This window comes from Streptomyces sp. NPDC059169 (genome assembly GCF_042755225.1).
Taxonomy (GTDB): domain Bacteria; phylum Actinomycetota; class Actinomycetes; order Streptomycetales; family Streptomycetaceae; genus Streptomyces.
Map to the genome: position 1 here is coordinate 238881 of NZ_JBHZCF010000002.1, position 55626 is coordinate 294506.

54 protein-coding genes and 2 pseudogenes (1 of these 56 cut by a window edge) are annotated in these 55626 nt (G+C 72.2%); 35 read left to right on the forward strand and 21 right to left on the reverse strand.

Translation table 11 applies throughout. The features are described 5' to 3' along the window. Positions 1 to 31 precede the first annotated feature (31 nt). From ybaK to ACFXOM_RS04940, 4 genes are all read right to left on the reverse strand, one after another. Complete coding sequence (gene ybaK, locus ACFXOM_RS04925; protein WP_384929949.1) at positions 32 to 529, reverse strand: Cys-tRNA(Pro) deacylase; 498 nt, start codon at positions 527 to 529, stop codon at positions 32 to 34. Between the two features lie 16 nt (positions 530 to 545). Further along, complete coding sequence (locus ACFXOM_RS04930) at positions 546 to 1286, reverse strand: LON peptidase substrate-binding domain-containing protein (RefSeq protein ID WP_384929946.1); 741 nt, start codon at positions 1284 to 1286, stop codon at positions 546 to 548. A gap of 5 nt (positions 1287 to 1291) precedes the next feature. Next, entirely contained in the window at positions 1292 to 2347 is a 1056-nt protein-coding gene (locus ACFXOM_RS04935) for a hypothetical protein (RefSeq protein WP_384929943.1), read from the reverse strand. 483 nt (positions 2348 to 2830) lie between these two features. Then, complete coding sequence (locus tag ACFXOM_RS04940; protein ID WP_384929940.1) at positions 2831 to 4438, reverse strand: oxidoreductase; 1608 nt, start codon at positions 4436 to 4438, stop codon at positions 2831 to 2833. A 255-nt stretch (positions 4439 to 4693) separates the two neighbouring features. On the opposite strand from ACFXOM_RS04940, the gene hisD reads away from it, so the two are divergent. From hisD to hisF, 8 genes are read left to right on the forward strand one after another with little or no spacing between them, the layout of a single operon-like run. Next, a complete protein-coding gene (hisD, locus tag ACFXOM_RS04945; RefSeq protein WP_384929937.1) occupies positions 4694 to 6016 on the forward strand; it encodes a histidinol dehydrogenase in 1323 nt (440 codons plus the stop codon). Beyond that, positions 6013 to 7131 carry a histidinol-phosphate transaminase gene (locus ACFXOM_RS04950; RefSeq protein WP_384929935.1) on the forward strand — a complete coding sequence of 373 codons (1119 nt, stop codon included), beginning with the start codon at positions 6013 to 6015 and terminating at the stop codon, positions 7129 to 7131. The genes hisD and ACFXOM_RS04950 overlap by 4 nt, the downstream gene beginning before the upstream one ends. Then, positions 7128 to 7721 carry an imidazoleglycerol-phosphate dehydratase HisB gene (gene hisB / locus ACFXOM_RS04955; RefSeq protein ID WP_384929932.1) on the forward strand — a complete coding sequence of 198 codons (594 nt, stop codon included), beginning with the start codon at positions 7128 to 7130 and terminating at the stop codon, positions 7719 to 7721. The genes ACFXOM_RS04950 and hisB overlap by 4 nt, the downstream gene beginning before the upstream one ends. A gap of 2 nt (positions 7722 to 7723) precedes the next feature. Then, complete coding sequence (locus ACFXOM_RS04960; protein ID WP_384929929.1) at positions 7724 to 7888, forward strand: hypothetical protein; 165 nt, start codon at positions 7724 to 7726, stop codon at positions 7886 to 7888. After that, positions 7885 to 8526, forward strand: a complete 642-nt coding sequence (gene hisH / locus ACFXOM_RS04965; RefSeq protein WP_384929927.1) for an imidazole glycerol phosphate synthase subunit HisH — start codon at positions 7885 to 7887, stop codon at positions 8524 to 8526. The genes ACFXOM_RS04960 and hisH overlap by 4 nt, the downstream gene beginning before the upstream one ends. Before the next feature lie 2 nt (positions 8527 to 8528). Further along, positions 8529 to 9257, forward strand: coding sequence for a bifunctional 1-(5-phosphoribosyl)-5-((5-phosphoribosylamino)methylideneamino)imidazole-4-carboxamide isomerase/phosphoribosylanthranilate isomerase PriA (gene priA, locus ACFXOM_RS04970; RefSeq protein ID WP_384929924.1), 729 nt, complete (start codon positions 8529 to 8531; stop codon positions 9255 to 9257). After that, on the forward strand, positions 9254 to 9667 hold the full coding sequence (locus ACFXOM_RS04975; protein ID WP_384929921.1) for a RidA family protein: 414 nt from the start codon (positions 9254 to 9256) through the stop codon (positions 9665 to 9667). Before priA ends, ACFXOM_RS04975 begins: the two co-directional genes overlap by 4 nt. Then, a complete protein-coding gene (gene hisF, locus ACFXOM_RS04980; protein ID WP_384929919.1) occupies positions 9664 to 10434 on the forward strand; it encodes an imidazole glycerol phosphate synthase subunit HisF in 771 nt (256 codons plus the stop codon). Before ACFXOM_RS04975 ends, hisF begins: the two co-directional genes overlap by 4 nt. A gap of 509 nt (positions 10435 to 10943) precedes the next feature. On the opposite strand, the gene ACFXOM_RS04985 is transcribed toward hisF, so the two are convergent. After that, positions 10944 to 11585: a TIGR03085 family metal-binding protein gene (locus ACFXOM_RS04985; protein WP_384929916.1), complete on the reverse strand. Its 642-nt coding sequence runs from the start codon at positions 11583 to 11585 to the stop codon at positions 10944 to 10946. A gap of 83 nt (positions 11586 to 11668) precedes the next feature. Here ACFXOM_RS04985 and hisI point away from each other — a divergent pair, with 83 nt between their 5' ends. The 11 genes and pseudogenes from hisI to lgt all read left to right on the forward strand — a co-directional run. Then, a complete protein-coding gene (hisI, locus tag ACFXOM_RS04990) occupies positions 11669 to 12028 on the forward strand; it encodes a phosphoribosyl-AMP cyclohydrolase (RefSeq protein WP_384929914.1) in 360 nt (119 codons plus the stop codon). An 11-nt stretch (positions 12029 to 12039) separates the two neighbouring features. Beyond that, entirely contained in the window at positions 12040 to 13686 is a 1647-nt protein-coding gene (locus ACFXOM_RS04995; protein WP_385036955.1) for an anthranilate synthase component I, read from the forward strand. Positions 13687 to 13694: 8 nt separating this feature from the next. After that, complete coding sequence (locus ACFXOM_RS05000; protein WP_384929908.1) at positions 13695 to 14354, forward strand: TIGR02234 family membrane protein; 660 nt, start codon at positions 13695 to 13697, stop codon at positions 14352 to 14354. A gap of 92 nt (positions 14355 to 14446) precedes the next feature. After that, positions 14447 to 14707: an HGxxPAAW family protein gene (locus ACFXOM_RS05005; protein WP_384929906.1), complete on the forward strand. Its 261-nt coding sequence runs from the start codon at positions 14447 to 14449 to the stop codon at positions 14705 to 14707. 88 nt (positions 14708 to 14795) lie between these two features. Then, the gene (locus tag ACFXOM_RS05010) at positions 14796 to 15242 is read left to right on the forward strand and encodes a DUF2752 domain-containing protein (RefSeq protein WP_384929903.1); all 447 of its coding nucleotides are present in this window, start codon (positions 14796 to 14798) and stop codon (positions 15240 to 15242) included. Between the two features lie 126 nt (positions 15243 to 15368). Continuing rightward, positions 15369 to 16178, forward strand: coding sequence for an indole-3-glycerol phosphate synthase TrpC (gene trpC / locus ACFXOM_RS05015; protein ID WP_384929900.1), 810 nt, complete (start codon positions 15369 to 15371; stop codon positions 16176 to 16178). A 6-nt stretch (positions 16179 to 16184) separates the two neighbouring features. After that, complete coding sequence (trpM, locus tag ACFXOM_RS05020; RefSeq protein ID WP_384929897.1) at positions 16185 to 16394, forward strand: tryptophan biosynthesis modulator TrpM; 210 nt, start codon at positions 16185 to 16187, stop codon at positions 16392 to 16394. 69 nt (positions 16395 to 16463) lie between these two features. Next, the gene (trpB, locus tag ACFXOM_RS05025; protein WP_384929894.1) at positions 16464 to 17750 is read left to right on the forward strand and encodes a tryptophan synthase subunit beta; all 1287 of its coding nucleotides are present in this window, start codon (positions 16464 to 16466) and stop codon (positions 17748 to 17750) included. Next, positions 17747 to 18559, forward strand: a complete 813-nt coding sequence (gene trpA, locus ACFXOM_RS05030) for a tryptophan synthase subunit alpha (protein ID WP_384929891.1) — start codon at positions 17747 to 17749, stop codon at positions 18557 to 18559. Before trpB ends, trpA begins: the two co-directional genes overlap by 4 nt. 84 nt (positions 18560 to 18643) lie before the next feature. Further along, entirely contained in the window at positions 18644 to 19474 is an 831-nt protein-coding gene (locus ACFXOM_RS05035) for a DsbA family protein (RefSeq protein ID WP_384944315.1), read from the forward strand. A gap of 118 nt (positions 19475 to 19592) precedes the next feature. Beyond that, positions 19593 to 20406: pseudogene (lgt, locus tag ACFXOM_RS05040) on the forward strand (prolipoprotein diacylglyceryl transferase); the annotation flags it as partial. Positions 20407 to 20821: 415 nt separating this feature from the next. On the opposite strand, the gene ACFXOM_RS05045 reads toward lgt, so the two are convergent. The 7 genes from ACFXOM_RS05045 to ACFXOM_RS05075 all read right to left on the reverse strand — a co-directional run bounded on the left by ACFXOM_RS05045 (position 20822) and on the right by ACFXOM_RS05075 (position 29394). Next, positions 20822 to 21643, reverse strand: coding sequence for an HpcH/HpaI aldolase/citrate lyase family protein (locus ACFXOM_RS05045; protein WP_384929889.1), 822 nt, complete (start codon positions 21641 to 21643; stop codon positions 20822 to 20824). Then, complete coding sequence (locus tag ACFXOM_RS05050; RefSeq protein WP_384929886.1) at positions 21640 to 22947, reverse strand: CaiB/BaiF CoA transferase family protein; 1308 nt, start codon at positions 22945 to 22947, stop codon at positions 21640 to 21642. The genes ACFXOM_RS05045 and ACFXOM_RS05050 overlap by 4 nt, the downstream gene beginning before the upstream one ends. A gap of 59 nt (positions 22948 to 23006) precedes the next feature. Continuing rightward, positions 23007 to 23915, reverse strand: a complete 909-nt coding sequence (gene rbsK / locus ACFXOM_RS05055) for a ribokinase (RefSeq protein ID WP_384929884.1) — start codon at positions 23913 to 23915, stop codon at positions 23007 to 23009. Further along, complete coding sequence (locus ACFXOM_RS05060; RefSeq protein WP_384929882.1) at positions 23912 to 25486, reverse strand: ADP-ribosylglycohydrolase family protein; 1575 nt, start codon at positions 25484 to 25486, stop codon at positions 23912 to 23914. Before ACFXOM_RS05060 ends, rbsK begins: the two co-directional genes overlap by 4 nt. Beyond that, positions 25483 to 26652: an ADP-ribosylglycohydrolase family protein gene (locus tag ACFXOM_RS05065; protein WP_384929879.1), complete on the reverse strand. Its 1170-nt coding sequence runs from the start codon at positions 26650 to 26652 to the stop codon at positions 25483 to 25485. Before ACFXOM_RS05065 ends, ACFXOM_RS05060 begins: the two co-directional genes overlap by 4 nt. A 421-nt stretch (positions 26653 to 27073) precedes the next feature. Then, positions 27074 to 28393, reverse strand: coding sequence for an ADP-ribosylglycohydrolase family protein (locus ACFXOM_RS05070; RefSeq protein WP_384944270.1), 1320 nt, complete (start codon positions 28391 to 28393; stop codon positions 27074 to 27076). Next, positions 28390 to 29394, reverse strand: a complete 1005-nt coding sequence (locus ACFXOM_RS05075; protein WP_384929874.1) for an ADP-ribosylglycohydrolase family protein — start codon at positions 29392 to 29394, stop codon at positions 28390 to 28392. Before ACFXOM_RS05075 ends, ACFXOM_RS05070 begins: the two co-directional genes overlap by 4 nt. Before the next feature lie 218 nt (positions 29395 to 29612). On the opposite strand from ACFXOM_RS05075, the gene ACFXOM_RS05080 reads away from it, so the two are divergent. From ACFXOM_RS05080 to ACFXOM_RS05115, 8 genes are all read left to right on the forward strand, one after another. Then, positions 29613 to 30341 carry a VIT1/CCC1 transporter family protein gene (locus tag ACFXOM_RS05080; RefSeq protein ID WP_384929872.1) on the forward strand — a complete coding sequence of 243 codons (729 nt, stop codon included), beginning with the start codon at positions 29613 to 29615 and terminating at the stop codon, positions 30339 to 30341. A gap of 394 nt (positions 30342 to 30735) precedes the next feature. Beyond that, entirely contained in the window at positions 30736 to 35313 is a 4578-nt protein-coding gene (gltB, locus tag ACFXOM_RS05085; RefSeq protein WP_385036958.1) for a glutamate synthase large subunit, read from the forward strand. Then, positions 35306 to 36766: a glutamate synthase subunit beta gene (locus tag ACFXOM_RS05090; protein WP_384929867.1), complete on the forward strand. Its 1461-nt coding sequence runs from the start codon at positions 35306 to 35308 to the stop codon at positions 36764 to 36766. Before gltB ends, ACFXOM_RS05090 begins: the two co-directional genes overlap by 8 nt. A 220-nt stretch (positions 36767 to 36986) precedes the next feature. Then, positions 36987 to 37817, forward strand: a complete 831-nt coding sequence (locus ACFXOM_RS05095; protein ID WP_384929865.1) for a Scr1 family TA system antitoxin-like transcriptional regulator — start codon at positions 36987 to 36989, stop codon at positions 37815 to 37817. After that, positions 37814 to 38026, forward strand: coding sequence for a DUF397 domain-containing protein (locus ACFXOM_RS05100; RefSeq protein ID WP_385036959.1), 213 nt, complete (start codon positions 37814 to 37816; stop codon positions 38024 to 38026). Before ACFXOM_RS05095 ends, ACFXOM_RS05100 begins: the two co-directional genes overlap by 4 nt. Positions 38027 to 38069: 43 nt before the next feature. Then, positions 38070 to 38792 (forward strand): VWA domain-containing protein, encoded by a 723-nt coding sequence (locus ACFXOM_RS05105; RefSeq protein WP_384929859.1) that lies wholly within the window; start codon positions 38070 to 38072, stop codon positions 38790 to 38792. A gap of 64 nt (positions 38793 to 38856) precedes the next feature. Next, entirely contained in the window at positions 38857 to 39252 is a 396-nt protein-coding gene (locus ACFXOM_RS05110) for a VOC family protein (protein ID WP_384929856.1), read from the forward strand. 54 nt (positions 39253 to 39306) lie between these two features. After that, on the forward strand, positions 39307 to 39810 hold the full coding sequence (locus ACFXOM_RS05115) for a pyridoxamine 5'-phosphate oxidase family protein (RefSeq protein ID WP_385036961.1): 504 nt from the start codon (positions 39307 to 39309) through the stop codon (positions 39808 to 39810). Between the two features lie 35 nt (positions 39811 to 39845). Here the strand turns inward: ACFXOM_RS05115 and ACFXOM_RS05120 are convergent, their stop codons facing one another. Together ACFXOM_RS05120 and ACFXOM_RS05125 are read right to left on the reverse strand one after the other, a co-directional pair. Continuing rightward, on the reverse strand, positions 39846 to 40937 hold the full coding sequence (locus tag ACFXOM_RS05120; protein ID WP_384929850.1) for an acyl-CoA dehydrogenase family protein: 1092 nt from the start codon (positions 40935 to 40937) through the stop codon (positions 39846 to 39848). A gap of 59 nt (positions 40938 to 40996) precedes the next feature. Continuing rightward, entirely contained in the window at positions 40997 to 42142 is a 1146-nt protein-coding gene (locus ACFXOM_RS05125) for an acyl-CoA dehydrogenase family protein (protein WP_385036963.1), read from the reverse strand. 114 nt (positions 42143 to 42256) lie between these two features. Between ACFXOM_RS05125 and ACFXOM_RS05130 the strand changes: the two genes are divergently transcribed. From ACFXOM_RS05130 to ACFXOM_RS05140, 3 genes are read left to right on the forward strand one after another with little or no spacing between them, the layout of a single operon-like run. Then, the gene (locus ACFXOM_RS05130; protein ID WP_384944264.1) at positions 42257 to 43045 is read left to right on the forward strand and encodes an SDR family oxidoreductase; all 789 of its coding nucleotides are present in this window, start codon (positions 42257 to 42259) and stop codon (positions 43043 to 43045) included. Between the two features lie 26 nt (positions 43046 to 43071). Next, complete coding sequence (locus ACFXOM_RS05135; protein WP_384929841.1) at positions 43072 to 43686, forward strand: TetR/AcrR family transcriptional regulator; 615 nt, start codon at positions 43072 to 43074, stop codon at positions 43684 to 43686. An 18-nt stretch (positions 43687 to 43704) separates the two neighbouring features. Beyond that, positions 43705 to 44862: an acetyl-CoA C-acetyltransferase gene (locus ACFXOM_RS05140; protein ID WP_384944263.1), complete on the forward strand. Its 1158-nt coding sequence runs from the start codon at positions 43705 to 43707 to the stop codon at positions 44860 to 44862. Positions 44863 to 45052: 190 nt separating this feature from the next. Here ACFXOM_RS05140 and ACFXOM_RS05145 read toward each other — a convergent pair whose 3' ends face one another. After that, the gene (locus ACFXOM_RS05145; protein ID WP_384929835.1) at positions 45053 to 45691 is read right to left on the reverse strand and encodes an SIMPL domain-containing protein; all 639 of its coding nucleotides are present in this window, start codon (positions 45689 to 45691) and stop codon (positions 45053 to 45055) included. Positions 45692 to 45699: 8 nt separating this feature from the next. After that, positions 45700 to 46559 (reverse strand): annotated as a pseudogene (locus tag ACFXOM_RS05150) (hypothetical protein). Positions 46560 to 46727: 168 nt separating this feature from the next. Here ACFXOM_RS05150 and ACFXOM_RS05155 point away from each other — a divergent pair. Continuing rightward, positions 46728 to 46931: a cold-shock protein gene (locus tag ACFXOM_RS05155; RefSeq protein ID WP_384929832.1), complete on the forward strand. Its 204-nt coding sequence runs from the start codon at positions 46728 to 46730 to the stop codon at positions 46929 to 46931. A gap of 97 nt (positions 46932 to 47028) precedes the next feature. Beyond that, positions 47029 to 48657: a DEAD/DEAH box helicase gene (locus ACFXOM_RS05160; RefSeq protein ID WP_384944258.1), complete on the forward strand. Its 1629-nt coding sequence runs from the start codon at positions 47029 to 47031 to the stop codon at positions 48655 to 48657. Between the two features lie 138 nt (positions 48658 to 48795). Here ACFXOM_RS05160 and ACFXOM_RS05165 read toward each other — a convergent pair whose 3' ends face one another. From ACFXOM_RS05165 to ACFXOM_RS05180, 4 genes are read right to left on the reverse strand one after another with little or no spacing between them, the layout of a single operon-like run. Then, positions 48796 to 49845, reverse strand: coding sequence for an NAD(P)H-dependent flavin oxidoreductase (locus ACFXOM_RS05165; protein WP_385036965.1), 1050 nt, complete (start codon positions 49843 to 49845; stop codon positions 48796 to 48798). Then, on the reverse strand, positions 49842 to 50651 hold the full coding sequence (locus ACFXOM_RS05170; RefSeq protein WP_384929823.1) for a CoA-transferase subunit beta: 810 nt from the start codon (positions 50649 to 50651) through the stop codon (positions 49842 to 49844). Before ACFXOM_RS05170 ends, ACFXOM_RS05165 begins: the two co-directional genes overlap by 4 nt. Next, positions 50648 to 51499 (reverse strand): CoA transferase subunit A, encoded by an 852-nt coding sequence (locus tag ACFXOM_RS05175; RefSeq protein WP_385036967.1) that lies wholly within the window; start codon positions 51497 to 51499, stop codon positions 50648 to 50650. The genes ACFXOM_RS05170 and ACFXOM_RS05175 overlap by 4 nt, the downstream gene beginning before the upstream one ends. Before the next feature lie 13 nt (positions 51500 to 51512). Then, the gene (locus ACFXOM_RS05180) at positions 51513 to 52262 is read right to left on the reverse strand and encodes an enoyl-CoA hydratase family protein (protein WP_384944253.1); all 750 of its coding nucleotides are present in this window, start codon (positions 52260 to 52262) and stop codon (positions 51513 to 51515) included. Between the two features lie 66 nt (positions 52263 to 52328). On the opposite strand from ACFXOM_RS05180, the gene ACFXOM_RS05185 reads away from it, so the two are divergent. The 3 genes from ACFXOM_RS05185 to ACFXOM_RS05195 all read left to right on the forward strand — a co-directional run bounded on the left by ACFXOM_RS05185 (position 52329) and on the right by ACFXOM_RS05195 (position 55209). Then, on the forward strand, positions 52329 to 53093 hold the full coding sequence (locus ACFXOM_RS05185) for an SDR family oxidoreductase (RefSeq protein WP_384929817.1): 765 nt from the start codon (positions 52329 to 52331) through the stop codon (positions 53091 to 53093). 1 nt (position 53094) lies between these two features. Continuing rightward, positions 53095 to 54024: an SDR family oxidoreductase gene (locus ACFXOM_RS05190; protein ID WP_384929815.1), complete on the forward strand. Its 930-nt coding sequence runs from the start codon at positions 53095 to 53097 to the stop codon at positions 54022 to 54024. A 405-nt stretch (positions 54025 to 54429) separates the two neighbouring features. Beyond that, positions 54430 to 55209, forward strand: coding sequence for an SDR family NAD(P)-dependent oxidoreductase (locus ACFXOM_RS05195; RefSeq protein ID WP_385036969.1), 780 nt, complete (start codon positions 54430 to 54432; stop codon positions 55207 to 55209). A gap of 348 nt (positions 55210 to 55557) precedes the next feature. Here ACFXOM_RS05195 and ACFXOM_RS05200 read toward each other — a convergent pair whose 3' ends face one another. Further along, positions 55558 to 55626, reverse strand: the end of a protein-coding gene (locus tag ACFXOM_RS05200; RefSeq protein ID WP_384944250.1) for an ankyrin repeat domain-containing protein. The gene runs 1464 nt beyond the window's last position; 69 of the gene's 1533 nt are visible here — the last part of the coding sequence; the start codon falls outside the window, past its right edge; its stop codon occupies positions 55558 to 55560.

Genomic DNA, 55626 nt, shown 5'->3' on the forward strand with positions numbered 1-55626 from the left:
CGTAGCCGAGGACGGGGCCGCCGTCGAGGGGCTACGCGCGACCGATCGGCGCCAGTACCGCCTCCGTGAGAGCGGTGAGGTCCGTCGGGGACAACTCGACTTCCAGTCCGCGGCGGCCCGCGGAGATGCAGATCGTCGGATGCCCGGACGCCGAGTCGTCCAGCACGGTACGCAGGCGCTTGCGTTGTCCGAGGGGGGAGATCCCGCCCCGTACGTAGCCGGTGGTGCGTTCGGCGGCGGCCGGGTCGGCCATCGTGGCACGCTTGCCGCCGACCGCGGTGGCCAGCGCCTTGAGGTCGAGCTGGCCGGCGACCGGGACGACGGCCACGGTCAGTTCGCCGTCGACGTCCGCGACCAGCGTCTTGAAGACGCGCTCGGGCGGGACGCCCAGGGCCTGTGCGGCCTCCTCGCCGTAGGAGGGGGAGGCGGGATCGTGCTCGTACGCGTGGACGGTGAACGACGTTCCCGCTGCGGTCAGGGCCACCGTGGCCGGGGTACCGCCCTGCTGCTTCTTGGTCTTCTTGGCCAAGGTCCGGTCCTCGAAGCTAGTTGGGGCTCGTGGGGGAGCGCGTCAGGTCGACGGCGGGCAGCGACGGGAGGTGCCGTATCACCGAGGTCTCGGCGCGCAGCAGCTTCAGCTCCTCGCGCAGCCGGGTCGCCGTGTCCGGGGCTTGCAGCAGCCGCTGCTTGGACGGCGTGTCGAGCACCGCGGCGGCGGCCACCAGGTACGACACCACCGACGGCTCGTCCGGTAGCTCCGCCCCCGTCGACAGGGAACGCTCGCGCGCACCCGCCAGCCGCTTCTGGTAGTTGCGGAACGCCTGCAGCACGCCCTCGGCGAGGGTGCCGGCGCCGTCGCCGGACTCCTCCGGGATCTCTTCGAGTTCGGCCGTGAGGAACGGACCGCTGGTATCGACGGAGAGCAGTTTCACCCGGGTCGTACCGGTGGCCAGCACTTCGAAACTGCCGTCCGCGCGTTCGCGGATCGTCGCCGCGTCCGCGATGCAGCCGACACGGTGGAAGGCCTGGATCGGATCGGGGCCGAAGCCGGCGCCGGGGCCCTTCTCGGGCAGAGCGGTCTGGTCGGGCATCCCCGGCGCGGTCGGCGCGACCTCGCGGCCGTCGCGGATGGCGACCACGGCGAATCGGCGCGGCTCGGACTCGTCCGTCTTCAGCAGCTCTCGCATGAGGGCGCGGTAGCGCTCCTCGAAGACGTTCAGCGGCAGGACGAGCCCCGGGAACAGCACCGCGTTCAGCGGGAAAAGAGGCAGGCGAGCGGTCGTCACAGCGGTCAAGCGTAGTGGCCGCCCGACGGGGTGTGTTCGGCCGCCCGCCCGTGCCTGGTACGAACCGTACGAATCCGGCGCCCCCGGCGAACCGGCAGCGTGGCGGCCACCTCGGTCCGCACTCCGTCGCGCGCCTCGAGGAACTGCCCCAGCGGGTCGTCCGTCAGACGGCTCCACGGGAACGAGGTCGCGTACGGGCCGATCGTCCGGAACTGCTCCAGGGCGTCTTCCCACCGGCCGCGTGCGATCAGCACGAACACCAGCAGGTTGCGGACCTCCGCGGGCCAAGGGTCAGCCGCGCGGTAGCGGGACGACAAGGCGATCGCGCGGTCCGCGGCCGCGTCAACGCGGCGCTCGTGGACGGCTCCGGCCGCCCCGGCGGTCAGGAGGGCGAACGCGGCCCGCACGGGCAGCGCCTGCACGAGCGAGCCGGGCAGGGAGTCCTCGGCGGCGCGTTCGGCGAAGTCGAAGCACTCCCGGTGCGAGCCGTACTCCACGTCGGACAGGTACTCCAGTGCGGTGACGTGGCAGCCGTAGTGGTGGGAGGAACGGCGCAGGGCCTGCTCCCACAACGACTCGAACGCGCCGTGCCCGGCGCTGGTCCCGTGCGCGTGGTCGAGAGCCACCCGCCAGGGAACGGGGTCGCGCGGGTCGGCTTCGAGCGCTGCCTCGACGAGCGGGCCGACTTCGCGCAGCACCTCGGCGCGCGCCGGCGACCGCCAGGCGGTGCGGACCGCGAGTTCGGCCTTCACCAGCAGGGCGTCGGGGCTGTGGGGTTCGGCGGCGAGCCACGCGGCCAGCCAGTCGCCCCGGTTGTACGCGAAGGCGGCGAGGCACGTCACGTAGCGGTCCCGGTTCTCCCATTCGGCCGCGTCCCGTGATACGGCGAGCAGCCGGGCGGCGGGCTCGTGATTGCCGACCGCGGCCGCGACCAGAGCGGGTCCCAGACGTTCGTCCGGGGCGTCGAGCAGCACGGAGTCGTCCGGGGGCAGCCCATCGGCGAGCCGCGGGGTGCGCCGGACCATGCGGGCGGTGGTGACCAGGGCGCGGAGCAGAGACATGGTCGGACCATTGAAAGGCGCAGGTCGGGGCTGCGCCAGGGGCTTCTGTGAAGTTTTGGTAGGGGGTGGAATGGTTGTCCTTGACAAGGTCAAGAAAAGGCAAAGTCGGGTGCTTTTCGTCGGCCCGCCGGGCGCACTCGTGATGGCCCCGAAGGGGGCCGCGCGCCTCCGGCGTGCGCTTCGGAGTGGTTGGTGCGCTACCACGCTCCCGATGCGCCGCCACGCTCTCCGTGCGCCGCCACGCTCTCCGTGCGTTTCCGCGCGCCCGGCCTTTCCGGTGTCTCCGCACGTCCGTCCCGTTCCCGTGCACCGCGCTGGCCCGTACACGCCCCCGTGCCGCGTGCCGGGCCGATCGCTCCGGGCGGTACGGGGTGCGCGCGGGCGTGTCGACGGAGTCCGCACCTCCGACGCGGAGGGAGCCCCACCCGGCTCGTCCACCGGCTTTCCCGGACCTCGCCGTGTCCGGCCGGTGGACGCCGCGTGTCAACTCCGGCGCAGGAGCCGCGTCGCGCCGGCCGCGACCGTCGTCGCGAGGATCCAGCCGAGCAGCACGAGGGCGGTGGCGAGCCATTGCCACCGCCCCTCCAGGCGCCAGTAGCCTTCCTGACCGAGGTTGACCACGGGGACGAGCAGGTCCAGGGCGAACAGGGACGGATTCCACTCCGGGTGTTCGTCCGACTTGATCGCCGCCGGGTGATGGCGGGAGAAGGCCAGTGCGCCCGCCGCCCAGAGCACGGCCATCCACAGGGTCGCCCGACCGGGGCGGTAGCCGTAGGCGACGGTCCAGTCCTGCACGTAGCCCCAGAGCTTCGCGGCCAGGGGCAGGGTCTCGCGGCGCCGCCGCTGCTTGGCGAGGAGCACTTCGCGGGCGTCCGCGTCCTCACCGCTGCTGCGCAGCACGGTCGCCAGGCGCTCGTACGGCTCCGGGGCGTACTCCGGGGTCGCCGCCGCGATCCACTCCAGCCGCCGGGCGAGCGGGAAGCGGCTGTACGGGACGAGGTTCTCGTACACGAAGCCGCCCATCGCCAGCCCGCCGGGCCCCGGCCAACTGGTCGACAGGTCGATCAGCGTGACGACCTTCGCGCCGTTCAGCACGACGCGTCCCTCTTCGGGGCGCTCCCCGTTGAACCGGAGCTCCGGTGTGCTGATCCTGCGCAGCGACAGTTCCTCCCGCCGGTCCCCGGACAGGATGAAACGGGCCTTGTGGAAGTCGACCGCGTCACCGAACCGGCCGTCGTCCAACCGCGCCTCGCCGTGGCACTCGAACGGCTGCTCCCGCGTGCCGGGACGCCGGCCGCCGGGGGAGTCGGCGACGCCGAACGGCGGGGTGGCCCCCTGATTGCCCGCCACGTTGACCCAGGCGCGCGTCATGTAGAGCGTGCGCCCCACGGTCATCTGCGGAGCGTTCAGGGCGCGCCGGCCTTCCACCGCCCGTAACCGGCTGCCGCGCAGGCTCATGGACACGCCGACCTTGGCGCCGCGCAGACTGACCTCGCCGTAGGTCTCGATCAGCTCGGCCTGGAAGTCCTGCGCCACGGACAGGCCGTCGGCGGCTATCGCCCGGCCCCGTCGGTCCGGGCACACCCGTATCTGGTTGATCAGCAGGTCGGTGCCGATCTGTGCGTCCGTGAGCAGTACCCCGCGCTCGACCCGGCAGCGCGGCAGGTGCAGGTCGCCTTCCGTGTGCAGGCGGGCCGCCTCCAGTCGCGGGATGGCGCAACTCATCATCCGCAGGGTGGCGAAGTGGGCCTCAGGGAAGGCCAGCTCGCTCTCGAAGCGACAGCCGTTCAGTTCGACGTACGGTCCGATCGTGCCGCCCGCGAGGCTGAGCCTGCCCGTGATGTGCGCCCCGCGCAGCTTGAGCGCGCACACCCGGCCCGGCAGCGCCGGCGGACCGCTGAGCAGGAGCATGGCGATCACGTCGGCCCGCACGCTGCGCTCGGGTCCCCAGACGTGATGGGAGAAGGGATCGTTCAGCAGTGGATTGCTGTCGCGCAGGTCGCAGGACCTCCCGCTGGCGAAGGCGGTCCACATCGTGTGCTCGGCCCTGGTGAGATCTCCGGGCATGTCGGTGTTCCGCGGCTCGGTCAATGCCGCCCCCTCGTTTCCCCGGTTTCGTACAGCCGTTCTTCCCGCTGCGTAATGGACTGAACGCTAGTGGTCATGAACGACTTCTGTGGCGCGAGGGATGGCGCAAAGCAGCCCTACGGCGCCCGAGGTGCGGCAGGGCACGGGCGCGGCGCGGGTGCGCCCCGATGGGGGACGATGCCCGGCGGACGGGTGGGCCTGTATCAGCCAGTGATACGGAAGGCCGACCGTCGGAGACCGTCTGCGAGAATTGACCCCGTGATCTCGCGAATCGACCTGCGCGGTGACGCCCTCCCCGAGGGCGGTGCCCTGCGCGCCCTGCTGCCCCGTGCCGATTTCGACGTGCAAGCCGCCCTGGAGAAGGTGCGGCCCATCTGCGAGGACGTGCATCATCGGGGCACGGAGGCGCTGATCGAGTTCGCGGAGAAGTTCGACGGCGTCACGCTGGAGCGGGTGAGGGTGCCCGCAGAGGCCCTCGGTGAGGCACTCGAGCAGCTCGCCCCGGAGGTCAGGGCTGCCCTCGAGGAGTCGATCCGGCGCGCCAGGATCGTCCACCGGGAGCAGCGTCGTACGTCGCACACCACCCAGGTCGTGCCCGGCGGGACCGTGACCGAGAAGTGGGTTCCGGTCGAGCGCGTCGGCCTGTATGCGCCCGGCGGCCGTTCCGTCTACCCCTCGTCCGTGATCATGAACGCCGTTCCCGCGCAGGAGGCCGGCGTCGGGTCCGTCGCGCTCGCCTCCCCGCCGCAGAAGGAGTTCGGCGGCCTGCCCCACCCGACGATCCTCGCCGCCTGTGCACTGCTCGGGGTGGACGAGGTGTACGCCGCGGGAGGCGCCCAGGCCGTTGCGATGTTCGCGTACGGAACCGAGGAGTGCGCCCCCGCGAACATGGTGACCGGCCCCGGCAACGTCTGGGTCGCCGCCGCGAAGCGCTACTTCACCGGCCGGATCGGCATCGACACCGAGGCGGGGCCGACCGAGATCGCCGTCCTCGCCGACGCCACCGCCGACCCGGCCCACGTCGCCGCCGACCTGATCAGCCAGGCCGAGCACGACCCGCTGGCCGCGGCCGTGCTCGTCACCGACTCCCCCGAGCTCGCCGATGCGGTGGAACGCGAGCTCGAACCGCAGATCGCCGCGACCAAGCACGTCGCGGACAGGATCGTCCCGGCGCTGACCGGCAAGCAGTCCGCGATCGTCCTCGTCGACGGCATCGAGGAGGGGCTGCGCGTCGTGGACGCCTACGGTGCGGAGCACCTGGAGATCCAGACCGCCGACGCCGCGGCCGTCGCGGGGCGGGTGCGCAACGCGGGCGCGATCTTCGTGGGCCCGTGGGCGCCGGTCTCCCTCGGTGACTACTGCGCGGGCTCCAACCACGTCCTGCCCACCGGCGGCTGCGCCTGCCACTCCTCCGGGCTCTCCGTCCAGTCCTTCCTGCGCGGCATCCACATCGTCGACTACACGCGCGACGCCCTCGCCGATGTCACCCACCACGTGGTGACGCTGGCGGAGGCCGAGGACCTCCCGGCACACGGTGCCGCGCTCAAGGCACGGTTCGGTTGGGGGGTGCCCGGCCGGTGAGCACGCGCGACATCGGGATCGACGACCTGCCGATCCGACAGGAGCTGCGGGGCAAGTCGCCCTACGGTGCACCTCAGCTCGACGTGCCAGTCCAGCTGAACACCAACGAGAACCCGTACCCACTGCCCGAGCCGCTCGTCGAGCGGATCGCCGAACGCGTACGGGACGCGGCGCGCGACCTCAACCGCTACCCCGACCGGGACGCGGTCGAGCTGCGCACCGCCCTCGCGGCGTACCTCACCCGCACCGGCGGGCACGCCGTCACCGTCGAGAACGTCTGGGCGGCGAACGGTTCCAACGAGGTCATCCAGCAGCTGCTGCAGACCTTCGGCGGGCCCGGTCGCTGCGCCATCGGCTTCGAGCCGTCGTACTCGATGCACGGTCTGATCTCCCGCGGCACGGGCACGAGCTGGATCTCCGGCCCGCGCCGCGACGACTTCACCATCGACGTGGCCGCCGCGAAGGAAGCGATCGCCGAGCACCGGCCCGACGTCGTCTTCATCACCTCCCCGAACAACCCCACCGGCACCGCCGTCGAAGCGGACACGGTCCTGGCGCTGTACGAGGCCGCGCAGGCCGCCAGGCCGTCACTGGTCGTGGTGGACGAGGCGTACGTCGAGTTCAGCCACCGGCCTTCGCTGCTGCCGCTGATCGAGGGCCGGCCGAACCTCGTCGTGTCCCGCACGATGTCCAAGGCGTTCGGCGCCGCGGGCCTCCGGCTCGGCTACCTCGCGGCGCACCGGGCGGTGGTGGACGCCGTCCAGCTCGTCCGGCTGCCCTACCACCTGTCCGCGATCACCCAGGCCACGGCGCTGGCCGCCCTGGAGCACACGGACACCTTGCTCGGATACGTCCAGCAGCTGAAGGACGAACGGGACCGGCTGGTCGCCGAGCTGCGCGCGACCGGTTACGAAGTGACCGAATCCGACGCGAACTTCGTCCAGTTCGGGCGCTTCGAGGACTCCCACACGGCGTGGCAGCAGATCCTCGACCGGGGCGTCCTGGTCCGTGACAACGGAGTGCCGGGCTGGCTGCGGGTCACCGCCGGCACCCCCGAAGAGAACGACGCGTTCCTCGACGCGGTCCGTGAGTTGAAGAAGGAGCAGAGCGCATGAGCCGCGTAGGACGCGTGGAACGCACCACGAAGGAGACGTCGGTCCTCGTCGAGATCAACCTCGACGGCACCGGACAGGTCGACGTGTCGACCGGGGTCGGCTTCTACGACCACATGCTCGACCAGCTCGGGCGCCACGGTCTGTTCGACCTCACCGTGAAGACCGACGGCGATCTGCACATCGACTCCCACCACACCATCGAGGACACCGCCCTCGCCCTCGGCGCGGCGTTCAAGCAGGCCCTCGGGGACAAGGTGGGCATCTACCGCTTCGGCAACTGCACCGTGCCGCTCGACGAGTCGCTGGCGCAGGTGACCGTGGACCTCTCGGGCCGCCCCTACCTCGTGCACACCGAGCCGGAGAACATGGCGCCCATGATCGGCGCCTACGACACGACGATGACCCGGCACATACTGGAGTCCTTCGTCGCCCAGGCGCAGGTCGCGCTGCACGTCCACGTCCCGTACGGCCGCAACGCCCACCACATCGTCGAGTGCCAGTTCAAGGCGCTCGCCCGGGCACTGCGCTACGCCTCGGAACGCGACCCGCGCGCCGCCGGGATCCTGCCGTCCACGAAGGGTGCCCTGTAACCGTGAACGGTCTGTCCACCATCCTCATCGTCCTCGGTCTCTTCCTCATCGGCGGTGTGATCTCCTTCGCCAAGCAGCAGATGCCGAAGGGCGTGATCGTGCTGCTCTCGGTCAGCGCGGCGTTGTGCCTGGTCGCCGGCGTCCTCCGGCTGGAGGTCTGGTCATGACCGACCGCAAGAGCGTGGTCGTCTTCGACTACGGCTTCGGCAACGTCCGTTCCGCCGAGCGCGCCCTCGCCCGCGTCGGTGCGGACGTCGAGATCACCCGCGACTTCGACAAGGCGATGAATGCCGACGGGCTGCTCGTTCCCGGCGTCGGCGCCTTCTCCGCCTGCATGACGGGGCTCCAGCGGGCCCGGGGCCATTGGATCATCGACCGCAGGTTGTCCGGCGGCCGTCCGGTGATGGGCATCTGCGTCGGCATGCAGATCCTCTTCGAACGCGGCATCGAGCACGGCGTGGAGACCGAGGGCCTGGACGAGTGGCCCGGCGTCGTCGCACCGCTGAAGGCGCCCGTCGTACCCCACATGGGCTGGAACACGGTGGAGGCGCCCGAGGACTCCGAGCTGTTCGCCGGTCTCGACGCCGGCGCCCGCTTCTACTTCGTGCACTCGTACGCCGTGCACGAGTGGGGCCTGGAAGTGACCAACCCGGCCATGCGCGCCCCGAAGGTCACCTGGGCGACGCACGGCGAACCCTTCGTGGCTGCCGTGGAGAACGGCGTCCTGTGGGCCACCCAGTTCCACCCCGAGAAGTCCGGCGATGCCGGCGCGCAGCTCCTCACCAACTGGATCGAGACCCTCTGATCATGGCTCAGAAGCTTGAACTCCTCCCCGCCGTCGACGTCCGCGACGGGCAGGCCGTCCGGCTCGTGCACGGTGAGTCCGGTACGGAGACCTCCTACGGCTCCCCGCTGGAGGCGGCCCTCGCCTGGCAGCGCGCGGGCGCCGAGTGGCTCCACCTGGTCGACCTCGACGCCGCGTTCGGCACCGGCGACAACAGGGAGCTGGTGCGCGAGGTCACCCGGGCCATGGACATCAAGGTGGAGCTGTCCGGAGGGATCCGCGACGACGCCACCCTCGCCGCCGCCCTCGCCACCGGCTGCACCCGGGTCAACCTCGGCACCGCCGCGCTGGAGACACCCGAGTGGGTCGCCAAGGTCATCGCCGAGCACGGCGACAAGATCGCGGTGGGGCTCGACGTCCGCGGCACGACCCTGCGCGGTCGCGGCTGGACCCGTGACGGCGGCGACCTCTACGAGACGCTGGCGCGGCTGGACTCCGAGGGCTGTGCACGGTACGTCGTCACCGACATCGCCAAGGACGGCACGCTCCAGGGGCCCAACCTGGAGCTGCTGCGCAACGTGTGCGCCGCCACCGACAAGCCGGTCGTCGCCTCCGGCGGCGTCTCGTCGCTCGACGACCTGCGAGCCCTCGCGGGTCTGGTGCCGCAGGGCGTGGAGGGCGCCATCGTCGGAAAGGCGCTGTACGCCGAGGCCTTCACCCTCGAAGAGGCACTGGAAGCGGTGTCGCTGTGAGCGGCCTCGTCCGTCGCGTCGTGTCAGGGGGGCCGTGGGCGGAGTCCTTCGGGTACTCCCGTGCGGTCGAGCTGCCGAACGGCCTCGTGCTGGTCTCCGGCTGTACGTCGGTGATCGACGGCGCGGTCGTGGACGGAGGCCCGTACGACCAGGCCGTGAACGCCTTCAACGTCGCCCTCGGCGCCCTGAAGGAACTGGGCCTCGGCAGTGAGCACGTCGTGCGTACCCGCATGTACCTCACCCACGCCCGGGACGTCGACGAAGTGGGCCGCGCCCACAAGGACCTCTTCGGAACGGTCCGCCCCGCCGCATCGATGCTCATCGTCTCCGGCTTCGTCGACCCGCGCCTGGTCGTGGAGGTCGAGGTCGAGGCGTACCGGCCCGCCGGAGAAGAGGGAGGAAGGGCATGACCCTCGCCGTCCGAGTCATCCCCTGCCTGGACGTGGACAACGGCAGGGTGGTCAAGGGAGTCAACTTCCAGAACCTGCGGGACGCGGGGGACCCGGTCGAGATGGCCAAGCTGTACGACGCCGAGGGCGCCGACGAGCTGACATTCCTCGACATCACGGCGTCGTCCGGCAACCGGGAGACGACGTACGACGTGGTGCGCCGCACCGCCGAGCAGGTCTTCATCCCGCTGACCGTGGGCGGCGGCGTCCGCTCGGCGGACGACGTCGACAAGCTGCTGCGGGCAGGTGCCGACAAGGTCGGTGTGAACACCGCGGCCATCGCCCGGCCCGAGCTGATCCGGGAGATTGCCGAGCGCTTCGGCCGACAGGTCCTGGTGCTCTCCGTCGACGCCCGGCGCACCCCGGACGGCACCACCACACCGTCCGGCTACGAGGTCACCACGCACGGTGGCCGTCGGGGCACGGGCATCGACGCGGTCGAATGGGCCCACCGTGCCGCCGAATTGGGCGCGGGTGAGATCCTGCTCAACTCGATGGACGCGGACGGCACGAAAGACGGGTACGACACGGAGATGATCGCTGCCGTTCGCACGTACGTGACGGTTCCGGTGATCGCTTCCGGCGGTGCGGGCAAGCTCGCAGACTTCCCCCCGGCGATCGCAGCAGGTGCCGACGCGGTGCTGGCGGCATCGGTCTTCCACTTCGGTGACCTGAGGATCTCCGAGGTCAAGGAGACGCTCCGGTCCTCGGGGCACCCCGTCCGCTGAGCGCTTCCGTCCACCCTCCGGGCCGGCCGTCCGGAGGGCGGGGGCGTCGTACCGTTCGCCGGGCGCCGCCCGGGCTCTGCCCGCATGGTGCGGTGCTGTCGCCCGCGGCCTTCGCACCCAGCCCGACCCCGGCGCGGTCGGGCTCGGCTGTGGCACAAGACGTTTCCCGTCACGGTGTGCCAGGAGAACACGGCGGCCGAGCACTTCAGGCCCGGCGTGCTCGTGGCCAACGGCTGGATCCTGATGGATCCCCCGTTCTCCGGGGACGCGGCCGTCCAGGCCCACCTCCGCGCCGAGCGGCCGGCCCGACGCCGCCGTGACGACGGAAGGGGAGGGCACCCCGCAGGGCAACTCCGCGCAGACGATCACGAACCGGATCGCCGGGGTGCCCGCTCCGGCGTACGCGCCCCCGGCGGTGCGGAGCGCAGCGGCGTCCCCGGGCGACCGGTCGAGGGACCGGCGGGGCCGCTCCAGCCCTCGACCGGCGCGCCCCTTCGCCCCCACAGCCGCTAGAGCCCGCTCATCCCCAGCTGCGCCGTGCCCACCCGGGCGATCGCGTCCTTGTCGCCCTCCAACTCCACCTCGGCCGCGTCCTGCCGACCGAAGGCGAACATGGTCAGCTCACCCGGCTCCCCGGTCACCGTCACCACCGGCACACCGCGGTGCGCCACCACCGTCCGCCCGTCCGGGCGGCGCAGGACCACGCCCACCGGCGACTTGCGCCCCAGCAACCGGGCCGCCCGCTCCAACCGGGTCCACAGCGCATCCGCGAACACCGGGTCAGGCTCACGGGGCGACCAGTCCGGCTGGGCGCGGCGCACGTCCTCGGCATGGACGTAGAACTCGACGGTGTTCGCCCCCTCGTCCACCGGCTTGATCGCATAGGGCGAAAGCCTCGGCGGACCGGTGCGGATCAGCTGTACCAGCTCCGCGTACGGTTTGGCGGCGAACTCGGCCTGCACCCGCTCCAGCCTGCCCTTCAGAAGGCCGACGACGATCCCGGCGGCCGCGTCCGGGCGGCGCTCGCGCACCACCACGTGCGCGGCCAGATCGCGGGTGGTCCACCCCTCGCACAGGGTGGGTGCCTCGGGGCCCGCGGCCTCCAGGAGGTCGGCGAGCAGGAGTCGTTCACGCTTGGCATGGGTCGACATGCCGGTCAGCCTACGGCTGCCGACGGTCGTCCGCCCACCGGACCTACCCCCGAGCCGCCCCGCGAACGCGGCACAATGGCGGGATGAGCAGCATGCCCAGCGCACTCGACCCCGCCATCGCCGACCGCCTCAAGCGCAGCACCGACGGCCTGGTTCCGGCCATTGCACAGCAGTACGACACCGGTGAGGTGCTCATGCTCGGGTGGATGGATGACGAGGCGCTGCACCGCACCCTGACGACGGGGCGTGCCACGTACTGGTCCCGCAGCCGTCGGGAGTACTGGGTCAAGGGCGACACGTCCGGCCACGTCCAGCACGTCAAGTCGGTCGCGCTCGACTGCGACGCCGACACCGTGCTCGTCAAGGTCGACCAGATCGGCTCCGCCTGCCACACCGGCGACCGCACCTGCTTCGACGCCGACGTGCTCCCGCTCGGCCAGTAGGGTCGTACGCCATGGACCTCGAGACCTTCCGCAAGCTGGCGGCCGACCGCCGCGTCATCCCCGTCAGCCGCCGACTCCTCGCGGACGGTGACACGCCGGTCGGCCTCTACCGCAAGCTCGCGGGGGAGCGGCCCGGCACCTTCCTCCTCGAATCCGCGGAGAACGGCCGGTCCTGGTCCCGCTACTCCTTCATCGGTGTGCGGTCCGCCGCGACCCTCACCGTGCGCGACGGCCAGGCCCACTGGCTCGGCACACCGCCCGTCGGCGTCCCGACCGACGGCGATCCGCTCACGGCCCTGCGCGCCACCGTCGAGGCCCTGCACACTCCCCCTATGCCTGGCGGCATGGGAGGTGCCCCCACCCCTATGCCTGGCGGCATGGGAGGTGCCCCCACCCCTGTGCCTGGCGGCATGGGAGGTGCCCCCACCCCTGTGCCTGGCGGCATGGGAGGTGCCCCCACGCGCGACCTGGCCCCCGGCATGCCGCCCTTCACCGGGGGCATGGTCGGGTACCTCGGCTACGACATCGTCCGTCGGCTGGAGAAGATCGGCGACCACGGCCGCGACGACCTGCGGCTGCCCGAGCTGACCATGCTCCTCACCTCGGACCTCGCCGTACTCGACCACTGGGACGGCAGCGTCCTGCTGATCGCCAACGCCATCAACCACAACGACCTCGACACCGGTGTCGACGAGGCCTACGCGGACGCGGTCTCCCGCCTCGACGCCATGGAGGCCGACCTGGCACGGCCCGTCGACTACCGGCCGCACGCCCTGCCGGCGTCCGAGCTGCCCCCGTACACGGCCCTGTGGGGCGGCGAACAGTTCCGGACGGCCGTGGAGGACGTCAAGGAGCGCATCCGGGCGGGCGAGGCATTCCAGGTGGTCCCGTCCCAGCGCTTCGAGACCCCGTGCGAGGCGAGCGCGCTCGACGTCTACCGCGTACTCCGCGCCACCAACCCCAGCCCGTACATGTACCTGCTGCGCTTCCCGCACGAGGACGGCGACTTCGACGTCGTCGGCTCGAGCCCGGAGGCACTGGTCAAGGTCGAGGACGGCCGGGCCATGGTGCACCCCATCGCGGGGACGCGTCCCCGCGGAGCCACGCCGCAGGAGGACCAGGCCCTCGCCGACGAACTGCTCGCCGACGCCAAGGAGCGCGCCGAACACCTCATGCTCGTCGACCTCGGGCGCAACGACCTGGGCCGCGTCTGCGAGCCGGGTTCGGTCGAAGTGGTCGATTTCATGTCCATCGAGCGCTACTCGCACGTGATGCACATCGTTTCCACCGTCACCGGCAGGGTCGCCGAGGGGCGCAGCGCCTTCGACGTACTCACCGCCTGCTTCCCGGCGGGCACGCTGTCCGGCGCCCCGAAGCCCCGTGCGATGCAGATCATCGAGGAGTTGGAACCCTCCCGCCGCGGCCTGTACGGCGGCTGCGTCGGCTACCTCGATTTCGCGGGCGACTCCGACACGGCGATCGCCATCCGCACCGCCCTGCTGCGGGACGGCACCGCCTACGTGCAGGCAGGTGCGGGCATCGTCGCCGACTCCGACCCGGTCGCCGAGGACACGGAATGCCGCAACAAGGCGGCCGCGGTGCTGCGCGCGGTCCACACCGCGAACCGGCTGAACGGGAACGGAACGCGTAAGGGATAGTGGGGGACGTGACTGCCGTACCCGTACCCCAGACGAGTACCGAGAACCGAGAGGCCGCCCCGCCCGCGACGACCGGCGCGGGCAGTCGGCGCAGCCTCGCCGCCGCCCTGTTCCTGGGCGCCGTCGGCGCCGCCGTCGTGCTGCTCGCCTCGGGACAGACATGGGCCTCGGGCACGGCCGAGGTCGGCGGCGGCAGCGTGCCGTTGGACGCCGGCGGCCGGGACGTGACCGGGGTCCCGGCCGCCCTCGCCGTCGTCGGCCTGGCGGCCCTTGTCGCCGTCTTCGCCGTGCGCAGGACCGGCCGGATGTTGGTGTCCGCGCTGCTCGCACTGGCGGGTGCGGGTGTGGCGGCCGCTGCGTTCCTGGGCGCGTCCGACAGTGCGGCGCTCGACGAGAGGGCCCGCACGACCACGGGAGACGCCGCCGCGTCGATCCACGCACTGACGCACACCGCCTGGCCGTACGCCGCTGCCGCCGGGGGACTGCTGATCCTGCTCGCGGGCCTGCTGGCGCTCCGCTTCGGAGGGTCCTGGCCGACCATGTCCGGCCGCTACGAACGCGATGCCGTCGCCCGTCCGCGCAAGGCCCGTGCCGCTGCCGACCCCGACCGCCCCGAGGAGCTGTGGAAGGCCCTCGACCGCGGTGAGGACCCCACCGGCGATCAGTGACGACCCCCACGTCCGGAACGCCCCGCACGTACGGGACAATGGAGCGGAGCGTCCGACTCACCCCACAGCGCAACACCAGCGAGGAGCAATTCATGGCGGGCAGCAGCCACGGACACGGACACACCCCGGCCGCCTGGACGGGTGTCATCATCTCCTTCATCGGCTTCTGCGTCGCAGGAGTGTTCATGGTGGCGGCCAACCCGCTCGGCTTCTGGGCCGGAGTCGGCGTCACCCTGCTCGGTGCCGTCGTCGGCGGTGCGATGAAGGCCGCCGGTCTCGGCCAGAAGGAGTCGGTCATCCACCTCCCGGCCCGTGCCCAGGCAGCGCCCGCCGAGGCCACTGCGACCTCCTGACCCGATCAGGCGCTCCGTACGAGGCGCGGCCCGGCGAGCCCGGGCTGCGCCTCTCCGCATGATCGGCGACAATCGCGAGGTGGATGTCATGCCCGCTGCCAGTCCTGCTCCGGGGCTACCCCCGGTGCCCGCCCCCGTACCGCTCCTGCGCCGGCTGGCCCCGCCGCTGGCCACACTGGCCGGTGTGGCCGCGGCCTTCGCCTACGTCGGCACGATCGACCCGAACGAGCCGGGCCACTACCCGGTCTGCCCGCTGTTGCGGCTCACCGGGCTCTACTGCCCAGGCTGCGGTGGGCTGCGCAGTGCGCACGCGGTCGTCCACGGAGACCTGGCCGTAGCATTCGGCGCGAACGCCCTCGCGGTCATCGGCTACGGGGTCTTCGCCGTCCTGTGGACCCTCTGGCTGGTCAGAGCGGCCAAGGGCCGGACCCTGCGGATCGAGCCCGGGCCGCGCTCGTGGTGGGCCTTCGGAGGGCTCCTGCTGGTCTTCACGGTCGTCCGGAACCTGCCGTTCGGTTCGCTGCTCGCCCCCTGACGACGGGGAGAAATCCCAGCTGGTGGGATGGTCGTCAACCGGATGTGAGCCCATCGCCCGAGGCCGGATACCATCGAGATAGCTGACAGTGATCCATCATCAACCTCCCGGAAGGGGGCCGCTCGCGTGAGTGTGCTCGACGAGATCATCGAAGGCGTGCGCGCCGACCTCGCAGAGCGGCAGGCGCGGGTCAGCCTCGACGAGCTCAAGGAGCGTGCCGCCAAGGCGCCCCAGGCCAAGGACGGCGTGGCCGCACTGCGCGGCGACGGCGTCAAGGTCATCTGCGAAGTGAAGCGCTCCAGCCCGTCCAAGGGCGCGCTCGCCGCCATCGCCGACCCGGCCGGACTCGCCGCCGACTACGAAGCCGGTGGTGCGGCCGTCATCTCCGTCCTCACCGAGCAGCGCCGTTTCGGCGGCTCGCTCGCGGACCTGGAAGCCGTGCGCGCCCGGGTGGACATCCCGGTGCTCCGCAAGGACTTCATCGTCACTTCGTACCAGCTGTGGGAGGCCAGGGCGTACGGCGCCGACCTCGCCCTGCTGATCGTCGCGGCGCTCGACCAGGAGGCCCTGGTCTCACTGATCGAGCGTGCCGAGTCGATCGGGCTCACCCCGCTGGTCGAGGTCCACGACGAGGACGAGGCCGAGCGTGCCGTTGCCGCCGGTGCCAAGGTCATCGGCGTGAACGCGCGCAACCTCAAGGACCTCAAGGTCGACCGCTCCACGTTCGAGCGGGTCGCACCGGAGATCCCCGCAGGCGTCGTCAAGGTGGCCGAGTCCGGTGTCCGGGGCCCGCACGACCTGATCGCGTACGCCAACGAAGGCGCCGACGCGGTCCTGGTCGGCGAGTCCCTGGTCACCGGCCGCGACCCGAAGGCCGCCGTCGCGGACCTCGTCGCCGCCGGTGCCCACCCCGCCCTGCGGCACGGGAGGGACTGACCTCCCGTGACCGCCGTCATCAGCCGCGTCCCGTCCGCCCGGTCCCGGGGCCTCTGCCCGGCCGGTGCGGAGGCGTGCGTGCCGCACGCCCCGCTGGCGCGCGGCTGCCGCCCCCGCGGTTGCCGCGCCCCGGCCAGGCGGGTGCACGGACGGCGTGTCCGCTATGTCATCGGGGACGAGCCCGGTCAGGTCAACGGCATGCGATGGCGCCGCTGAGCGCAGCGCTCAGCGACCGCACATCCCTCTCACTTCTTCCTGCTCCGGCAGCCCAAGAGGAGTTCCGGCATGCCCAGCGAATACTTCATTCCCGACGCCGAAGGTCCGGTCCCGAACGCGGCCGGCTACTTCGGTGACTTCGGCGGCAAGTTCATCCCCGAGGCGCTCGTCGCCGCGGTCGACGAGGTGGCCGTCGAGTACGACAAGGCCAAGGCGGACCCGGTCTTCGCCGCCGAGCTCGATGACCTGCTCGTCCACTACACCGGTCGGCCCAGCGCCCTGACCGAGGTGCCCCGCTTCGCCGAACACGCAGGCGGCGCCCGGATCTTCCTCAAGCGGGAAGATCTCAACCACACCGGCTCCCACAAGATCAACAATGTCCTGGGCCAGGCGCTCCTCACCAAGCGCATGGGCAAGACCAGGGTCATCGCCGAGACCGGCGCCGGGCAGCACGGCGTCGCCACCGCGACCGCGTGCGCACTCTTCGGCCTCGACTGCACCATCTACATGGGGGAGATCGACACCCAGCGCCAGGCGCTCAACGTCGCCCGGATGCGGATGCTCGGCGCCGAGGTCATCCCCGTGAAGTCCGGCAGTCGCACGCTGAAGGACGCCATCAACGAGGCGTTCCGTGACTGGGTCGCCAACGTGGACCACACCCACTACCTGTTCGGTACGGTGGCGGGCCCGCATCCCTTCCCGGCCATGGTCCGGGACTTCCACCGGGTCATCGGCGTCGAGGCCCGCCGCCAGGTCCTGGAGCGCGCCGGCCGGCTCCCGGACGCGGCGGTCGCCTGTGTGGGCGGCGGCTCCAACGCCATCGGGCTGTTCCACGCGTTCATCCCGGACGCCGGTGTTCGGCTCGTCGGCTGCGAGCCGGGCGGCCACGGGGTCGAGACCGGGGAGCACGCGGCCACGCTCACGATGGGGGAGCCGGGCGTCCTGCACGGCTCGCGCAGCTACGTCCTCCAGGACGACGAGGGCCAGATCACCGAGCCGTACTCGATCTCGGCCGGGCTCGACTACCCGGGCATCGGTCCCGAGCACTCGTACCTCAAGGACAGCGGGCGGGGCGAGTACCGGGCCGTGACCGACGACGCGGCCATGCAGGCGCTGCGGCTGCTCTCCCGCACCGAGGGCATCATCCCGGCCATCGAGTCCGCGCACGCGCTGGCGGGCGCGCTGGAGATCGGCAGGGAGCTGGGCGAGGACGGGCTGATCGTGGTCAACCTTTCCGGCAGGGGCGACAAGGACATGGACACGGCAGCCCGCTACTTCGGGCTGTACGACACGGACGGTGCCGTCGAGGCGGACGCGGCGGGCGAGGTCGCCGAGATCGAGGGGGACGCCAAGTGAGCGGGAACATCCAACTGCTGAGCGACACCCTGGCACAGGCGAAGTCCGAGAACCGGGCGGCGCTCATCGCCTACCTCCCGGCGGGCTTCCCGACCGTCGACGGCGGCATCGAGGCGATCGAGGCCGTCTTCGACGGCGGCGCCGACGTCGTCGAGGTCGGCCTGCCGCACAGCGACCCCGTCCTCGACGGGCCGGTCATCCAGACCGCGGACGACATCGCCCTGCGGGGCGGAGTGAAGATCGCGGACGTCATGCGCACGGTCCGCGAGGCCCATGCCGCGACCGGGAAGCCGGTGCTCGTGATGACCTACTGGAACCCGATCGACCGCTACGGCATCGAGCGGTTCACCGCCGAGCTCGCCGAGGCGGGCGGCGCCGGCTGCATCCTGCCCGACCTGCCCGTCGAGGAGTCCGCGGCCTGGCGCGAGCACGCCGGCAAGCACGGTCTCGCGACCGTGTTCGTCGTCGCCCCGAGCAGTCGGGACGAGCGGCTGGCGAAGATCACGGCGGTGGGCTCGGGATTCGTCTACGCCGCATCCCTCATGGGGGTCACCGGGACCCGCGAGTCGGTCGGCGCACAGGCGCAGGACCTGGTGCGGCGCACCAGCGCCACCACGGACCTCCCGGTCTGCGTGGGCCTCGGCGTGTCCAATGCGGAGCAGGCGACCGAGGTCGCGGGCTTCGCCGACGGCGTGATCGTCGGCTCCGCCTTCGTCAAGCGGTTGCTCGACGCGGACGACCACGCGGCCGGGATCGCGGCGGTCCGGGCACTGGCGGGCGAGCTCGCCGAAGGCGTCCGCAAGCGCTGACGGAGTTCGCCACGGACCCGTGATCCCCCGTACGGGTGGACCTCGGACCGGGGAGGCGCATACGTGCCTCCCCGGTTCGTTGCTGTGGGCGTGAGCGACAACAACCGTGACGGAAAGCGGACCGCCCGAGAGCGGCTCCTGCAGGAACGTGAGCAGCAGAAGGCGCGGGAGAAGCGGCGGAGATCGCTGATCGTGGCCGCGGCCGTGGTCGGCGTGCTGGGCCTGGCCGCGGTCGCCGGCGTGATCGCGGCGAACACCGGCAAGAAGGGGGAGGGGTCCGCTTCGGGGCCGGTCGTCGCCCCCAGCGGTGCCCTGGGGAAGGACGCACTCGCGATTCCGGTGGGGGCCTCCGACGCCCCCGCCACGCTCACGGTCTGGGAGGACTTCCGCTGCCCTGCGTGCGCCGCGTTCGAGAACGGGCTCAGGGACACGATCCACGACCTGACCGCCTCCGGGCAGCTGAAGGTCAAGTACCACCTGGCGTCGCTCATCGACGGCAACATGGGCGGCTCCGGCTCCCACAAGGCGGCCAACGCGGCCGCCTGCGCCCAGGACGCCGGGAAGTTCCCCGAGTACCACGACGTGCTTTACCAGAACCAGCCGCCGGAGACGCAGGACGCCTTCTCCGACAACGGCAAGCTGCTCGAACTGGCGCGCAAGGTGCCGGGCCTCGTGACGCCGGCGTTCACCGCGTGCGTGGAGGAGGGCAAGCACGACGCGTGGGTCCAGAAGTCTGCCGACGCCTTCACGGCCGGGGACTTCCACGGCACGCCCACCGTGCTGCTCAACGGCGAATCGATCTTCCCGCAGAAGGGCAGTGAGCAGATCTCCGCGGAGAACCTGAAGAAGTGGGTCGCCGAGGCGAACGCGGGCAAGAAGCGGGGCACGGCGCAGCCCAGCCCAACGGGGTCCTGAGCCCCTGCTCCGCCGCTGTCGACCCGGCCAATGGGCTTGATTTTCCGCGGCTCGTTATGCAGACGTTGCCCTGCCGGTTGCCGTCCGCCCGGCCCGGCACGGTAGCGTCGGATCTGCCATGGACCTTGCCTACATTCCCAGCCCGTCGACCGGAGTCCTCCACCTCGGACCGCTCCCGCTGCGCGGCTACGCCTTCTGCATCATCATCGGCGTCTTCGTCGCCGTCTGGTACGGCAACAAGCGTTGGGTCGCCCGCGGCGGCAGAACCGGCACGGTAGCCGACATCGCCGTCTGGGCCGTGCCCTTCGGCCTCGTCGGCGGCCGTCTGTACCACGTGATCACCGACTACCAGCTGTACTTCAGCGAAGGTGAGAACTGGGTCGACGCGTTCAAGGTCTGGGAGGGCGGACTCGGCATCTGGGGCGCGATCGCGCTCGGTGCGGTCGGCGCCTGGATCGGCTGCCGCCGACGGGGCATCCCGCTGCCCGCGTACGCCGACGCACTCGCTCCGGGGATCGCGTTCGCGCAGGCCATCGGACGCTGGGGCAACTGGTTCAACCAGGAGCTGTACGGCAAGCCGACGGACCTGCCCTGGGCCCTCAAGATCTCCGAGGGCGTGAACCGCGAGCCCGGCCTGTACCACCCCACGTTCCTGTACGAGTCGCTGTGGTGCGTCGGCGTCGCCCTGCTCGTCATCTGGGCCGACCGGCGCTTCAAGCTCGGGCACGGCCGGGCGTTCGCGCTGTACGTCGCGGCGTACTGCGCGGGCCGTGCCTGGATCGAGTACATGCGGGTCGACGAGGCGCACCACGTCCTGGGTCTCCGCCTGAACGTGTGGACGGCGCTCATCGTCTTCGCCCTGGCCGTCACCTACATCGTGATCTCCGCGAGGATCCGGCCGGGCCGCGAGGAGGTCGTCGAGCCGGCGGCCGTGGAGCAGCAGAAGGCCGACGGCGACGCGAAGGGGGACGAGGAGGCCGCCGCGACGGATGCCGAAGCCGCGGACGCGGTGGCGGACCCGCCGCAGGCCCCGGAGAAGGACCCCGGGACGGCGACCGGGGGCGATGCCGACACCGATGCCGTGTCCGCGTCGGTGTCCGTGGAGAAGGGCGAGGGTGCCCCGGCGGGGCCGGAGTCGTCGAACAAGAGCTGACCCGAGAGGTCCACCCACCCGAGGGCCGCACCGGCCGCAGCAGCCGGTGCGGCCCTCAGGGCTTTCCCGTCCCTCCGCACCGGAGCAGCGCCCGGGACGCGCCGCCCTTCCCGCCTTGGCGGGCCGCGGCACGGGAGCGCGAGGACGGCCACCGGTACGCCGCAGGTCCCGGTGGCCGTCCGCCACCCCCCGCCTCACGGGTCGCCCCGACTCGCGAGGGCCAGCGTGCGGTGCGCTGCCGCCACCACGGCGGCGTCGACGAAACGGCCATCGGGCAGGGCCAGCGCCCCCGCCTCCGTTGCCGCCGCCTTGATGACCTCCTCCGCCGCCTCCACCTCTTCCGGGCCCGGCAGGTACGCCCGTTCGATGACCGGCAGCTGCCGCGGGTGGATCGCCGCACGTCCCAGGAAGCCGAGGGCACGGCCGTGGGAGCACGAGGCCGCGAGACCGTCCAGGTCACGGATGTCCGGGTACACCGACTGCGCCGGCGGGGCGAGCCCCGCCGCGCGCGCCGCGACCACGATGCGGCTGCGCGGCCAGTCGAGCCCGGTGTCGTTCCGCACGCCCAGGTCGACCCGGAGGTCCGCCTCGCCGAGCGCGATGCCGCGCACCGCCGGGTCGGTGGCGATGGCGTACGCGTGCTCGACGCCCCCGGCGGACTCGAGCAGCGCGTACAGCTCCGTCCCAGGTGCCAGCTCCGCCGGACCCTTGATGTCGCCGGCGTGCGTCACCTTGGGGATGCGGAGCGCCGACAGGCCCGGGAGGGGGGCCAGCACGGTGATGTCCTGCTCCGCCTGGATGCGGACGTGCACCGGTACGGGCTGGGGGGAGGCGAGGAGTTCCGCGGTCGCCTCGAGCGCGTACGCCTTGCGATGCGGCGCGACGGCGTCCTCGAGGTCGACGATCACGATGTCCGCTCCGGAGAGCAGCGCCTTCTGTACGACCTCGGGCCGGTCACCGGGGGCGTAGAGCCAGGTGAGAGGGAAGCGCGGGGGAGCGAGCGCCGGCGAGGTCACAGCGCGCCTTCGCGGCGCAGGACGGCGATGCGCTCCGGAGGGAGGCCGAGCTCGGTGAGGACGTCGTCCGTGTCCGCACCGTGCGGCCGACCGGCCCAGCGGATCCCGCCGGGAGTCTCGGAGAGGCGGAAGAGGACGTTCTGCATGCGGAGGGGGCCGAGGTCGGGGTCGGGGACTTCGGTGACGCTGTCGAGAGCGCGGTACTGGGGGTCGTCCATGACGTCGCGCACGTCGTAGACGGCGGCGACCGCGGCCTCCGCCTTGTCGAACGCGGCGAGGACTTCGTCGCGGCTGTGGCGGCCGATCCAAGCACCCACCGCCTCGTCGAGCTCGTCGGCGTGGTCGGCCCGTCCGCTGCCCGTCGCGAACCACGGCTCGCGGGTCAGCTCGGGTCGTCCCACCAGGTGCATGACGCGTTCGGCGACGGACTGCGCGGAGGTGGAGACCGCGAGCCAGGAGCCGTCGGCCGCCCGGTAGGTGTTGCGCGGCGCGTTGTTGCCCGACCGGTTGCCGGTGCGCGGCTGGACGTAGCCGAGCTGGTCGTACCAGATCGGTTGTGGACCGAGGACGGTGAGGATCGGCTCGATGATGGCCATGTCCACGACCTGCCCGCGACCGGTGGCGGCGCGTGCGGTCAGTGCGGTCATGACGGCGTAGGAGGTGGCGAGTGCCGCGATCGAGTCGGCCAGGCCGAAGGGTGGCAGCGTGGGCGGACCGCCGGGCTCGCCGGTGATGGCGGCGAACCCGCTCATCGCCTCGGCGAGGGTCCCGAAGCCGGGGCGGTGGCAGTACGGGCCGAACTGGCCGAAGCCGGTGACCCTGGCCAGCACGATGCGGGGGTTGACCTGGCGGAGTTCCTCCCAGCCGAGCCGCCACCTCTCCAGCGTGCCGGGCCTGAAGTTCTCGATGACGACGTCGGCCGTGGCGGCGAGCCGGAGCATCGTCTCGCGGCCGCCCGGAGTGGACAGGTCCAGGGTGATGGTGCGCTTGTTGCGCCCGAGCAGCTTCCACCACAGGCCGACCCCGTCCTTGGACGGTCCGTGGCCGCGCGACGGGTCGGGTCTGCCGGGGTGTTCGACCTTGATGACGTCGGCGCCGAAGTCGCCGAGCATCGTCGCGGCGAGCGGGCCGGCGAAGAGGGTGGCGAGGTCGAGGACGCGCAGCCCGCAGAGCGGGCCTTCTCCGGGGGGAGGCGTCGTGGACGGCCCCGTGGGGGGACGGGAGGAGGGGGTGTCTCCAGCGGGCGCCGGGCCGGCTCCGGCGGGCCTGCTGGGGGCGCCGCCGTCGGCGTCGGGGTCGTGCATGGGGGCTCCTTGCGAGGCTCCTGCGGTGGCTGCTCGTACGCGTGCGACAGGGCGGTCGGTCACGGGCCGGCCGGGGTGGTCTCCGGTCCCGCGTCGATCTCCGCGCGGTACGGCATGGCGGAGGAGGCCCCCGGGCGCTGGACGGAGAGCGCCGCCGCCGCGGAGGCCCAGGCCAGCGCGGCGGTCATCGGTCTGCCTTCGACGACCGCCACCGCGAGGGCACCGACGAAGGTGTCCCCCGCGCCGGTCGTGTCGACGGCGCGGACCCGTGGCGCGGGGGTCGTGACGGGCTCGGCGTCGCGGGCGGCGTACAGGCTGCCCGCGGCCCCGAGGGTGATCACCACCTCCGGCACCTGGCGGAGCAGCGCCTCGGCGGCGGCGTGCGGGTCGGCGGTGCCGGCGAGCACGGCGGCCTCGTGCTCGTTGGGGACCAACAGATCGGTGGCGGCGAGCAGTTCCCGGGGCAGTGGCTGGGCGGGGGCCGGGGTCAGGACGGTCCGCACGCCGTGGCGGCGGGCGGCTTCCGCCCCGGCGAGCACGCCGCTCAGGGGGAGTTCGAGCTGCAGGAGGAGCGCGTCGGCGGTGGCGATGAGGGTCTCGTCGCCGGGGGTCAGATGGTCGACGGTGCCGTTCGCACCGGGAATCACGACGATCGCGTTGTGCCCTTCGTCGTCCACGACGATGTGCGCCGTGCCCGAAGGGCCTTCGACGGTGCGCAACAGGTCGATGTCCACCGCGGAGTGGTCGAGCACCTCCCGGAGGCGTGCGCCGAAGTCGTCCGCGCCGACGGCACCGATCATCGCGACGTCACCGCCGGCCCGCGCCGCGGCGATCGCCTGGTTGGCGCCCTTGCCCCCCGGGACCGTGCGGAACTCGCGTCCCGTCACCGTCTCCCCGCGCTGCGGGGCCCGCGCGACGTAGACGACGAGGTCCATGTTCGTACTGCCGAGCACGACGATGCCGGTCATGGGCGTGGATCCTCCGGAAGGGCGACGTGGGCGTGGGTGATGCGGGCGAGGGCGTCGAAGCCGATGCCGTCGAACGGGCCGACGGTGCTGGCGAGGCGGTTCCTCAGCGGGGCGGTCCACCGCGTGGGCAACCGGTCCGGGTGTCCGGCGAGCAGCCCGGTGAGCGAACCGGCCGTGGCGCCGTTGGAGTCGGTGTCCCAGCCGCCCGACACCGCCCGGCAGATCGACCCGGAGAAGTCCCCGTCCGCGTGGGTGAGGGCGGCGGCGAGGAGCGCTGCGTTGGGCACGCAGTGGACCCAGTGGTACGACCCGTAGACGGCGTGCAGCCGGTCCACGACGGTGTCGAAGTCGGCGTGCGCGGTGGCGGTGGCGATCCCCGTCGTCACGGCGTGGGCCAACCGGGACTGCGGCGGCACGACCCGCAGCCCGGTGCGCAGGCACTGGTGTACGTCGGCCCTGCCGCCCGCGGCGTCGGCGAGTGCGGCGGCGACGAACATGGCCGCGTAGACGCCGTTCGAGGTATGGGTCAGGACCGCGTCCCGGTGTGCCTGTCCGGCTGCGGCTGCCGGGTCGCCGGGGTGCGTCCAGCCGTGGACGTCGGCGCGGATCGCGGCGCCGATCCACTCGCGGAACGGGTTGTGGCGGGTGGCCGTCAACGGTGGTTCCAGACCGGCCAGGAGGTTTCGGTAGGCGAGGCGCTCGGCGGTGAAGGTACGGCCGGCCGGGAGCTCGTCGAGCCAGAGCCGGGCGACGTCGGCGGTGCGGAAGGTCGGGCCGTGCCTCTGTAGGAGCAGCAGGGTGAGGAGCGGGTAGTCGAGGTCGTCGTCCTCGGGCATGCCGTCGATGTTCTCGGCGAGGGAAGTGGCCGCGGAGCGGCGGTTCCACGGGTGGGCGCGGAGCAGCGCGTCCGGGACACCGTTCGCGGTGAACCAGCCGGTGAGCGGCCAGTTGCCCGCGGCGCGGGCGAGACGCCGGATGGCGTGCAACGGCAACTTCTCCACCGGCTTGCCGAGCAGGCATCCTGCGGCCCTGCCGAGCCAGGCGGCGTGCAGGCGGTGCAGGAGGGGGTCGTCGGAGGTCGGCGTGGAGCGAGCGCCGTGCACCGTGCCCGTGCGCGTGTCCCCCGTGTCATTGACCCCTGCTACTGCGGTGCCCTGGCGGCCCCGCGTCGCCGGGGCCGGGGGAACCGGAGGACCGCCCGGGCGGCGCCCGCCCGTACCGTCCCGCGGTGCCGGGTTCGGGGGCGTTGCGTCCGGCCTTCCGCCGGCCGACCCGGTGGCCGGATCGGGCCAGTGGGGGCAGGCTTCGCGGATCCGTGCCAGTGACGTGGGCTCCCGGGCGGTCAAGGGGCTGGTCAGGGCGGCCAGTTCGTCCAGCAGCCGAATCGCCAGCTCGCGCAGCTCGGGGGCCGCCGCCAGCGGGGACGCGCCCGCCGCGTCCGGGGCCGGGGGACCGCCTGCGGCACGCCAGCGGCGCGCGACGTCCGTGGTGTCCCGGCCGTCCTCGGTCGCCTGCCGCAGCTCGTGGCCGACCAGGTCCTCGGGCTGGACCCAGGTGAGCCGGAGGTTCACCGGGTGTCCGTCAGCCGGGCGAAGTCCGACTCGTGGGCGCGGCGGCGCGCCAGGTCGCGGGCGAACACCTCGTGGGCGACGTCGGTGAGCGTCCGCGCCGGGGCGTGCAGATCGAGACGGCTGGCGTCGGCGACCGTCTTGACCCAGTCGGACGGGATCGGACCCTCCCCGTGCAGTGCGCCTGCGATCGCCCCGGACATCGTGGCGATGGAGTCGCAGTCGCGCCCGTAGTTCACGGAGCCGAGCACCGTGCGCCGGTAGTCGCCCTCACCGACGAGCAGCATGCCCAGGGCGACCGGGAGTTCTTCGACGGAGTGCAGCCGGGACGGGCGGCGGGCGCCGAGGCCGGGTGCGCGGTAGTCGGGGCCGACCGTGTCGAAGGGCGCGACCGCCGCCCGGAGGGGCCCGAGGGCGGAGGCGAAGTCGTCGTACCGCACGGCGGCTTCGGCCACAGCCTCGACAGCCGAACGGGTGCCGTCCTTGGCCAGGGCCAGGCAGGTGTCGATGACCGTGGAGGGTGTCGCCCCGGGCCGGCACGCCGCGGCCACCGCCGCCGCGAACACCCCTGCTGCTTCCCGGCCGTAGCTGGACTGGTGGGCACCCGCGACGTCCACCGCCTCGGCGTACGCCGCCTCCGGATGGGCGGCGTTGACCAGCCCGACGGGTGCCATGTACATCGCGGCACCGCAGTTGACGATGTTCCCGGTGCCCGCCTCGCGGGGGTCGACGTGGCCGTAGTGGAGGCGGGTGACCAGCCACTTCTCCGCGAGGAAGATCCGCTGGAGGGGGAGCGCCTCCGCCTCCAGCTCGGGGATCCAGCGCGGGGTGGAGATCAGGTCGGGTACGAGGTGGTCCGCGACGGCGTACGCGTCCAAGTGGTCCCGGACGGTGCCGTAGACCCGCACCAGGGCGTGCGTCATCAGGGTGTCGTCGGTGACGTGCCCGTCACCCTTGTGGTACGGCGCCAGGGGGCGGGCGGTGCGCCAGGCGTCGCCGTGCCAGGGCCCCACGACGCCGTGGACGTGACCGCCGTGCCGTTCCGCGATCTGCTCAGGGGCGTACCCCTCGACGGGGCCGCCGAGCGCGTCGCCGACCGCCGCACCGACGAGGCAGCCCGCGATCCGGTCCTCCAGCGTCGTGACCGTCGTGCGTGCCGAGAATGTCATGCCGGAATTGTCCACCCCGGTGGGGCGCGAACGGCGAACCCTGCGCCGGGGATTCGGAAGTGACGGCGTGACGCCCACGCGGGGAGTGCCCGACGGCGGTACGAGCGGCCCGCGACCGCCCGCCCGGGGGGCGGAACCGTCGCCCCCCGGGCCGGTCATCCGAGTGCGCGCCCGGCCGTCCGACGGCACCGGCCCCCCGATGAGCGGCGGTGCGCCCGCAGTCCCGGGCGGACGCCCCGCGCCGCGCGGCGGAGGCTGGTTCCGTGAGGGTCGCTACGACCGTCGTACGGTCACTCACCGGGGGCGGTGGATCCGCGGAGCGGTCCGAGCCCGCGCCGGCGACGAACGCTCGCCGGCTCGCCGCGCACCCGTTGCGGAGCCAAACGGCCACCGGGCCGGTGCGCCCGATCCGTCGGACGCCTCACCCCTTCTCCACACGGGGGGACAGGGCCCGGGACAGCAGTACCGCGAGTTCGACCAGGTCGGTTCCGGCGAGGCGGGGGAGCGTACAGCCGGCGAGGGTCCGGCAGGCGTCGCGCCAGGCGGTGGGCACGGCGGTGCCGCCGGCCAGCGCGCCGGTCAGGGCTCCCGCGAGGGCGGGCGCCGAGTCGGCGACCCGGGACAGGCAGGCGGCTGCGGGGATCGCACCCGTCACCCGGCCCCGCGCGGCGGTGGCGAGGGCGAGGGCCACGGGGACGGTCTCCGCCGCCGCGATGCCGTAGCTGTAGACGTGGTCGACGATCTGGTGCTCCAGCAGGGGGACGAGGGAGAAGGCGTCCTCCGCGTCCAGGGCGAGCGTGACCGCGTGGCGCGCGTTCCGCCCGATCTCGGTGGTCTCCGGGAGCTGGGCGAGCGCGGCGTCGACCGCTACGCCGACGGGTGCACCGGCGAGCGCGGTGGCGACGGCGGCGGCCATGGCGCGCGCCCCGTGCACTCCGTCGCCGTCCTGGGTGTAGCGGGCGTCGAACTCCGCGAGGTCTGCGGCGGCCCGGGGTTCTCCGGGGTGGGCGACGGCCAGGACGACGGCGCGGATGCAGGCGGCGTCGTCGAAGTAGTGCGGGTTGTCGTGGCCGGTGGCGGGCGGGCGCAGCCCGGTGGCCAGGTTGCCGAGTCCGGCGCGTACGGAGATGCGGGCGCGCAGCGGGAGGACGGCGGACTCGACCTCGGGGGCGCGGGCCGCCGCGGCGGCGACCTCACCGGCGAGGGAGTTCCAGGCGAGGTCGACCGCGACCCGAAGCCGGCGTCCGAGGTCCGGTCCGGCGGCGTGGTCGCCGGCCGCGGTCAGGACGGACTCGGCGGCGAAGGCGGCCCACTCGGCGTCGTCGGCGGGCCCGAGCCGCAGGGGCTCCGGGGGCTGGTTGAGGGCGATCGGGACGGGGAGGGTGGTGGTGGCGTTCTGCTCGGCGAAGGTGTCGAGCTCGCGGGTGAGGCGCCGGGTCCACTCGGGCATGCGCGCGGCGCGGTGCCGTGCGGCGGGCCATCCGGCGGCGTCTCCCGCTGCCAGGCCGAGGAGCAGTCCCTCGATGCGCGTGCGGGACGGGCCGGTCGGGGGGCGCCCGGCGCGCCGCGCGGTGTGGTCCGTGTGCTCCGCATGCACGGTTTCGCGCTCCCGGTGGGCGTCACCGCCGGGTCGGACACCACCCTCCCATCCGGGCGGCGCGAGGTCGGGCGGGGAGACCGGGGGGCCGGGTGCGGGCTGCGTCGGGGTGTTCCCCGCGGAATCGAGGGGGCGCGGCGTCATGAGGGGACCTCGGTGTCGTCGTACGGGGTGAGGAGATCCGCGATGTCGAGGACGTGGTAGCCGCGCATCGAGGGTAGGCAGCTGCCGCGGACCGGACCGATCGCGTCGGCCCATTCCTCCGGGATGGCCGACGCCCCGGACATGGCTCCGGAGAGTGCGCCGGCGACCGCCGCGGTGGTGTCCGCGTCCCGCCCCATGTTGACCGCGGTGAGCACGGAAGCCCGGAAGTCACCGCGGGCCGCCGCGAAAGCACCGAAGGCGAGTCCCACCGCCTCCGGTGCGAGGTCCGTCCAGGGGTAGCCGCCGATGACGACTGCGGAGCGGACCGTGCGTTCACGGGCGAGCGGGTCGGACCGTCCCCCGTCGTCACTGCCCGCGGCGACGACCGCTCGGCGCATCGAGCGCGCGGTCCAGGAATCCATCGGGACGACCGAGAGCGCGGCGCCGATGACCCCGGCGGGTCCCGCGCCCGCCATCGCCGCGGCCACCCCGGCCGCCACGGCCTGGCCACCGTAGATCCCCTCCCCGTCGTGGCTGACGCAACCGTCGATGGCCACCAGCCGGGCCGCCTCGTCGGGGCGCCCCGCGGCGAAGACCCCGAAGGGCGCCGCCCGCATGGCGAGCCCGTCGCTCCACGCGTGCCGGTGCTGGGCGGTGATGGGTGCCGCCAGCCCTCGGCGGAGGTTCTCCAGCGTGCCCCGTTCGCTGAATCCCGCGCCCCGGAACGGACCTTCGTCGAGGTCGGCGATCCAGTGGTGCCACGCCTTCTCGACGTGCGCGACGGTCAGCGCCGATCCGTGCCGGGCGAGCAGCAGGCCCGAGAAGATCGCGTACTCCGTATCGTCGGTACCCGCCGGGCTGTCGGTCACGAAGCCCTCGATACGCCCCCAGCGGTGGCGGATCTCGGAGGGGCGCATGTTCTCCGCGGGGGCCCCGAGCGCGTCGCCCACCGCCAGCCCGAGGAGCGCGCCGCGGGCCCGATCGCATGCAGTCCCGTCCAATGCGTCACCCCTTCGTGCGGTGCTCGCCCCAGAGGGCTTGATTCCTGGATCCCTGCCACGCGGGGCGTCCGGTGCGGCGGTCGAAGCAGTCGTGTCACCCGCCTGCCACCAGGTAAGTAAAGCCTGCCTTGCTGGCGCGCCCCTTACATCGCGCGTACTTTCGAGGAGATGCAGGGGGAGCGGGGTGTACGAGCCCGCCCGGGAGCCAGGGGAGAGCCGTGTCCATCATCGAAACCGAAGCAACGCTCCACGAGGCGCACCGCGACAATCACACGCACCGCGATGTGAACGGCGGCTGGCTGCGTCCCGCGGTGTTCGGCGCGATGGACGGGCTCGTCTCCAACCTGGCCCTGATGACCGGCGTCGCGGGCGGTTCCGCGTCCCAGCAGATCCTCGTCATCACCGGCCTCGCCGGTCTCGCCGCGGGCGCGTTCTCCATGGCGGCCGGCGAGTACACCTCCGTGGCCAGCCAGCGCGAGCTGGTCCAGGCGGAACTGGACGTCGAGCGTCGCGAGTTGCGCAAGCACCCGGTCGACGAGATGGAAGAGCTGGCCGCGCTCTACGTGGCTCGCGGGGTGGAGCCCGAGCTGGCCCGCGAGGTGGCCATGCAGCTCTCGCGGGACCCCGACCAGGCGCTGGAGATCCATGCGCGCGAGGAGCTCGGCATCGACCCGGACGACCTCCCGTCGCCCGTCGTAGCAGCCGTGTCGTCCTTCGGTTCGTTCGCGCTGGGCGCGCTGGTGCCCGTGCTGCCGTACCTGTGCGGTGCGACCGCCCTGTGGCCCGCGGTCCTGCTGGCGCTGCTGGGCCTCTTCGCCTGCGGCGCGCTGGTGGCCAAGGTGACCGCGCGCGGCTGGTGGTTCAGCGGCCTTCGGCAACTCGTCCTGGGCGGCGCCGCGGCGGCCGTCACCTACGGCATCGGAGCGCTCATCGGTGCGGCGGTCTGACCGTCCCGCGCCGGCCGCACCCGCACGGCAGCCCCCGGGCCTTTGGGCCCGGGGGCTGTGACGTACGTCCCGGTGCCGAATCGCCCGCCGGGTGGGACACTATGCAGGGCGCCACATGAGTAGTTGTAACTCCGTGGTTTCGATTCCTTAACCAGCGGGAATCAGCCACAAGCGCCCAGGCAATGACGCCTGCTCTGCAAGGCTCCGGCGGATGTGATCCTTCCGTCCGTGCCACCTACACCATCACCGGACCGCTGACCTGCGGTGTCCGCATGTTGGAATGGGCTATCCGGTTCCCGAGAAGCATTCCATCATGTAACCTGCACGAAATTTTGCGGAGGGCCAACGTCGTCCCTCTGGCACTCGATATGCCACGACGACGACGGGAGAGCCGATGCGTTTCGACGCCTGGTCGCCCATGGACGGTCGCCCCGCCCCGCAGGGGATGTACGACCCCCGTAACGAGCACGACGCCTGCGGCGTCGGGTTCGTGGCTACCCTCACCGGTGTTGCCAGCCACGAGCTGGTCGAGCAGGCGTTGACCGTACTGCGCAACCTGGAGCACCGCGGCGCCACCGGCTCCGAGCCCGACTCGGGCGACGGTGCCGGAATCCTGCTTCAGGTCCCCGACGCCTTCCTCCGCGAAGAGGCCGGTTTCGAGCTTCCCGAGGCCGGCTCGTACGCCGTCGGCATCGCCTTCGTCCCCGAGGCCGCCCAGGACGAGGCCGTCTCACGGATCGAGACGATCGCCGCCGAAGAAGGGCTGGACGTCCTCGGCTGGCGCGACGTGCCCGTCGCCCCCGAGCTGCTCGGCGCCACGGCCCGCTCGACCATGCCGGTCTTCCGTCAGCTCTTCGTGGCCGACGGCTCCGGGGAGGCGCTCAGCGGCATCGCCCTCGACCGAAAGGCGTTCGTGCTGCGCAAGCGCGCCGAACGCGAGGCCGGGGTGTACTTCCCGTCGCTGTCCGCACGCACCATCGTCTACAAGGGAATGCTGACCACCGGCCAGCTGGAGCCCTTCTTCCCGGACCTGTCGGACCGCCGCTTCGCCACCGCCGTGGCCCTGGTCCACTCCCGGTTCTCCACCAACACGTTCCCGAGCTGGCCGCTCGCGCACCCCTACCGCTTCGTCGCCCACAACGGTGAGATCAACACGGTCAAGGGCAACCGCAACTGGATGCGCGCCCGCGAGTCCCAGCTCCTCAGCGACCTCTTCGGCAACGGAGACAACGGGGACCTCGCGCGGATCTTCCCGGTCTGCACACCGGACGCCTCCGACTCCGCCTCCTTCGACGAGGTCCTGGAACTGCTCCACCTCGGCGGCCGCTCGCTCCCGCACAGCGTGCTCATGATGGTCCCCGAGGCGTGGGAGAACCACGACTCCATGGACCCGGCCCGCCGCGCCTTCTACCAGTACCACTCCACGATGATGGAGCCCTGGGACGGCCCGGCCTGCGTCACCTTCACCGACGGCGTCCAGGTCGGCGCCGTGCTCGACCGCAACGGTCTGCGCCCGGGCCGCTACTGGGTCACCGACGACGGCCTCGTCGTGCTCTCCTCCGAGGTCGGCGTCCTCGACATCGATCCCGCCAAGGTCGTCCGCAAGGGCCGCCTCCAGCCCGGCCGGATGTTCCTCGTCGACACCGCCGAGCACCGCATCATCGAGGACGACGAGATCAAGGCCACCCTCGCCGCCGAGCAGCCCTACCAGGAGTGGCTGGAGGCCGGGATCATCGAGCTCGAGGACCTTCCCGAGCGCGAGCACATCGTCCACACCCACGCCTCGGTCACCCGTCGCCAGCAGACCTTCGGCTACACCGAGGAGGAGCTCCGCGTCCTCCTCGCCCCGATGGCCCGCACCGGCGCCGAACCGATCGGCTCCATGGGCACGGACTCCCCGATCGCGGCGCTCTCCGAGCGCCCGCGGCTGCTGTTCGACTACTTCACCCAGCTGTTCGCGCAGGTCACCAACCCGCCGTTGGACGCCATCCGCGAGGAGCTCGTCACCTCGCTGATCTCCTCGCTGGGCCCCGAGGGCAACCTGCTGGACCCCAACGCGGCCTCCTGCCGGTCGGTCACGCTGCCCTTCCCGGTCATCGACAACGACGAGCTGGCCAAGCTCATCCACATCAATGCCGACGGCGACATGCCCGGGATGAAGGCCGCGACCCTCTCGGGCCTCTACCGGGTCTCCGGCGGTGGTGACGCCCTCGCCGCACGCATCGAGGAGATCTGCGCCGAGGCCGACGACGCCATCGAGAGCGGTGTCCGGCTGATCGTGCTCTCCGATCGGCACTCCGACGCCGAGCACGCGCCCATCCCGTCCCTGCTGCTCACCGCAGCCGTCCACCACCACCTCATCCGCACCAAGCAGCGCACCCAGGTGGGCCTGCTCGTCGAGGCCGGTGACGTCCGCGAGGTGCACCACGTCGCGCTGCTCATCGGCTACGGCGCGGCGGCCGTCAACCCGTACCTGGCGATGGAGTCCGTCGAGGACCTGCTGCGCGCCGGCACGTTCATCGACGGGATCGAGCCCGAGCAGGCCATCCGCAACCTGATCAAGGCCCTGGGCAAGGGCGTGCTGAAGGTCATGTCGAAGATGGGCATCTCGACCGTGGCCTCCTACCGCGGCGCCCAGGTCTTCGAAGCCGTCGGCCTCGACGAGGCGTTCGTCGCCGAGTACTTCGACGGCACGGCCACCAAGATCGGCGGCGCCGGCCTCGACGTCGTCGCCAAGGAGGTCGCCGCCCGGCACGCCAAGGCGTACCCGGCCAGCGGCATCGCGCCGGCGCACCGCGCGCTGGAGATCGGCGGCGAGTACCAATGGCGCCGCGAAGGCGAGCCGCACCTCTTCGACCCGGAGACGGTCTTCCGGCTGCAGCACGCCACGCGCAGCAGGCGGTACGACATCTTCAAGAAGTACACGGACCGCGTGAACGAGCAGTCCGAGCGGCTGATGACCCTCCGCGGCATGTTCGGTTTCGCCTCGGACCGCGCGCCGATCTCCATCGACGAGGTCGAGCCGGTCAGCGAGATCGTCAAGCGCTTCTCCACCGGCGCCATGTCGTACGGCTCCATCTCGAAGGAGGCGCACGAGACCCTCGCCATCGCCATGAACCAACTGGGCGGCAAGTCCAACACCGGTGAGGGCGGCGAGGACCCGGAGCGCCTGTACGACCCGGCGCGGCGTTCGTCGATCAAGCAGGTCGCCTCCGGCCGCTTCGGCGTGACGTCCGAGTACCTGGTCAACTCCGACGACATCCAGATCAAGATGGCCCAGGGTGCCAAGCCCGGCGAGGGCGGTCAGCTGCCCGGCCACAAGGTCTACCCGTGGGTCGCCAAGACCCGGCACTCGACGCCGGGCGTCGGTCTGATCTCCCCGCCGCCGCACCACGACATCTACTCCATCGAGGATCTGGCCCAGCTGATCCACGACCTGAAGAACGCCAACCCGGCCGCCCGCATCCACGTGAAGCTGGTGTCCGAGGTCGGTGTCGGCACCGTCGCCGCGGGTGTCTCCAAGGCGCACGCGGACGTCGTCCTCATCTCGGGGCACGACGGCGGTACCGGCGCCTCCCCGCTCACCTCGCTGAAGCACGCCGGTGGCCCCTGGGAGCTCGGCCTCGCCGAGACCCAGCAGACGCTGCTGCTCAACGGCCTGCGGGACCGCATCGTGGTGCAGACCGACGGCCAGCTGAAGACCGGACGGGACGTCGTCATCGCCGCGCTGCTGGGTGCCGAGGAGTTCGGTTTCGCCACCGCGCCGCTGGTCGTCTCCGGCTGCGTGATGATGCGCGTGTGCCACCTGGACACCTGCCCGGTCGGCATCGCCACCCAGAACCCGGTGCTGCGCGAGCGCTTCACCGGCAAGGCCGAATTCGTCGTGAACTTCTTCGAGTTCATCGCCGAAGAGGTCCGCGAGCTGCTGGCCGAGCTGGGCTTCCGCACCCTGCAGGAGGCCGTCGGGCACGCCGAGCTGTTGGACACCGCCCGCGCGGTGAACCACTGGAAGGCGCAGGGCCTGGACCTGGCACCGCTCTTCCACGTCCCCGAGCTGCCCGAGGGCAGCGTCCGCCACCAGCTGGTGGAGCAGGACCACGGCCTGGCGAAGGCGCTCGACAACGAGCTCATCAAGCTGTCCGCGGACGCGCTGGCCGCAGCCTCTGCCGAGGAGGCCCAGCCGGTCCGCGCCCAGATCGCGATCCGCAACATCAACCGGACCGTCGGCACCATGCTCGGGCACGAGGTGACCAAGAAGTTCGGCGGTGCGGGCCTGCCCGACGACACCATCGACATCACCTTCACCGGCTCGGCCGGCCAGTCCTTCGGCGCATTCCTGCCGCGCGGTGTCACGCTGCGACTGGAGGGCGACGCCAACGACTACGTCGGCAAGGGCCTGTCCGGCGGCCGCGTCGTGGTCCGTCCCGACCGGAGCGCCGAGCACCTGGCCGAGTACTCGACCATCGCGGGCAACACCATCGCCTACGGCGCCACCGGCGGCGAACTGTTCCTGCGCGGCCGTACGGGCGAACGCTTCTGCGTCCGCAACTCCGGAGCACTGGTGGTCTCCGAGGGCGTGGGCGACCACGGCTGCGAGTACATGACCGGTGGCCACGCCGTCGTCCTCGGTGGGACCGGTCGCAACTTCGCGGCCGGCATGTCCGGAGGCGTCGCGTACGTGATCGACCTCGACCGGGACAACGTCAACGCCGGCAACGCCGACGCCGTCGAGGCGCTGACCGCCGACGACAAGCAGTGGCTGCACGACGTCGTGCGCCGCCACCACGAGGAGACGGGCTCCACCGTGGCCGAGAAGCTCCTCGCCGACTGGACCGCCTCCGTGGACCGGTTCAGCAAGATCATCCCGACCACCTACAAGGCAGTGCTCGCCGCCAAGGACGCCGCTGAGCTCGCCGGTCTCTCCGAGCGTGAGACCACCGAGAAGATGATGGAGGCGGCGACCAATGGCTGATCCCAAGGGCTTCCTGACCACCGGGCGCGAGGTGGCCGAGACCCGTCCGGTGGGCGAGCGGGTGAAGGACTGGAACGAGGTCTACGTCCCGGGCTCCCTGCTGCCGATCATCAGCAAGCAGGCCGGACGCTGCATGGACTGCGGCATCCCGTTCTGCCACAACGGATGTCCGCTGGGGAACCTGATCCCCGAGTGGAACGACTACGCCTACCGCGAGGACTGGCAGAACGCCAGCGAGCGGCTGCACGCCACCAACAACTTCCCGGAGTTCACGGGCCGGCTGTGCCCCGCTCCCTGCGAGTCGGCGTGCGTGCTCGGCATCAACCAGCCCGCCGTCACCATCAAGAACGTCGAAGTCTCGATCATCGACAAGGCGTGGGACGCGAACGACGTCAAGCCGCAGCCGCCCGAGCGGCTGTCCGGCAAGACGGTAGCGGTCATCGGCTCGGGGCCCGCGGGCCTCGCCGCCGCCCAGCAGCTGACCCGGGCGGGCCACACCGTGGTCGTGTACGAGCGCGCCGACCGCATCGGCGGACTCCTGCGCTACGGCATCCCCGAGTTCAAGATGGAGAAGCGGCACGTCAACCGCCGCATCGAGCAGATGCGCGCGGAGGGCACCAAGTTCCGCACCGGCATCGAGATCGGGCGTGATCTGACGGCGACGGACCTGCGCAAGCGGTTCGACGCGGTCGTCGTCGCCGCCGGCGCCACGACCGCGCGGGACCTGCCGGTGCCGGGCCGCGAACTGAACGGCATCCACCAGGCGATGGAGTACCTGCCGCTCTCCAACAAGGTGGTCGAGGGCGACTTCGTGGCGCCGCCGATCACCGCGGAGGGCAAGCACGTCGTGGTCATCGGCGGTGGTGACACCGGCGCCGACTGCGTCGGCACTGCCCACCGCCAGGGTGCCGCCTCGGTCACGCAGCTGGAGATCATGCCGCGGCCGGGCGACGAGCGGAACCCGGGCCAGCCCTGGCCGACGTTCCCGATGCTCTACAAGGTGACGTCCGCGCACGAGGAGGGCGGCGAGCGGGTCTACTCCGTCTCCACCACCCACTTCGAGGGTGACGAGGACGGCAACGTCCAGTTCCTGCACCTCGTCGAGGTCGAGTTCGTCGACGGCAAGCTGACCCAGAAGCCGGGCACCGAGCGGAAGATCCCCGCCCAGCTGGTCACCCTCGCCATGGGCTTCACCGGCACGGACGTCGAGAACGGTCTCGTCGCCCAGTTCGGCCTGGAGCTGGACGAACGCGGTAACATCGCCCGGGACGGCGACTTCGCGACCAACGTCGACGGTGTCTTCGTGGCCGGTGACGCGGGCCGCGGCCAGTCGTTGATCGTGTGGGCGATCGCCGAGGGCCGCTCGGCGGCGCGCGGCGCGGACCGCTACCTGACGGGCGTGAGCGAGCTGCCCGCGCCGATCCGCCCGACGGACCGTGCCCTGACGGTCTGACCCGGCCGGCGGCCCGTGAGCGGCCGGCCTGACACCTCCATAATCGTCCCGTACAACGGCGTACGGAACAGACGCGGCGCCTGCCCCAGTCCCCGACCGGACCATGGCAGGCGCCGTGGCGTTCGGGGGTGGGAATTCCCCGCGTTCCGCCGCACCGCACCCGCCGACTGGATACGCTCGGTAGTCCGTCCGTGTGCTCTGCGTGAAGGGGGCCTTGCTCATGGCCGAGCCCAGGAACACCGATCCGTACACCGACCCCAGGGCCTTCTACGGGTCCGAGCTGCGGCGTCTGCGCGAAGCGGCGCGGCTGTCCCAGGAGCAACTGGGGGAGCGGGTGTTCTGCTCCGCCACGTACATCGGGCAGTTCGAGAACGCGACCAGGCGACCCCAGTTGGAGATGTCCCAGCATCTCGACGAGGTGCTGGGGAGCGGGGAGCACCTCCAGCGACTGTGCCGCCTCGCCCGCACGACGAAGGTCGCCGACTACTTCGCCGACGCGGCGGAGCTGGAGCGGCAGGCCAAGATGATCTGCGAGTACGCGCCTGTGCTGGTGCCGGGACTGCTGCAGACGGAGGCGTACGCGCGGTCCATTACACGGACGGCGACGCCGTTCGCGACGCAGGAGAGCGTGGAGGAACGCGTCCGGGCGCGGATGGATCGACAGCGGATCCTGGAGGATCCCGCTCGCCCCGTGCTGTGGGAGATTGTTCACGAGGGGGCGCTGCGCACTCCGATGGGCGGACCCGAGACGATGCGCGAGCAGCTCCTGCACATCTCCGAACGGGCCCGCAGCCGGCACGTGGTGGTGCAGGTGCTGCCCTTCGCCGCCATGAACGAGGCCTTCATCGACAGCATGATTTCGGTGCTGTCATTCGATGACGGGCCGACGGTCGTCTACACCGAGGGCGCGGGCAGTGGGCAGCTCATCGACGATCCCGCACTGGTCGAGCACTGCCAGAGGTCATACGATCTCGCCAGGGCCGCCGCACTGTCGCCGATGGCGACCCTCGAACTGCTGGCATCGGTGGCGGAGGACTACGGGAACGCATGAACACCGCACAGGAGTTGAGGCAACCCCGCTGGCGCAAGTCGTCCTACAGCGACGGCACGGGCGGCAATTGCGTGGAGGTCGCCGACGACGTCCCCGGCGTCGTGCCGGTCCGCGACAGCAAGAACCCGCAGGGCCCGGCGCTCGTCTTCGGGGCTGCCGGCTGGGCGGCATTCGTGACCGCCGTCAAGGACCGGGCGCTCGCGGGCTGACGCCCGTCCACCGCGCGGCGGCACGACGAACGGAGAAGGCACCATGGCTGCCATCAGCCTGCGCAAGGTCGAGGAGACCGCCCCGGCCCTCGTCAGCCTCTACAAGAGCGCGGGCGTCTCGCTGGAGAAGCACGGGCTGGGCGGGCAGCGGGCGGCGGTCTACCTGGTCGTGGACTACTCCGGTTCGATGAGGACGTACTACAAGGACGGCAGCGTCCAGGGCCTCGCCGACCGGGTGCTGGGTCTGTCGGCCCACCTCGACGACGACGGATCGGTGCCCGTCGTCTTCTTCTCCACGGACATCGACGCGGAATCGGAGATCGCGCTGGAGGACCACGAGGGCCGGATCGACCGGATCGTGGCCGGTCTCGGGCACATGGGCAGGACGAACTACCACGTGGCGATGGACGCCGTCGTCGACCACTACCTGGACAGCGGAGCAACGGATCCCGCCCTCGTCGTCTTCCAGACCGACGGCGGCCCCAGCAACAGAGCCGCTGCCGAGCGCTATGTCTGCAAGGCCGCCAAGCTGCCGATGTACTGGCAGTTCGTCGGCTTCGGCGATCCGCACAGCAAGCAGTTCGACTTCCTGCGGAAACTGGACGAATTGGCCGTCCCCGCGAAGCGTCCCATCGACAACGCGGGCTTCTTCCACGCGGGCGAGGACCCGCGGCGGGTCTCCGACTCCGAGCTGTACGACCGGCTGGTGTCCGAATTCCCGGTGTGGCTGGAGAACGCCCGCAGGGCGGGACTCGTGCGGTCCTGACGGGGACTGCCTGCCTGCGGTAATCCGCATGCCGTCCCTCGGCCGGTCGTGCCAGAGTGCCGCCATGACTACCTTGGTGCGGCACGTGACGATCGACAGCTCCGACGCGTACGGGCTGGCGACCTTCTGGGCAGGGGTACTGGAGTGCTCCGTGAGCGACGAGGACCAGCCCGGTGACCCCGAGGCGCTGGTGGAAGCGCCCGGAGTGGGCATCCTCTTCGTCACCGTGCCCGAGAAGAAGACCCTCAAGAACAGGGTCCACCTCGACCTGCAGCCGCAGGACCGCACGCGGGACGAGGAGGTCGAGCGGCTCCTGGAGCTCGGCGCCGCGCTCGTCGCCGACTGGCGCAACCCCGACGGCACCGGGTGGGTGACGCTCGCCGACCCGGAGGGCAACGAGTTCTGCGTGGAGCGCAGCGCCGGCGAGCGGAACGCGACGGCGGACGTTCAGACCGGCTGAGCCGACGGAGTAATCCGGACAGAGGCTGTCGGGTATCCAGGGTTACCTGGACTCATGGGAACGACCTGGAAAGACTTCAGTGAGACGGAGCCGGACTTCGCGGCGACCGTGGGGCAGCGGTTCCAGAAGTACAAGCACCACGTCCTGGGCACGCTCCGCGCGGACGGATCGCCGCGACTGACCGGCATCGAGGCGGACTTCCGGTCGGGGGAGCTGTGGCTGGGGATGATGCAGGGCTCCCGGAAGGCGCGGGACCTGCAGCGCGACCCGCGGTTCGCGATCCACGCGAACCCGGGGCCCGACACGTCCATGGAGGGCGGGGACGTGCGCATCAGCGGTCGGGCCGTCGAGATCACCGAGGGGGACGTGAAGGACCGGTTCCAGCCCGAGGAGGGGGAGCCGCTGCCGTTCCACCTGTTCCGGGTGGAGCTCGTCGAGGTCGTCCGGACCAGGGTCGAGGGGGATGAGCTCGTCGTGCGGAGCTGGCGGCCGGGCTCGCGGCTGCGGACCCTCCGCCGCGGCAACGACGACAGCCCGCCGCGCGAGGAGTCCGCGTAGGGAGACTGGGTGTCCGGCTGGGTGCAGCCGCCCCGTCAGTCCGCGAGCACCGCGGACCGGCACTGCGCCGGGGTGCCCCACGCGTCCCGCAGCGGTCGGGCCTTGCGCAGCCAGAGGGAGAGGTCGAACTCGTCCGTGTAGCCGATCGCGCCGTGCAGTTGGAGGGCGGTGCGGGCGGCGTTGTACGCGCCCTCACCGGCCGCCACCTTCGCCGCGGCGATGTCGCTGGACGCCATGGACAGTGCCGCCCCGAACACCAGCGGACGCGCGAACTCGAGCGCTACCAAAGCATCCGCCAGCTGGTGCTTGACCGCTTGGAACGCTCCGATCGGCATGCCGAACTGCTTCCGCTGACGGACGTAGGAGACCGTTCGGTCCAGCAGGGTGAGGCCGACGCCCAGCGACTGCGCGGCCGTTGCGAGCCGGGCCCAGTCACCGGCCCGGTGCGCGGCGTCCCGTACCTCGGGCCCGGCGGCCAGCACCTCGCCATCGCGGTTCGGTACGGCAAGCCGCCGTGCCGGGTCGCTGGACGCCCGCACCCCCCCGTGGCCGGACGCCGCCCGCAGCCGCCAGCGGGGGCTGTCGTCGTCCTCCCGGCTCCGGCCGTCGTCGCCCTCGGACGCCGCGCCCCGGGGCGGGACCGGCGGGCGGTCCGCGTCTGCCGCGCCTCTGCCCGGGGCGTCGGCGTCCTCCGCCTCGACCACCAGCACGTAGCCCGCGGTGTCCGCGTCGAGGGCGTACCGGCCGCGGCCCGGAAGCCGCAGCGAGACGCTGAGATCGCCGGATGCGATGCCCGGCAGCAGCCGCTTGGCGGGACCGTCGTCGCCCAGGTGCGCGAGCAGGACGGCCGCTGCGGTCGTCTCCACCAGCGGGCCCGGTACGGCGTGACGGCCCAGTTCGACGAAGGCGACGGCCAGTTCGACGGGGAGCGGTCCCACGCCGTCGTACGCCTCCGGCACGGCCAGTGCGAACATCCCGGCAGCGCCCAGTCGGGACCACACCGCCCGCCCGGGCCCGGGGTCGCCGGTCGCCCAGGCGCGTACCGCCGCAACCGTGTCCTCGGCCGTCAGCATGGCGTCCAGCGAACGGCTGAACGCCGCCTGCTCGTCGGTCAGTCGGAACCTCACCGGGTCCTCCTCGACTCGTCCCGGGAGCTCCCGTCCCTCGGGAGGTCCGGGAAGCCCCCTCAGCGGCGGCCCTTGGGCAGTCCGAGCAGACGCTCGGCGATGATGTCGCGCTGGATCTCGTTGGTGCCCGCGTAGATGGGGCCCGCCAGCGAGAAGACGTATCCCTCGGCCCAGTCCCCGTCGGCCAACTCAGCTTCCGGTCCGAGCAGTTCCAGTGCCGTCTCGTGCAGGGCGATGTCGTACTCCGACCAGAACACCTTGTTGAGGCTGGACTCCGCGCCGATCGTGCCGCCGGCGGCGAAGCGCGACGCCCCCGCCGCGGTGAACCACCGGTATGCGCGTGCCCCGATCACCGCGTCCGCCACGCGGTCCCGCAGCGCGGTGTCCGCCGGGTCGGCCGTGGTGCGCCACAGCTCGGCCAGCCGGTCCGCGGCGGCCAGGAAGCGACCGGGGGAGCGCAGGGTCAGTCCCCTTTCGTTGCCGGTGGCCGACATGGCGATCCGCCAACCCTGCCCCGGCCCGCCGATCACGTCCTCGTCCGGCACGAACACCTCGTCCAGGAAGACTTCGGCGAACGCGGGCTTCCCGTCGAGCCTGCCGATGGGGCGGACCGTGACGCCGTCCGCCCGCAGGTCGAACATCAGGTAGGTCAGACCCCGGTGCGGCGCGCCGGCGTCCGGGTCCGTGCGGAAGAGGCCGAACGCCCGGTCCGCGAACGCGGCGCGCGACGACCACGTCTTCTGGCCGGACAGCAGCCAGCCCCCCGGCGTCCGCACCGCCCGCGACGTCAAGGACGCCAGGTCCGAACCCGACTCCGGCTCCGACCAGGCCTGTGCCCAGATCACCTCGCCGCTCGCCATGGACGGCAGCACCCGGGCCCGCTGCTCCTCCGTGCCGTGGTCGAAGAGGGTCGGGGCGAGGAGGCTGATGCCGTTCTGGGACACCCGGCCGGGCGCGCCCGCCGCGTAGTACTCCTCCTCGAAGGCCAGCCACGCGAAGATGTCGACACCCCGGCCGCCGTACCGCTCCGGCCAGGACACCACCGACCAGCGGGCGGCGTGGAGTTCGGCCTCCCACCGCCGGTGCGCGGCGAACCCCGCCTCGGTCTCCAGCGAGGGGAGCGGCTCCACCGGAACGTGCGCGCTCAGCCATTCCCGGGCCTCCGCGCGGACGGCTTCCTCGTCCGGGGCGGGCGTCAGGTCCATCCGCACATCCTTCCCTAACAAGTGTTTGGTAGGTTAACGTACGGTCATGGCGGCGTCGAGGCATCCCCACTTTCGACGGGGGAGGCCGGTCCGCTCCCCGAGGAGGTACGGGCCATGAGCGGCACAGCACCCCGATACGTTCCGGGCCACGGCCTGCTCGGTGGCCGTACCGCCGTCATCACCGCTGCCGCAGGGGCCGGAATCGGCAGGGCGACCGCCCGCCGATTCCTGGAAGAGGGCGCACGGATCCTGATCAGCGACGCGCACACGCGCCGCCTCAAGGAGACCGAGGAGGCGCTCGCCGGTGAGTTCGGCGCGGACACCGTGGCCGCCGTCCCCTGCGACGTGACCCGAGAGGCCCAGGTGCAGTCCCTCTTCGCGGAGGCCGTACGGCTACACGGAGCGCTGGACGTCGTCGTCAACAACGCAGGACTCGGCGGCACGGCGGCCCTCGCCGACATGACCGACGAGCAGTGGTCCCGCGTCGTGGACGTCACCCTGGGCGGCACGTTCCGCTGCAACCGGGCCGCGCTGCGCGCCTTCCGCGACTCGGGCCGGGGCGGAGCGATCGTCAACAACGCCTCGGTCCTCGGCTGGCGCGCCCAGGCCGGGCAGGCACACTACGCGGCCGCGAAGGCGGGCGTCATGGCGCTCACCCGGTGCGCGGCCGTCGAGGCGGCCGAGTACGGGGTACGGGTCAACGCGGTCGCTCCGAGCCTCGCCCTGCACCCGCACCTGGTGAAGGTCACGTCCGCCGCCGTCCTGGAGGAGCTCACCGCCCGAGAGGCGTTCGGCCGCCCCGCCGAACCGTGGGAGGTGGCCAACGTCATCGTCTTCCTCGTCAGTGGCTACTCCTCCTACATGACGGGCGAGACGGTGTCCGTCAGCTCCCAGCACCCGTAGACCCGGGGCAGGACCACAATGGACACGTGCCTACGAACAAGAAGACCCAGGTGAACGCCTCGCCCGAGCGCCGCCGGGAGCTGCTCAACACGGCGGCCGAGGTGTTCGCCGCCCAGGGCTACAACGCCACCACCGTCCGCAGGATCGCGGACGAGGCCGGCATGCTCGCTGGCAGCCTCTACTACCACTTCGACTCCAAGGAGTCGATGCTCGACGAGATCCTCTCCTCCTTCCTCGGTGAGCTGTGGGACGGGTACGACACCGTCCTCGCCGCCGGGCTCGGCCCGAGGGAGACCATCGAGGCTCTCGTGACCGAGTCGTTCCGGGAGATCGACCGGCACCGCGCCGCCGTGGCGATCTACCAGAAGGAGTCCAAGCACCTCGCGGGGCAGCCCCGTTTCCAGTACCTCACCGAGTCGCAGCAGAAGTTCGAGAAGGCGTGGCTGGGGACGCTGGAGCGGGGCGTCGCCGCCCGTGTCTTCCGTGAGGACCTGGACGTCCGGCTCACCTACCGTTTCGTCCGCGACACGGTGTGGGTCGCTGCGTCCTGGTACCGGCCCGGCGGCCGGCACAGCCCCGAGGAGATCGCCCGCCAGTACCTCTCGATGGTGCTGGACGGCATCGCCGTACGCGACACGTAACCCGACCGAGGAGTCGTCATGGCCGAGGCCTACATCGTCGAAGCCGTCCGCACGCCGGTGGGTCGGCGCGGGGGCGGGCTCGCCGCCGTCCACCCCGCCGACCTGGGTGCCCACGTGCTCAAGGGACTCGTCGGCAGGACGGGGATCGACCCGGCGGCGGTCGAGGACGTCGTCTTCGGCTGCCTGGACACCGTCGGGCCGCAGGCCGGTGACATCGCCCGCACCTGCTGGCTCGCGGCCGGACTCCCCGAGGAGGTGCCCGGCGTCACCGTCGACCGGCAGTGTGGATCCTCGCAGCAGGCGGTCCACTTCGCAGCCCAGGCGGTGATGTCCGGGACGCAGGACCTCGTCGTCGCGGGCGGGGTGCAGAACATGACGCAGATCCCCATCGCCTACGCCTCCCGGCAGGCGGCGGAACCCCTCGGGCTGACCGAAGGCCCCTTCCACGGCTCCGAAGGCTGGCGCGCCCGGTACGGGGACGCACCGGTCAACCAGTTCCACGGCGCCGAACTCATCGCCGCCCGATGGGGCATCTCACGGTCCGACATGGAGGAGTTCGCGCTCCGCTCCCACCGGCGGGCCGTCCTCGCGGTCGACGAGGGCCGCTTCGCCCGCGAGACGCTCGCGTACGGCGACGTCACCACCGACGAGGGACCCCGCCGCGACACCTCCCTGGAGAAGATGGCGGCCCTGCGGCCCGTGGTCGAGGGCGGCACCATCACCGCGGCCTGCTCCTCGCAGGTCTCGGACGGCGCGGCAGCGATGCTGCTCGCGAGCGAAAGGGCGGTGCGGCAGCACGGACTGACCCCGCGCGCCCGGGTCCACCACCTGTCGGTGCGCGGCGAGGACCCCGTCCGGATGCTCTCCGCACCCATCCCGGCGACCGCCCACGCGCTGAAGCGGACCGGCATGCCGATCGACGCCATGGACCTCGTCGAGATCAACGAAGCCTTCGCCCCCGTGGTGTTGGCCTGGCTCAAGGAGACCGGCGCCGATCCGGACAAGGTGAACGTGAACGGCGGGGCCATCGCCCTCGGGCATCCGCTGGGTGCCACCGGGGTGCGGCTGATGACGACGCTGCTCCACGAACTGGAGCGCACCGGAGGACGGTTCGGGCTGCAGACGATGTGCGAGGGCGGCGGTCAGGCGAACGTGACCATCATCGAGCGGCTCTGATCCCCACGGAGGACCGTCGGACGCCTCCGGGGCCGACCGGAGGCGGTGAACTCCGCGCCGAAGGGCCCCGATCCGGCGATGGGCACCCGCGCGACCCCACGACGTGAACTCCCGGCCCCCGACTCCCCGCTGAGGGCTCCCGGCCCCGACTCCCCGCTGAGGGCTCCCGGTGCCGGGAGCCCGCGCCCGCTCAGTGGGTCAGCGCGAATCCCAGGTGCACACCCGCCGCCACCTCGACCATGCCGGGTGCCAGGTCGGCGCCGCCGCGGCCGCCCGCGGTGCCGCCGTGACCACGGCCGTACGGGGAGACCGACTCGGGATCCACGTCCTCGACGTGGACAACAGGGCCCAGCTTCACCCCCGTCGCCTCGGCGTACACGGCCGCCTTGCGGCGGGCCGCCTCGACGGCCCTGTGACGTGCCTCGTCGCGCAGCGCGGACTTGTCGTGCACGTCGAAGACGACGTCCTCGACGTGGTTGGCCCCGGCGTCCACGACGTCGACGATGAGCTGCTGGAGTCCGTTCAGCGCCGTGGTCTCGACGGTGAACGCCGCCTGGCAGCGGTAGCCCAGGAAGGTGCGGCCCACGCCGTACCCGTCGTAAGCGGAGTGGAGGCGCAGCCGCGAGCCGGAGACCGACCCGTCGGCTATCCCGTGTCCGCGCAGTGTCTGCCGCACCTCGGCAACGGCCTTGTTGGCCTTCTCGAAGGCCCGGTCCGGTGTCTGCTCGAGCAGGTCCACCTCCAGCTTCACACAGGCGAACTGGGGTTCCGTCCGGACACTGCCGGAACCGAACACGCTCAGGCCCCAGGGCTGTCTGATCGTCGTCATCCGTGCATTCAACCAGCCGGCGTCCGGTCCGGCAGGCCGATCGGATGGGGGAACCGCAGGGCGGCCGCGCAGGCGTCGGCCAGCGGGGCGAGCGCCGCGCACAGTTCCTCCAGCGCTGCGCGGTCGGCGGCGGACCAGGGACGCGCGGCGGCACGGTCGGTGGCCTCCTCCACGGCCGTGAGCAGGTCGCGGCCGGCGCGGGTGACCCGACCCTGCGGGGTCACCAGGCCCCGGTCCGCGAGTCGAGCCGTGGCCGCCGACCAGTCGTCGTCCGACCAACCCCGGTAGGGCTGGAGTTCGGTGCGGGGCAGATCGGTCCCCGCACGCAGGACGAGGACTTCACAGCCGTCCAGGTCGGCGCAGACGAGGGCGCAGACGTGCCCGTCGCCGCGGTGGTCCCGCAGGAGTGTCGCCGCGTGCCAGAGCCGGCCGTACGGGGAGGTGGGCCACGGGAGGGCGCAGTTCGCCGCGGCGAGCGGGCGGCCCGCTCCGTCGAGGCGGCGGGCGTGGGGCTCGAGAAGGTCGGCGGCGCGGGCCACGGCTTCCTCACGTCCCGCCAGCAGCCGGACGAGGGCGTCCCGTGCGCCCGACTGCCGCACGTCCTGCGCCCGTTGGGGGCTGATGCGCTCCCACACGGCGGGGAGAGCCGCGCCACCATGCCGGGCGCGAACGAAGAGAACGCGGCGCGGATCCGGTCCGCGTCCGCCGTTCCGAACGGAGCCGCCCGCGCGGCGAAGTACCCGCGCCAGAACCCGCGGAGTCCGACGTCCTCGAAGGCGGCGCGTGCCTCCGGGGCGAGGTACGTCACGGCGTGGACCGGCTCGAAGAGGGACCACAGGGCGCGGGCGGAACCGGTAGACGAAACCATGACGCGGATTCTGTCGTGCGGGTTCCCGCTCCGAACCGTGCTATGGTCGCGGGGTTGCAGTTTTGGTACCCATGAACTTTATGTGCGCCTGACGGGAAATGTTCGTCGGGCGCATTGTGTTTTCCGGCATCTCCGGATGGGGCCTCGACCTGATCGGGAGAATTTGACATGGCCACCGGCACCGTGAAGTGGTTCAACTCGGAAAAGGGCTTCGGCTTCATCGCGCAGGACGGCGGCGGCCCCGACGTCTTCGCTCACTACTCGAACATCGCGTCCACGGGCTTCCGTGAGCTGCAGGAGGGCCAGAAGGTCTCCTTCGACCTCACGCAGGGCCAGAAGGGCCCGCAGGCCGAGAACATCGTTCCCGCCTGACCCGGGAGCGCGTAGCTCGTAGCCGGGACCCGCGCCGTCATGGTGCGGGTCCCGGTTTTGTGCTGTTCATGATGAGGTTCAGGAAGGTAATCACCCGATGACTCGCTCCGAACGTCCCCAGGGCCGCAGGCGTCCCTCGAAGTCCCGCGGAAGGACAGCCGCAGGGACGTCCGGGACGTCCTCGTCGAGAACCGCAGTGAAGACGTCCGCGCGCCGTGCCGTGCCCGGCGGGGAGTTCGCCGTCCCGGAAACGGTCACACCCGCACTGCCCCCGGTCGAGGCCTTCGACGAACTCGACATGCCCGCGGCACTGCTGAAGACCCTCGCGGCCCAGGGCGTGACCGAACCCTTCCCCATCCAGGCCGCCACCCTGCCGAACTCGCTCGCCGGCCGCGACCTGCTCGGCCGCGGGCGCACCGGGTCGGGAAAGACCCTCTCCTTCGGCCTCGCGCTGCTCGCCCGCACCGCCGGCCGGCGCGCCGAGCCGGGCGCGCCACTCGCCCTGGTCCTCGTCCCCACGCGGGAGCTCGCGCAGCAGGTCGCCGACGCTCTCGCCCCGTACGCGACGGCCGTCCAGCTGCGGCTGACGACGGTCGTCGGTGGAATGTCGATCACCAAGCAGGCGGCGGCGCTGCGGCGCGGCGCCGAGGTCCTCGTCGCCACGCCCGGGCGCCTCAAGGACCTCATCGAGCGGGGCGACTGCCGCCTCGACCAGGTGGCGCTCACCGTGCTCGACGAGGCCGACCAGATGGCCGACCTCGGCTTCCTGCCCCAGGTCACCGCGCTGCTGAAGCAGGTGGCGCCGGGCGGACAGCGCCTGCTGTTCTCCGCCACTCTGGACCGCAACATCGACAGGTTGGTCAGGCAGTTCCTCAGTGATCCCGTGGTGCACTCCGTCGACCCCTCCGCCGGAGCCGTGGTCACGATGGACCACCACGTCCTGTACGTCGCCGACGAGACGGACAAGAAGGCGGTCACCACGCGCATAGCGGCCCGTGACGGCCGGGTCATCCTCTTCCTGGACACCAAGCGGTCCGTGGACCGCCTCGTGAAGCGGCTGCTGGCCAGCGGAGTGCGGGCAGCCGGACTCCACGGCGGCCGTTCACAGCCCCAGCGCACCCGCACCCTCGACCACTTCAAGAGCGGTCATGTCACCGCGCTCGTGGCCACCAATGTCGCGGCCCGCGGCATCCACGTCGACGACCTGGACCTCGTGGTCAACGTGGACCCTCCGACGGACCACAAGGACTACGTGCACCGGGGCGGGCGGACCGCGCGGGCCGGCGAGTCCGGCAGCGTCGTGACGCTCGTCCTGCCCGAGCAGAAGCGCGAGGTGACCCGGCTCATGTCGGATGCGGGCATCAGCCCGCGGGCGGTGAGGATCAAGTCGAGCGACGAGGAGCTCACCCGGCTGACCGGGGCCCGCGAACCGTCCGGCGTGGCCGTCACCATCGAGGTTCCGCAGCAGCAGGCCGCCGCGTCGTCACGGCCCAAGCGGCGGCGAGCGCAGAACGGCACGACGCGCAGCCAGGGCGGACGCGCACAGACCCGCGGTGGCGACACCGTCCGCACCGAGGCCGGCGGTGGCACGGCGGGCCGCGGCCGGACAGGGCGTGCCGAGGGCGGACGCACCGAGCGCGGCCGCACCCAGCCGGCGCGGGGCCGCGCGGCCGGCGCGGGCCCGGGCGTGGGTGCGGGCGGAGGCCGGCGGACCGCCGCCCGGTAGAGCCGCGGCGGCCGTGGGCGCGCGGCGATCGCGCGCTCGCCCGCCTGCCCCGACGGGCGGGGAGTGCGGTCTCCCGGTCGCCCGAGCCGGGTCGGCGGGGCAGCCGTGGTCCCGGTGCCGAGCGGGACGAGGGCGCGCTCACCCCGCGGTCGGGAGGCCCCCCAGCACGTCCTCCGCCTCGGACATCACCCGGGCGACCAGTTCCTTGCAGCTGGGCAGGTCCTCGATCACCCCGGCGACCTGCCCGGCGGCCATGACCCCGAGGTCCGTGCGGCCCTCGACCATGGCTGCCCGCAGCAGCATCGGCGTGTTCGCGGCCAGCAGGACCTGGCTCCAGGTCAGCTCCTTGCCGTGCTTCATCGCCAGTCCGTCACGGACCATCGCCGTCCACGACAGCCCCGAGAGCCGGCGGAACTCCGCCGCTCTGTGCAGCGCGTGCAGCAGGGTGCGGGTGCGACCGTGCCGGGTCAGCGCGTCGACGAGGTCCGTGCGCAGCATGCGGTGCGGTAGCCCGTCGACGGCCGTCGTCACCGTGACGTCCCTGACCGTGGCGGCGAGGTACCGGGCCTTCACGGCGTCCGGGACGGTCGAGTCGGAGGTGAGCAGGAAGCGGGTGCCCATGGCGACGCCCGCAGCCCCGTACGCGAGCGCCGCCACCAGCCCGCGCCCGTCGTGGAAACCGCCCGCCGCGACCACCGGGACCTCCACCGCGTCCACCACCTGGGGCAGCAGCACGGTGGTCGCGACGTCCCCGGTGTGCCCGCCGCCCTCGCCTCCCTGCACGATCACCGCGTCCGCGCCCCAGGCCGCGACCTTCTCGGCGTGCCGCCGGGCGCCGACCGACGGGATCACCACCACGCCCGCGTCCTTGAGCTCGGCGATCAGCTCGCGGGACGGGGCGAGGGCGAAGGACGCCACCCGTACCCCTTCGTCGATGACGATCCGCACCCGCTCACGGGCGTCCTGCGCGTCGGCGCGCAGGTTCACCCCGAACGGCGCGTCCGTACGGGACTTGACCTCGTGGATCGCCCGGCGCAGCTCCCCGGTGGACATCGTCGCGGAGGCCAGGACTCCCAGGGCCCCGGCGTTCGCGGACGCGGACACCAGCCGGGGGCCGGCGACCCAGCCCATCCCGGTCTGGACGACGGGGTACCGGACGCCGGTGAGCTCGGTGAGGGCCGTCCTCATCGGGCACCGACCTCCCGGTCCCGGCCGCCCGCCGGGTCGAGGACCTCACGGATGAGCAGCAGTTCGGCCGCGGTCGGCTCCCGGGTGTACGGAACGTCGTCCTCGACGACCGGTTCGAAGCCGGTGGCCTCCCGCACCTGCTCGACGGTGACGCCCGGATGGAGGGACGCGAGGCGCATCGAACGGTCCGGCGTCGCGAAGTCGAAGACACCGAGGTCGGAGACGACGCGCGGGATGCGGTGGTAGCGGGTCGCGGCCGGGCCGGCGGCAGCCGCGCTGTCGTGGCCGACGCCGCAGATCATGTCGACCTTCTCGACGAAGACCCGGGGGGAATGCCTCGGTATCCAGTAACTGACCGGATTGTTGAGGGTGTTGACGGGGGCACCGCGTACCCCGAGGAGCTGGCGCCGCGGGCGGGCCCAGTCGCCGATGCAGGAGATGTTCTGGTTGCCGTACCGGTCGATCTGGCTCGCGCCCATCATCACGTGGCGCCTGCCGCCGGTGACGAGGGCGAGGTGACGCCGGTAGGGCAGCCAGCCCTCGACCGTGCCGTCGGGGCGGACGAGCAGGGCCTCGCCGTCGGTCAGCAGCAGGTCGGGGGAGAAGGTCAGCCGGGCCAGGCGCGCGCCGAGGGAGGGCACCAGGCCCATCGGACTGGCCAGTACCTCTCCGTTGCCGCGCCAGGCCTCGGCGCATGCGATCACGCAGTACTCGGCCCGGGTGGGCGCCTGAGCGGCTGCGCCGGTGGGCGGGGGCGTCGCCGGCGGGGTGAGGGGAGCGCGGTCGTGCGGCCCCACGGGTGTCATCGCTGCTCCTCGTGCCAGGTCTGGACGGCCGCCCGGTAGGCGCTCTCGTCGGACCCGGCCAGGAAGCGCCGGGCGAATCCGTCCCAGGGGGTGGTCGCGTACAGCTTCTGGAACGCCTCGTCGCGCTCGTAGTCCGGGGCGCAGGAGGTGAAGTGCGCGCCTCCCGGGGCTTGTACGACGCCCGTGACGGTGTGCCGGCCGATGAACAGCGTCTGGGGGGCGGCGTCCTTGGTCAACTCCGCTGTTTCGACGAGGTGTTCGCAGGAGAGGTAGGCCTCGTCCGCCGCTTCGCAGAACAGGTCGTCGAAGTACGGATCCGGGCCCAGGTACTGCCCGTTGCCGAGGCGGTCCGCGCGGTTCACGTGGACGAGCGCCGCGTCCATGCGGAGCGCGGGGGCGGCGACGAATTCCTCAGCGTCCGCATAGGGCGAAGTGATGGTGCGCAGCTCGGGGTTGACGCGCAGGACGTCCGAGCCGAGGCCCGCGCGCACCGGCAGGAACGGCAGTCGGTTGGCGGCGGCGTGCAGCCCCCACATGAACATCGCCTCGTCGAGTTCCGTCATCGCGAACGCCCCGCTCTCCCGGGCCGCCCGGAAGTGGGGTTCCAGGGGGATGGAGTCCAGGGTCGCGAAGGGGGCGACGAGCCTGCGCACGCGGCCCGCGGCGGCGAGTACCCCCACGTCCGGACCGCCGTACGAAATGATGGTGAGATCGCTGATCTTCGTGCGGAGCAGCGCTCTGACCAGCGCCATGGGCTTGCGACGCGAGCCCCAGCCACCGATCCCGAGGGTCATGCCGCTGTGCAGTCGTGCGGCGACCTCGTCGGCGGTCATGGTCTTGTCGCTCATGATTGATGCTCCTTCACGGCTGCTGTCCCTTCCCGAACGCACTGCGGACGCGAGCGGCCGTGCCGCTGAGGGCGGCCTCGAAGGTGAAGCCCTGCTCGAAGCGGTAGCTGCGGTGCACGTCGCCGGGGTCGATGCCGTTGATGGCCGCCTTGGCCAGTCGGATCAGGTGGCCGTCCTTGCGGGCGATCTCACGGGCCAGGTCCCCTGCGGCGGCGCCGAGCTCCTCGCGCGGCACGACCTTCCAGACCGAGCCGTGCGTGTGGAGTTCGGCTGCGGTCGCGGTGCGGGAGGTGTAGTACAGCGCGCGCATGAGGTGCTGCGGCACCAGTCGGGCGAGGTGGGTGGCGGCGCCGAGTGCCCCGCGGTCCAGTTCCGGTAGCCCGAAGGTGGCGTCGTCGGCGGCGACGATCGCGTCCGCGTTCCCTACGAGGCCGATCCCGCCACCCAGGCAGAAGCCCTGAACGGCGGCGACCACGGGCACTTCGCAGTCGTGGACCGCGGCGAAAGCCTCGTAGCAGCCGCGGTTCACCGCGATGAGGGTCGCGTGAGTGGTGTCGCGCTGGAGCTCCTTGATGTCGACCCCCGCGTTGAAGCCGTGTCCTTCGGCGGCCAGGACGACGCAGCGGACGTCCGGGTCGCGGCCTGCGGAGCGGACGGCGTCCGCCAGCTCGTACCAGCCGCGTACGGGAAGGGCGTTGACGGGTGGGAAGTCGACCGTCACGACGCGGACGCCCTTCTCCGGGCTTGTGGTGGAGACACCCATGAGCGGATCAGCTACCTTTCCACCAAACGTTTGTTAGGTGAGGCTGTGTCAGGAAGGTAGCAGGCGATGGAGTTGCAGGGGAGGGTGGCCGTCGTCACCGGCGGCACCCGCGGCGTCGGCGCCGGGATCGCCCGGGCGTTCCTGGCTGCGGGAGCAGAAGTCGTCGTCTGCGCCCGCAGGCCGCCGGACGCGCCGGTCGAAGCCGCCGGGCGATCGGCCCGCTTCGTCCCAGTGGACCTGCGGGACGCCGGCGCCGTCGGCGATTTCTTCAACACGGTCGTACGGCGCGGCGGACGCCTGGACGTGCTGGTCAACAACGCCGGCGGAACGCCCCACCGGCTGTTGGGGGAGGCCCCGGCGGAGCGGCACGCGCGCGTGGTGGAACTCAACCTGCTGGCCCCGCTGACCGCTTCACTGGCCGCTTGCGAGCACCTGCGCGCCGCACGCGGATCGGTGATCATGATCGGGAGCGTGAGCGCGACCAGGCCGTCACCGGGGAGCGCGGCGTACGGGGCGGCCAAGGCGGGTCTGGAGAACCTCGCGCGTTCCATGGCGGTGGAGTGGGCTCCTGACGTCCGGGTGAACACCCTGGTCCTCGGCATGGTCCGCACGGAGCTCGCGTCCCTGCACTACGGCGACGAGGCGGGGCTCGCGGCGGTCGGCCGCACCGTGCCGCTCGGACGGCTGGCGGAGCCGTACGAGGTCGGCGAAGCGGCGGTGTTCCTCGCCTCGCAGCGGGCCGGCTACGTCAGCGGGGCGTCCCTGCTGGTGCACGGGGGCGGGGAGCGTCCCGCGTTCCTGGACGCAGCAACCGTCAACAAGGAGGATTGAGATGACCGCTGGGCAGAGGTCCGGGATCTGTGCGGGCCGGGTCGTGGTCGTGACGGGGGCAGGGCGAGGGCTCGGGCGGGCGCACGCGCTCGCGTTCGCCGCGGAGGGAGCCCGGGTCGTCGTGAACGACCTGGGGGTCGGACCCGACGGTTCCGGTGCATCGGGCACGCCGGCGGGGCGCGTCGTCGAGGAGGTTGCGGCCTTCGGTGGCGAAGCGGTCGCGCACGACGGCGACATCGCGACCGCGGAGGGGGCGGCGTCCCTGGTGGCCGTCGCGATGGAGACCTTCGGGCGGCTCGACACCCTCGTCAACAACGCGGGGTTCCTGCGCGACCGCATGCTGGTCAACCTGGACGACGACGACTGGGACGCGGTGATGCGGGTGCACCTGAGGGGACACTTCCTCCCCCTCAAGCACGCGGCGGCGTACTGGCGTGCCGAGGCCAAGGCGGGGCGGGAGGTCGTGGCCAGGGTCGTCAACACATCGAGCGGGGCGGGCCTGCTGGGGTCGGTGGGCCAGGGCAACTACAGCGCGGCGAAGGCGGGCGTCGTGGGTCTCACCCTGGTCGCCGCGGCGGAACTCGCTCCCTACGGGGTACAGGTCAACGCGATCGCACCGGCGGCCCGCACTCGCATGACCGAGCGGACGTTCGCCCGCTCGATGGCGGCGCCGAAGGACCCCGCGGCGTTCGACCCGATGGCTCCGGGGAACGTCTCCCCGCTGGTCGTCTGGCTCGGGTCCCCGGCTTCCGCAGGGGTGACCGGCCGCGTCTTCGAGGCCGAGGCGGGCCGCATCACCGTCATGGAAGGGTGGCGCCGCGGACCCACGGCGGAAAGGGGCTCGCGCTGGACGCCGGCGGAGGCGGGGGAGACGGCCCGGAAGCTCCTGGAGGCCGCCGAGCTGCCACAGCCGGTCTACGGCGCGCGCTAGTCCCTCCCCGGCGCGCCCCGGGTCTGCGGGGCGGTGCGGCCGGTCCGCCGCCCTCCGTCCGCCCTGCGTCCGCGCCGACGGACCTCTCGGACGTGATGATCGCCGCCGTTCACAGGCCGTCCACGCCGCCGTTCACACGCCGTCCTCGGGCCGGGGACCCCGGGTGCCTCCGCGTGCGCCCCGCGGTGGACGCTCTCCGCCCGTCTGCCGGGCTTCGCGGCAGTGCCCGTCGTCTCTCCGGCCGCCTCGGTGACCGCTACGGGCGCAGGACGCTCCTGCGCGCGGGCGTCGCGGGGTTCGGCATCGCGGCGCCCGCCTTCGCGGCGTACCGGCCCCGACGTCACGTAGGGTCGTTCGGTGGACACGGGTCCGCACCGACGTACCAACGGATCCCGGAGCGTGCAGATGACCGCGCGGTCGTACCTCGCCGACCTCTTCTCACTGGAGGGCCGCACGGCTCTCGTGACCGGCGGGAGTTCCGGCATCGGCCGGGCCGTGGCAGGTGCCCTGGCCCGTGCGGGGGCGAGCGTCACGATCGTGGCGCGCGGGGAGGAGCAACTGGCCGGGACCGTCGGGGAGCTGGTGGCCGGGGGGTGCCGGGCCTCCTGGGTGAGTGCCGACCTGGGTACCCGTGCGGGTGTACGTGCCGCAGCAGAAGAAGCCGCTTCGGTCTTCGGCGAACCGGACGTCCTCGTCAACTCCGCCGGGATCAACCTGCGTCCGCCGATGGGCGAGCTCACGGACGGGGACTGGGACGCCACGATGGCGGTGAACCTGGAGGCGCCCTACCTCCTGGGCCAGCGTTTCGGACCCCGGATGGCCGAGAGGGGTTTCGGCCGGATCATCCACATCTCCTCCCAGCAGGCCCACCGGGCCTTCGCCGTGAGCGGGGCTTACGGCGTGTCCAAGGGCGGCCTGGAATCCCTGGCACGCTCACAGGCGGAGGCGTGGTCGCCGTACGGCGTCACCTGCAACACGCTCGTCCCCGGCGTCGTGCTGACCCCGTTGAACCGGCGGCTGTCCGCCGATCCGGCCACGGTGGCCGCCCTCGCCGCGCGCACCATGGTGGGGCGCAACGGCCTCGCCGAGGACTTCGCGGGCGCTGCGGTGTTCCTGGCGAGCCGCGCCTCCGACTACGTCACCGGCCAGTCGATCTTCATCGACGGCGGACTCTCCGTCCACTGAACCGCCTGTGCCCACCGGCGACGGGCCACCTCGCCGGGACGAGACACGGCGCCGTGTCCCGAGCCCGTGCGGTCGGACCGCCGCCCTGCGTCCGCTTCCCCGGGGGCACGGACACAGGTGCCCGGCCCACCTCCGTGCCGACACGGTGCGTTGCCGCGATCCGCCCGGCGGGCCGCGGAGCGACCGGATTCCCGCACCGGTGAGTTGGCACCGGAACGGCAGCGGTCACCGGTGCGGCCACCGGCGTGACCCGTTCGACCCGCGGTCCGCGCGCCGAGGGAACCGCGCACCGGCGCGAGGCGGCTGCGCCCCGTTGCAGCACACCCCGTCTTCCGGGGTGCCGCGTGTTCACCGCCCGCGCGGGACGACCGACTCCAGCCGGAGCCTGATCCGCTCGTCGTCCAGGTACTCCAGCGC

Bases quoted from the DNA above. Each gene is read 5' to 3' on its own strand.
- ACFXOM_RS04935 (WP_384929943.1), bottom strand. From the start codon at position 2,347: ATGTCTCTGCTCCGCGCCCTGGTCACCACCGCCCGCATGGTCCGGCGC.
- hisB (WP_384929932.1), top strand. From the start codon at position 7,128: ATGAGCCGCGTAGGACGCGTGGAACGCACCACGAAGGAGACGTCGGTC.
- hisH (WP_384929927.1), top strand. From the start codon at position 7,885: ATGACCGACCGCAAGAGCGTGGTCGTCTTCGACTACGGCTTCGGCAAC.
- priA (WP_384929924.1), top strand. From the start codon at position 8,529: ATGGCTCAGAAGCTTGAACTCCTCCCCGCCGTCGACGTCCGCGACGGG.
- hisF (WP_384929919.1), top strand. From the start codon at position 9,664: ATGACCCTCGCCGTCCGAGTCATCCCCTGCCTGGACGTGGACAACGGC.
- ACFXOM_RS04985 (WP_384929916.1), bottom strand. From the start codon at position 11,585: ATGTCGACCCATGCCAAGCGTGAACGACTCCTGCTCGCCGACCTCCTG.
- hisI (WP_384929914.1), top strand. From the start codon at position 11,669: ATGAGCAGCATGCCCAGCGCACTCGACCCCGCCATCGCCGACCGCCTC.
- ACFXOM_RS04995 (WP_385036955.1), top strand. From the start codon at position 12,040: ATGGACCTCGAGACCTTCCGCAAGCTGGCGGCCGACCGCCGCGTCATC.
- ACFXOM_RS05005 (WP_384929906.1), top strand. From the start codon at position 14,447: ATGGCGGGCAGCAGCCACGGACACGGACACACCCCGGCCGCCTGGACG.
- ACFXOM_RS05010 (WP_384929903.1), top strand. From the start codon at position 14,796: ATGCCCGCTGCCAGTCCTGCTCCGGGGCTACCCCCGGTGCCCGCCCCC.
- trpB (WP_384929894.1), top strand. From the start codon at position 16,464: ATGCCCAGCGAATACTTCATTCCCGACGCCGAAGGTCCGGTCCCGAAC.
- ACFXOM_RS05050 (WP_384929886.1), bottom strand. From the start codon at position 22,947: ATGCACGACCCCGACGCCGACGGCGGCGCCCCCAGCAGGCCCGCCGGA.
- rbsK (WP_384929884.1), bottom strand. From the start codon at position 23,915: ATGACCGGCATCGTCGTGCTCGGCAGTACGAACATGGACCTCGTCGTC.
- ACFXOM_RS05065 (WP_384929879.1), bottom strand. From the start codon at position 26,652: ATGACATTCTCGGCACGCACGACGGTCACGACGCTGGAGGACCGGATC.
- ACFXOM_RS05070 (WP_384944270.1), bottom strand. From the start codon at position 28,393: ATGACGCCGCGCCCCCTCGATTCCGCGGGGAACACCCCGACGCAGCCC.
- gltB (WP_385036958.1), top strand. From the start codon at position 30,736: ATGCGTTTCGACGCCTGGTCGCCCATGGACGGTCGCCCCGCCCCGCAG.
- ACFXOM_RS05090 (WP_384929867.1), top strand. From the start codon at position 35,306: ATGGCTGATCCCAAGGGCTTCCTGACCACCGGGCGCGAGGTGGCCGAG.
- ACFXOM_RS05095 (WP_384929865.1), top strand. From the start codon at position 36,987: ATGGCCGAGCCCAGGAACACCGATCCGTACACCGACCCCAGGGCCTTC.
- ACFXOM_RS05100 (WP_385036959.1), top strand. From the start codon at position 37,814: ATGAACACCGCACAGGAGTTGAGGCAACCCCGCTGGCGCAAGTCGTCC.
- ACFXOM_RS05105 (WP_384929859.1), top strand. From the start codon at position 38,070: ATGGCTGCCATCAGCCTGCGCAAGGTCGAGGAGACCGCCCCGGCCCTC.
- ACFXOM_RS05110 (WP_384929856.1), top strand. From the start codon at position 38,857: ATGACTACCTTGGTGCGGCACGTGACGATCGACAGCTCCGACGCGTAC.
- ACFXOM_RS05115 (WP_385036961.1), top strand. From the start codon at position 39,307: ATGGGAACGACCTGGAAAGACTTCAGTGAGACGGAGCCGGACTTCGCG.
- ACFXOM_RS05125 (WP_385036963.1), bottom strand. From the start codon at position 42,142: ATGGACCTGACGCCCGCCCCGGACGAGGAAGCCGTCCGCGCGGAGGCC.
- ACFXOM_RS05130 (WP_384944264.1), top strand. From the start codon at position 42,257: ATGAGCGGCACAGCACCCCGATACGTTCCGGGCCACGGCCTGCTCGGT.
- ACFXOM_RS05140 (WP_384944263.1), top strand. From the start codon at position 43,705: ATGGCCGAGGCCTACATCGTCGAAGCCGTCCGCACGCCGGTGGGTCGG.
- ACFXOM_RS05145 (WP_384929835.1), bottom strand. From the start codon at position 45,691: ATGACGACGATCAGACAGCCCTGGGGCCTGAGCGTGTTCGGTTCCGGC.
- ACFXOM_RS05155 (WP_384929832.1), top strand. From the start codon at position 46,728: ATGGCCACCGGCACCGTGAAGTGGTTCAACTCGGAAAAGGGCTTCGGC.
- ACFXOM_RS05160 (WP_384944258.1), top strand. From the start codon at position 47,029: ATGACTCGCTCCGAACGTCCCCAGGGCCGCAGGCGTCCCTCGAAGTCC.
- ACFXOM_RS05165 (WP_385036965.1), bottom strand. From the start codon at position 49,845: ATGAGGACGGCCCTCACCGAGCTCACCGGCGTCCGGTACCCCGTCGTC.
- ACFXOM_RS05170 (WP_384929823.1), bottom strand. From the start codon at position 50,651: ATGACACCCGTGGGGCCGCACGACCGCGCTCCCCTCACCCCGCCGGCG.
- ACFXOM_RS05175 (WP_385036967.1), bottom strand. From the start codon at position 51,499: ATGAGCGACAAGACCATGACCGCCGACGAGGTCGCCGCACGACTGCAC.
- ACFXOM_RS05180 (WP_384944253.1), bottom strand. From the start codon at position 52,262: ATGGGTGTCTCCACCACAAGCCCGGAGAAGGGCGTCCGCGTCGTGACG.
- ACFXOM_RS05185 (WP_384929817.1), top strand. From the start codon at position 52,329: ATGGAGTTGCAGGGGAGGGTGGCCGTCGTCACCGGCGGCACCCGCGGC.
- ACFXOM_RS05190 (WP_384929815.1), top strand. From the start codon at position 53,095: ATGACCGCTGGGCAGAGGTCCGGGATCTGTGCGGGCCGGGTCGTGGTC.
- ACFXOM_RS05195 (WP_385036969.1), top strand. From the start codon at position 54,430: ATGACCGCGCGGTCGTACCTCGCCGACCTCTTCTCACTGGAGGGCCGC.